The sequence below is a fragment of the uncultured Campylobacter sp. genome (assembly GCF_938030815.1).
Lineage (GTDB): Bacteria > Campylobacterota > Campylobacteria > Campylobacterales > Campylobacteraceae > Campylobacter_B.
Map to the genome: position 1 here is coordinate 1 of NZ_CALHII010000148.1, position 41594 is coordinate 41594.

At 49.2% G+C, this 41594-nt stretch carries 37 protein-coding genes, 1 tRNA gene and 1 pseudogene; 8 read left to right on the forward strand and 31 right to left on the reverse strand.

Going from position 1 to position 41594, the window contains the following annotated elements; genetic code table 11:
* The 9 genes and pseudogenes from Q0277_RS05655 to Q0277_RS05695 all read right to left on the reverse strand — a co-directional run.
* Window positions 1–234: pseudogene (locus Q0277_RS05655) on the reverse strand (hypothetical protein); the annotation flags it as partial.
* Window positions 235–370: 136 nt separating this feature from the next.
* The gene (locus Q0277_RS05660; protein ID WP_297996367.1) at window positions 371–721 is read right to left on the reverse strand and encodes a hypothetical protein; all 351 of its coding nucleotides are present in this window, start codon (window positions 719–721) and stop codon (window positions 371–373) included.
* Window positions 722–1118: 397 nt separating this feature from the next.
* Window positions 1119–1973, reverse strand: coding sequence for a universal stress protein (locus Q0277_RS05665; protein ID WP_297996369.1), 855 nt, complete (start codon window positions 1971–1973; stop codon window positions 1119–1121).
* 21 nt (window positions 1974–1994) lie between these two features.
* Complete coding sequence (locus tag Q0277_RS05670) at window positions 1995–4109, reverse strand: polyribonucleotide nucleotidyltransferase (RefSeq protein WP_297996370.1); 2115 nt, start codon at window positions 4107–4109, stop codon at window positions 1995–1997.
* Window positions 4099–4812, reverse strand: a complete 714-nt coding sequence (locus tag Q0277_RS05675) for a phosphoribosyltransferase family protein (RefSeq protein ID WP_297902732.1) — start codon at window positions 4810–4812, stop codon at window positions 4099–4101. Before Q0277_RS05675 ends, Q0277_RS05670 begins: the two co-directional genes overlap by 11 nt.
* A complete protein-coding gene (locus tag Q0277_RS05680) occupies window positions 4812–7070 on the reverse strand; it encodes an LPS-assembly protein LptD (RefSeq protein WP_297996373.1) in 2259 nt (752 codons plus the stop codon). Before Q0277_RS05680 ends, Q0277_RS05675 begins: the two co-directional genes overlap by 1 nt.
* On the reverse strand, window positions 7057–7494 hold the full coding sequence (locus Q0277_RS05685) for an RDD family protein (protein ID WP_297882073.1): 438 nt from the start codon (window positions 7492–7494) through the stop codon (window positions 7057–7059). Before Q0277_RS05685 ends, Q0277_RS05680 begins: the two co-directional genes overlap by 14 nt.
* Window positions 7491–8747 carry a phosphoribosylamine--glycine ligase gene (gene purD / locus Q0277_RS05690; RefSeq protein WP_297996376.1) on the reverse strand — a complete coding sequence of 419 codons (1257 nt, stop codon included), beginning with the start codon at window positions 8745–8747 and terminating at the stop codon, window positions 7491–7493. The genes Q0277_RS05685 and purD overlap by 4 nt, the downstream gene beginning before the upstream one ends.
* A gap of 242 nt (window positions 8748–8989) precedes the next feature.
* Window positions 8990–9622: a uroporphyrinogen-III synthase gene (locus Q0277_RS05695; RefSeq protein ID WP_297996378.1), complete on the reverse strand. Its 633-nt coding sequence runs from the start codon at window positions 9620–9622 to the stop codon at window positions 8990–8992.
* A 161-nt stretch (window positions 9623–9783) separates the two neighbouring features.
* On the opposite strand from Q0277_RS05695, the gene Q0277_RS05700 reads away from it, so the two are divergent.
* Window positions 9784–10020, forward strand: coding sequence for a hypothetical protein (locus Q0277_RS05700; RefSeq protein WP_297996379.1), 237 nt, complete (start codon window positions 9784–9786; stop codon window positions 10018–10020).
* Between the two features lie 78 nt (window positions 10021–10098).
* Here the strand turns inward: Q0277_RS05700 and argH are convergent, their stop codons facing one another.
* The 6 genes from argH to recA form a co-directional block, all read right to left on the reverse strand.
* Entirely contained in the window at window positions 10099–11472 is a 1374-nt protein-coding gene (argH, locus tag Q0277_RS05705; protein ID WP_297996431.1) for an argininosuccinate lyase, read from the reverse strand.
* Between the two features lie 193 nt (window positions 11473–11665).
* Window positions 11666–12295 carry an NAD(P)H-dependent oxidoreductase gene (locus tag Q0277_RS05710; protein WP_297996382.1) on the reverse strand — a complete coding sequence of 210 codons (630 nt, stop codon included), beginning with the start codon at window positions 12293–12295 and terminating at the stop codon, window positions 11666–11668.
* A 9-nt stretch (window positions 12296–12304) separates the two neighbouring features.
* Window positions 12305–13495, reverse strand: a complete 1191-nt coding sequence (locus Q0277_RS05715; RefSeq protein ID WP_297996384.1) for a hypothetical protein — start codon at window positions 13493–13495, stop codon at window positions 12305–12307.
* On the reverse strand, window positions 13492–14301 hold the full coding sequence (locus Q0277_RS05720) for a hypothetical protein (protein WP_297996387.1): 810 nt from the start codon (window positions 14299–14301) through the stop codon (window positions 13492–13494). The genes Q0277_RS05715 and Q0277_RS05720 overlap by 4 nt, the downstream gene beginning before the upstream one ends.
* Window position 14302: 1 nt before the next feature.
* Window positions 14303–15553, reverse strand: a complete 1251-nt coding sequence (gene eno, locus Q0277_RS05725) for a phosphopyruvate hydratase (protein ID WP_297996389.1) — start codon at window positions 15551–15553, stop codon at window positions 14303–14305.
* Complete coding sequence (recA, locus tag Q0277_RS05730; protein ID WP_297897512.1) at window positions 15553–16596, reverse strand: recombinase RecA; 1044 nt, start codon at window positions 16594–16596, stop codon at window positions 15553–15555. Before recA ends, eno begins: the two co-directional genes overlap by 1 nt.
* Window positions 16597–16876: 280 nt before the next feature.
* Here recA and Q0277_RS05735 point away from each other — a divergent pair, with 280 nt between their 5' ends.
* The gene (locus Q0277_RS05735) at window positions 16877–17773 is read left to right on the forward strand and encodes a menaquinone biosynthesis family protein (RefSeq protein ID WP_297996390.1); all 897 of its coding nucleotides are present in this window, start codon (window positions 16877–16879) and stop codon (window positions 17771–17773) included.
* 614 nt (window positions 17774–18387) lie between these two features.
* Complete coding sequence (locus Q0277_RS05740) at window positions 18388–19179, forward strand: UDP-N-acetylmuramate dehydrogenase (protein WP_297996392.1); 792 nt, start codon at window positions 18388–18390, stop codon at window positions 19177–19179.
* Window positions 19180–19322: 143 nt separating this feature from the next.
* On the opposite strand, the gene Q0277_RS05745 is transcribed toward Q0277_RS05740, so the two are convergent.
* From Q0277_RS05745 to Q0277_RS05810, 14 genes are all read right to left on the reverse strand, one after another.
* Entirely contained in the window at window positions 19323–21149 is a 1827-nt protein-coding gene (locus Q0277_RS05745) for a bifunctional alpha/beta hydrolase/class I SAM-dependent methyltransferase (protein WP_297996395.1), read from the reverse strand.
* A gap of 38 nt (window positions 21150–21187) precedes the next feature.
* Entirely contained in the window at window positions 21188–21667 is a 480-nt protein-coding gene (locus tag Q0277_RS05750) for a DUF1287 domain-containing protein (RefSeq protein WP_297996397.1), read from the reverse strand.
* Window positions 21668–21749: 82 nt separating this feature from the next.
* Window positions 21750–22679 (reverse strand): phosphatidate cytidylyltransferase, encoded by a 930-nt coding sequence (locus Q0277_RS05755; protein WP_297996399.1) that lies wholly within the window; start codon window positions 22677–22679, stop codon window positions 21750–21752.
* Window positions 22676–23026, reverse strand: a complete 351-nt coding sequence (locus tag Q0277_RS05760) for a hypothetical protein (protein ID WP_297996401.1) — start codon at window positions 23024–23026, stop codon at window positions 22676–22678. The genes Q0277_RS05755 and Q0277_RS05760 overlap by 4 nt, the downstream gene beginning before the upstream one ends.
* Window positions 23007–23645 (reverse strand): lysophospholipid acyltransferase family protein, encoded by a 639-nt coding sequence (locus tag Q0277_RS05765; protein WP_297996403.1) that lies wholly within the window; start codon window positions 23643–23645, stop codon window positions 23007–23009. The genes Q0277_RS05760 and Q0277_RS05765 overlap by 20 nt, the downstream gene beginning before the upstream one ends.
* A 465-nt stretch (window positions 23646–24110) precedes the next feature.
* Window positions 24111–24713, reverse strand: coding sequence for a CDP-alcohol phosphatidyltransferase family protein (locus tag Q0277_RS05770; protein ID WP_297996404.1), 603 nt, complete (start codon window positions 24711–24713; stop codon window positions 24111–24113).
* Window positions 24714–25231: 518 nt separating this feature from the next.
* Window positions 25232–26272 carry a DUF3137 domain-containing protein gene (locus Q0277_RS05775; RefSeq protein ID WP_297996405.1) on the reverse strand — a complete coding sequence of 347 codons (1041 nt, stop codon included), beginning with the start codon at window positions 26270–26272 and terminating at the stop codon, window positions 25232–25234.
* A 128-nt stretch (window positions 26273–26400) separates the two neighbouring features.
* The gene (gene purN / locus Q0277_RS05780) at window positions 26401–26979 is read right to left on the reverse strand and encodes a phosphoribosylglycinamide formyltransferase (RefSeq protein ID WP_297996407.1); all 579 of its coding nucleotides are present in this window, start codon (window positions 26977–26979) and stop codon (window positions 26401–26403) included.
* On the reverse strand, window positions 26970–28631 hold the full coding sequence (locus tag Q0277_RS05785) for an NAD(P)H-hydrate dehydratase (protein ID WP_297996408.1): 1662 nt from the start codon (window positions 28629–28631) through the stop codon (window positions 26970–26972). Before Q0277_RS05785 ends, purN begins: the two co-directional genes overlap by 10 nt.
* Window positions 28628–30145: a YifB family Mg chelatase-like AAA ATPase gene (locus Q0277_RS05790; RefSeq protein ID WP_297996410.1), complete on the reverse strand. Its 1518-nt coding sequence runs from the start codon at window positions 30143–30145 to the stop codon at window positions 28628–28630. The genes Q0277_RS05785 and Q0277_RS05790 overlap by 4 nt, the downstream gene beginning before the upstream one ends.
* A complete protein-coding gene (def, locus tag Q0277_RS05795; RefSeq protein WP_297996412.1) occupies window positions 30142–30660 on the reverse strand; it encodes a peptide deformylase in 519 nt (172 codons plus the stop codon). The genes Q0277_RS05790 and def overlap by 4 nt, the downstream gene beginning before the upstream one ends.
* The gene (gene clpP / locus Q0277_RS05800; protein ID WP_297996414.1) at window positions 30661–31245 is read right to left on the reverse strand and encodes an ATP-dependent Clp endopeptidase proteolytic subunit ClpP; all 585 of its coding nucleotides are present in this window, start codon (window positions 31243–31245) and stop codon (window positions 30661–30663) included.
* Window positions 31246–32559, reverse strand: a complete 1314-nt coding sequence (tig, locus tag Q0277_RS05805) for a trigger factor (RefSeq protein WP_297996416.1) — start codon at window positions 32557–32559, stop codon at window positions 31246–31248.
* A gap of 156 nt (window positions 32560–32715) precedes the next feature.
* Entirely contained in the window at window positions 32716–34866 is a 2151-nt protein-coding gene (locus Q0277_RS05810; protein ID WP_297996418.1) for a TonB-dependent receptor, read from the reverse strand.
* A 187-nt stretch (window positions 34867–35053) separates the two neighbouring features.
* On the opposite strand from Q0277_RS05810, the gene folE reads away from it, so the two are divergent.
* The 4 genes from folE (at window position 35054) to Q0277_RS05830 (ending at window position 39155) form a co-directional block, all read left to right on the forward strand.
* Window positions 35054–35638, forward strand: coding sequence for a GTP cyclohydrolase I FolE (gene folE, locus Q0277_RS05815; protein ID WP_297996420.1), 585 nt, complete (start codon window positions 35054–35056; stop codon window positions 35636–35638).
* A 111-nt stretch (window positions 35639–35749) separates the two neighbouring features.
* Window positions 35750–36949, forward strand: a complete 1200-nt coding sequence (locus tag Q0277_RS05820; protein ID WP_297996422.1) for a NifS family cysteine desulfurase — start codon at window positions 35750–35752, stop codon at window positions 36947–36949.
* A 3-nt stretch (window positions 36950–36952) separates the two neighbouring features.
* Window positions 36953–37954: an iron-sulfur cluster assembly scaffold protein gene (locus Q0277_RS05825; protein WP_297996424.1), complete on the forward strand. Its 1002-nt coding sequence runs from the start codon at window positions 36953–36955 to the stop codon at window positions 37952–37954.
* 412 nt (window positions 37955–38366) lie between these two features.
* The gene (locus tag Q0277_RS05830; protein WP_297996425.1) at window positions 38367–39155 is read left to right on the forward strand and encodes a transporter substrate-binding domain-containing protein; all 789 of its coding nucleotides are present in this window, start codon (window positions 38367–38369) and stop codon (window positions 39153–39155) included.
* A 611-nt stretch (window positions 39156–39766) separates the two neighbouring features.
* On the opposite strand, the gene Q0277_RS05835 is transcribed toward Q0277_RS05830, so the two are convergent.
* Window positions 39767–40480 carry a rhodanese-like domain-containing protein gene (locus tag Q0277_RS05835; RefSeq protein ID WP_297996427.1) on the reverse strand — a complete coding sequence of 238 codons (714 nt, stop codon included), beginning with the start codon at window positions 40478–40480 and terminating at the stop codon, window positions 39767–39769.
* A gap of 350 nt (window positions 40481–40830) precedes the next feature.
* Window positions 40831–40907: transfer RNA gene (locus Q0277_RS05840), tRNA-Met, on the reverse strand.
* A gap of 69 nt (window positions 40908–40976) precedes the next feature.
* Between Q0277_RS05840 and Q0277_RS05845 the strand changes: the two genes are divergently transcribed.
* A complete protein-coding gene (locus tag Q0277_RS05845; RefSeq protein ID WP_297996429.1) occupies window positions 40977–41540 on the forward strand; it encodes a LemA family protein in 564 nt (187 codons plus the stop codon).
* Window positions 41541–41594 lie beyond the last annotated feature (54 nt).

The following is a 41594-nucleotide window of genomic DNA, read 5'->3' on the forward strand; positions in this document are numbered from 1 at the left end:
CAAGAAATCTTCATTTAGCGCAATCACCCGCGGCAACACCCGATCAGTGCCATGGTCATAATCTGGATCAGGAAAACTATAAATTTTCCACAGCCAACAATCCGCATCTCGATCAATAGTCCAACCAAGCTCGTTAATAAAAGTCTCATAGTATGGATTATATTTGTAGTAAATTTTACTCAATCCATACTTCTCATCATCCTCTTTAGTGATAATTGCATTTTCAAACGCCATTCTCTCCTCCTTAAGAAATTTTAATAATTTTAGATTTTACGATCGGTTAGGTCTTGGAGCTCCATAGTGTAGTTCGGGATTTGCTCCCATATACCATCATATCCATATGCTTGCAAAGCATTGTCTAGAAGTATAATTATTCATCCCTTGAAATCAATTTAGTTTGTTTTGGATTTAGATCAAGTAGTTGCCAAATTCTATGAAATTGCTTAGGTATTAGCGCCCTATTGATGTCATAATCAAGGACAACTTCAATGATTTCACCTTTATAATATAAAATCCAAATAGCTTTAACAAGAGTTCCATGATCATATTCGGGATCGGGAAAATAAAAAATATCCCATAGCCAGCAATCAGGCTCTCTGCTTATCACCCAATCTTGTTTATTGATAAAAACTTCGCGTTTCGGATTATATTTGTAGTAAATTTCACTCAATCCATACTTCTCATCATCCTCTTTAGTGATGATTGCATTTTCAAATGCCATCTGCGCTCCTTGGAATTCAAAATTTAGCGTACAAGCAGAAATTTCAAGTGCAAATTTTATGCAAAATCCGCGACGCAGCCGAAACCGCAGACATGGAAATTTCAAACTTACCGCGCTCAAAGATAGACCGGCGAGATTGCCGCGACCGCTAACTCCGCTCGCCGCGGATATACTTGCTCTCTAGCCGCGGCAAAGCAAACGCGGCTCGTCAGTAAAGCTAGCGATAAAATTAATCGTAACCCATCCGCAAAATGGCATAACTGCACGATTTGCGGACGGACTAGCAAAGTCACGACGAGCCGATTAAAATTTAAGCTTTAGCTTGCGACGCTTAAAAGCCGATTAAGCTTAGACGCGGTGCGGGCGGTGTGCTGCGACACGGTGTCTAGGCTTCAAGCTACATTAAGACTGGAATTTTCGTCTTTTGTAGGAAGTATTTCGACGCGCCGCCTAGGAATATCTCCTTTATGCCGCTGTCCGAGTGCAAGCCCGCGACTATGAGGTCGAAATCGCCCGCGTCGGCATACTCTAGTAGCACCTGCCCAGGGATCTTGCCCTCGGCGTTTAACGCCTCAAAAACATCAATTTTAACGTCATGCAAGGCTAGATAATCGCTTATGCGGCGCTTAGTTTCGGCAAGATCATCCTGAAGGTAGTGATTTGCGGTAATGACGGTGATAGATTTGGCGTGCTGCAAAAGCTCCAGCCAATTATCAAGCGCCCTTGCAGATGCCGCAGTGCCGGTAAGCGAAACTAAAATTTTATCCGCCTTGAACTCCTGCAGCTTGCGCGGTATGACGATGCAAGGCTTGCCACTTTTGGTAACCGCAGCCTCAAACGTACCCGTGATAGAGCCCGTAGGCGGCACCGAGACCAGCACCAAATCGCAATATTTAGAGTATTTCTCGACCAGCTCGGAGCGGATACCCACCATATGCCTCAAAGCGGCGCTATTTGGGACGTGATCGTCGTCGTTTTGATCTAGGCCCAGCTTGGCGCATTCAGTGTCGAAGATAGCTTTGATCACCTCGCGCTCAGCCCTCATCTCATCGCCCGCTGATTTTAAAAATTCCTCCATCAGCACGCCGCCTTTTAGCGTTATACGCACATTGTAGATCATCTTAGGATCGAGCTGGCACGCCATTATGTTGATGTGTGTGCCGAAAAATTTATTCACGAGCAGCGCTCCGTGTATGCGCTCTGCCAGCTCCTCGCCGCCGCCAATAGGGAAAAAAATCTTTTTAAGCTGCATCTTTACGCTCCTATTAAAATTTTAAGCTAATTCCAGTGAAATTTTAGTGCCTTTCTGATCGGTCACGCGCACTCGCACCACGTCGCCCGCCTTGTAAGGCGTCGTGATAAATTTAGCGCGCAGCAGTCCGTCCACGCCGTCTCGCAGCGAGATAAAGGTGCCGAAATCCAGCACGCTTTGCACCACGCCGTCAAACTCCTCGCCGATCTGAAATTTTACCTCTTTGCGTTCACCGCGCGGCTTACGAAAATCGCGAGAATTTGAGACTATCGATAAAATTTTCTCTTTCGCGCCCGATACGGCGCTAGCTTTGGCACCCTGGATCTTGACCTCGCCCTTTTCGCGATCCAGATCGATATTTACGCCGAAGCTTTCGGTGATCTCTTTGATGACCTTGCCACCCTGGCCGATGATGTCTGGGATTTTGCTCGCCTCGACACTAAAAATTTCAAGCTTCGGAAGCACGTCCTCGTTTATAACGATCGCCGCATCCGCCTGCTCCATCAAGCCCAAAATATGCGCGCGAGCCTGCTTTGCCTGCGCTAGAGCCTCTTTTAAAACCTCTAGGCTGATGCCGCCGAGCTTGATATCCATCTGAAGCGCGGTGATGCCATCATATGTGCCCGCGACCTTGAAATCCATATCGCCGTCGTGATCCTCAAGCCCCATTATGTCGGTTAGCACGGCGTGTTTTTCGCCCTCAAAAATCAAGCCCATCGCGACGCCCGCAACGAGCTTTAACGTAGATACGCCCGCTGCTCGAAGAGAAAGTGCGCCGCCGCAGACCGAAGCCATCGAGCTTGAGCCGTTGCTCTCTAAAATTTCGCTTACTACGCGGATAGACTGCGGCGAGTTTAGATCGATACTCGGATATAGCGCTCTTTTGGCTAAATTTCCATGTCCCAGCTCACGTCTGCCGGGGCTTTTGAGCGGGCTTGCTTCGCCTACGCAAAAGCCCGGAAAGTTGTAGTTAAACATAAATCTATCGTTGATCGGCTCGAGCTGCGTTAGGCTGTCGCTTAGCTGCGCGTCGCTATCGCCGCCTAGCGTGGTGACGACCAAAGCCTGCGTCTGCCCGCGCGTAAATAGGCAGCTTCCATGCGCGCACGGCAGGATGTTTGTCTCGATACTGATCGGGCGCACCTCATCAAGCGCGCGTCCGTCGGCTCTGCGGCGATCCTCGATGATCTGCGTGCGGATGATGCCGCGCTTATACTTGCCGATGACGCTGGAGATTACTTCTTTGCTCCACTCGTTTTGCGCCGCAGCTTCGGTAGTTAAAATTTGATCTACGATTCTGTTTAGCTCGGTAGCGCGCTCACTCTTTGCCATCTGATTGATCGCCGCTTTAACGGCGTCTTTATAATTTGCGTCGATGAAGTCCGCAATATCCTCATCCTCGATCTCGGGTTTATACTCTAGGCTCGCATCGGGCTTTTTAAGCGGCAAAAAAGCCTCTTCGTAGGCGCCCGAGCCCGCGCTTATCGCCTTTGCGGCAAAATCGATCGCATCTACCATCAGATCTTCGCTAAATTCATTCATCTGTTGCGTGCCGCCTCTAATTTGGGGCAGGGAGCGCATCTCGATCATCAAAAGCTCATCGCCGACGCCCGCTACGTAAAGATCGAGCGCACTAGCTTTAAGCGCGGAGTTGCTAGGATTTAAGATGAAGTTTCCGTTTTGATAGCCTACGCGCACGCCGCAAACGGGCGCCTTAATCGGGATATCGCTAAGATACAGCGCCGCAGACGCCGCATTAAGAGCAACGACTTGCAGATCGACTTCGGGATCTGCCGATAGCACGTAAACTACGATCTGCGTCGGATATGCGTATCCCTTTGGAAAGAGCGGGCGCAGCGAGCGGTCTATGATGCGGCTGGTAAGCGTCTCAAAATCGCCCGGCTTGGTCTCGCGCTTGATATAGCCTCCCGGGATTCTGCCTGCCGCGTACATCTTTTCGATATATTGCACAGTAAGGGGCAAAAAGTCCTCCTGCACCTGCGTCTCTTCGCGCGCTACGGTAGCTAGCACGACGGTGTTTTTAACGCGCAAAAGCGCCGCGCCCGCGGCTTGTTTCGCAACTTTGTCGATATCGAAAATTTCGGTATTACCATTTACTTCAATTTTACACTGCATTAATTTTCTCCTTGTTTTTGTTGGTTTCGTGAAACGGCAGATAAAGCGGGCATTTGTTTAAAATTTGCATTATCTCCTCCGCGCTTGAGAGCGTTTTTTCTTTGTAATAAAAATCCACGTTCACAAAATCTCTGATCTTATGAACAGCATAAATTCCATCTACTAGCATGGCGATCTCGTCTGCATTATCGCTGCCGATAACGGGAGTGGCGTAAAAGATCGCTTTGGCGTTTAAGCTTACGAGCGTTTTTATGCAAGTAAGCGCGGTCAGCCCGCTCTCACACCCTTCATCTACCAAGATGACGTTTTTTTTCTCCAAATTTCCCAAAAGCTCGCCCTTGCGAAATTTATACATGTTTTTTAAAATTTTCTCCTCATAAAGTCTGTTTGCCTGTCCGTAAACATAATCCAGGCTGATGCCAAAGCTTCGCACGAGCTCATCTACCATCACGATCTCTTGGGTTTCGCTTACGCACGCGATCGCGCATTCCGGATTATTTGGCGCTAAAACAGGCTCTGTGAATAAAAACTCATAATGAAGTCCCAGTTTTAAGGCAAGATGGTTTGCGATAGGAAGCGACTCCAGGGATTGAGCGATTATTAGAAAATTTTCGTTTTTGATCACGGTAGCGGGTAAAATTTCTGCGAGTTTCATCGCGGCGTCGATTTGGTTTTCAAACATCAGCTCAGCTCTAGGCGTCATTATTTTTCGCTTCCGTATTCGCTATCTACTGAAAAATCATACCCTACTCCGCCGAACGGATAGAAATTTACGAGAAAGTAAATTCCGCGCTCCTTGCTTGCTTTGCTGTAGCCCGTCGTACTGGTATTTTTAGGCTCGATATCCTCTTGATACACAAAAGAGTAATTCCAACACTTGCGCGTATGAGAAAGTCCCACGCGCCACATTTTAGAATAAGATCGCTCCAAGTCGTAATCCCAACGCCCAAAAATTTTATTATTCCTAGGCAAATTTACCGAAGCGTTTACGATACCGTAGTTATCTTTCGTATAGCGTTTAGGCTCCATGCTAAGTTTTTCATATTCGTAAGCGTGACTAAGTCCAAAGCTAAAGTCGTCGTTGGAGTAGTTGGCGTAGGTATAGACCTTATCGAAGCTTTTATATTTATGCGAGTAGGTAAAGCGGTTTCCGATATTTAGCCCATTTGCAAAATACGCATCGATGCGGTGTTCTAAATCGTCGAACTCATGATCGTCGAAGTCATATCGCTGCTTGACGCTATGGCGTAAGAATTTACGTCCGTCTTCATTATAGAAAAACTGCGTCATACTTAAAGCTGCATTTTCGTGGGTGTATTCGTCACTAAGCTCACTTAAGAAGTTATCCTCCCAATAAAGCGAGTCTTGCAAGTTACCCAGCCGCGAGCGATCTACTGCGCCGCGAGCAAGGTCGTATTTATACTGATGATACTTTAAAATTCTATCCTCTATATCGCCTTGCTGCCATTCGGGAATTCTAAAATCCGCCCTCCAGCTCATCGTATGATACAAGCTATCGTAAGCCCTGGCTACGTCGGTGTAGAGCGAAAGCTCGGTGTATTGATTAGCGTAGAAAGTGCTTTTATCCTCGCCAAGATCTCCGTTTGCGTAGTAAAATTTATCGTGCCAATCGATATTGGTCATATACACTCGCTCGGTAAAGGCGAAATTTAAATAATCCGCCAGTAGCGGCGTGCTTATACTAATCGGTACGTCAAACTCGTATTGGCGAGCAGTCGCGCCCTCCCATCTGGTGTAATTACGCGCCTTCGCATCAAGCGAATAGATCAAATTTGGCAGTCCCAAATCATTGCTAAATTTATGATATTGCAGCGTCGGAAGCTCTTGGACGGTATCTTCGTTGCGGAAGGTATTATCGGCGTTTAGCTTACTCGTATCGATGTAGTAGCGTCCGTAAGCGCCAAAATAGTGCTCGTCTGAGGTCAAATAATAATTCAGCCGTGAAGTTACGAGCGAATTATCCGCATCGTCGCTAAGACCGCCCTTTTCCTTCAGATCGTAGTATTCCAGATCGTTTAGCTGAGTAAAATCGATCCATAAATTTTCGCGCAGATCGCCGTCTAGCAGATATGTCGCGAGCTTGCTGCGATCGTATTGAACTTCAAATCCGTGGTGGCGCTCGTTTTTGTATTCGAGCCGCTTTTGCGCTCGCGAAAAGTTATCGAAAACTCCGCCTCTAATCTCGCCGTAAGAATACGGCGACTCCGTGAAGCGAAAGGTGCCGTATGCGCCAAAGCCCCTGCGCGTGCGCACCTGCGGATCGAGCTGAAAATCCCAGCTATCGTAAGGCGCAAAATAGATCGGCTGCTTGTAGTAGATCCCCTCCTTGCTGATGTAGCCGGCCTCTGGAGGCAGTAGGCCCGTGCGGCGCGTGCGATCAGTCGGGAAGCCGAAATACGGCAGATAGAGCACCGGCACATCGCCCACGTAAAATCTCGGATTGAAAAGATGGAGGAATTTGCTCTCTTTATTGAGCATGCCGCTACTAAATTTGATGCGCCAATCAGGATCGGTGACGTTGCAGCTAGATACGCTGGAGCCCTCCACGCGGTAATACTCGCTGTCGCTGCAGCTAGCGTCGTTTTGCATCCAAAGCTCGGAGTCCTTGTCCATCATAAAATTTACGTCGGCTTCCTGCTTGTCGTTTTTCAGATCGATTTTGACATGCTGCGCACGCGTAGTTTCGCTGCTACCGCGCATCGCATTGACGTTACCAAAAAGCTCAATGATACCATTTTGCTCGTCGTATGTAGCGCGATCGGCGGTGATGAAGTAGTCCTGCGAATACACCGTTACGTTGCCACTAGCCTCCGTCAAAAAGCCGTTTTTCTCGACATTATCTGCTATAAGCTCGACGTCTTGGACCTTTGCGCTCGCACTGCTTGCTAAAAGAGCGCTAAAACTGAGCGCTAGAATTTTAAATTTTTTACTCTTTTTCAATCTCTACCACCAATGTTTTCGCCGCCATATCGTGCAGGCTCTGACGCGAGTTCGTAAAAAGCGCCACCAAAAATCCCATATAAAAGATCATCTCGCTTATCAACCTAACCGCCGCGCGGATCGCTGCAGTAGCGATATCCATAGAGCTGCCGTCGGCGCGGACGCAATAAATTTTAACCGCAAGCTTGCCTAGCGTCGCGCCGTATAGATAGACAAAAATCGCCTGATATAAAAATTTTATTATCGCGTAATGCAAAATGAATTTTGACGCAATCTTTTGTACCTCAAGATTGCTTCCGCTCTGCGCCGCTGCGACAAGCTCTGGCTCGTCAATAGCAAATAGCACGACTACAAAAAGCGTTACGCTCACCGCTTCGTCGATACTAAACGCGATTACGCGCTTGCTAAGCGGAGCGACGATCAAATTTTATCTCTTAAGGCTTGGTGCGCGATATCACGCCTATACTGCGCGCCGCTAAATTTTATATTTTCGCACAGCGCGTAAGCCGCGTCCCGCGCCTGCTTTAGGCTCTGCGCGACGCCCACGCTTACCAAAACGCGCCCGCCGCTAGCGTAAATCCGCCCCTCTCGCTCACTCACGCCTGCGTAGCAGATATGTGCGCCCGCAGGAATTTCGCCGACCTCGATCAAAGTAGGCTGCGAAGAGCCGTAAGGGTAGCGCTCGCTAGCCATTACGACGCCCACCGCAAATCGCTCTTTTAAGCTTATACTACTTAGCTTGCCTACGGCGGCGTTGTATAAAATTTCGCTCAAATTTCCGTCGATTAGCGGCATCAAAACCTCGCACTCGGGATCGCCGAAACGGACATTGTACTCCAGCACGTAAGGCTCGCCGCTCACGATCATAAGCCCTACGAATAGCACGCCGCAAAATGGCGCGCCCTGCTGCCGCATCCCTTTTAGCGTGGGTGAGACGATCTCGCTTTCTACTCTTTTTATCAGTGCGGCATCCGCTAGCGGGCTTGGCGCATAAGCTCCCATACCGCCGGTGTTCGGGCCTAGATCGCCGTCAAGCAATTTTTTATGATCCTGCGCTACGGGCAAGCTTACGAAATTTTCCCCGTCGCAGATCGCAAAAAAGCTCAGCTCGAAGCCCTCTAAAAACTCCTCCACAACGACGCGCTTGCCCGCTTCGCCGAAGCTTTCGCCGCTTAGCATATCTGCAGCGGCTTTTTTAGCTTCATCTTTGGAATTTGCGATGATGACGCCCTTGCCCGCGCACAGGCCGTCTGCTTTGACCACGACGCGGCCGTTTAGAGTATCGATAAATTTTGAAATTTCGGAGAGATCGTCGCTGCTTAGAAATTTTGCGGTTTTGATATGATTTCGCGCCAGAAAGTCCTTCATATAGACCTTAGAGCCCTCAAGCTTCGCCGCAGCGGCGCTGGGACCGAATATCGCGAGACCCTGCGCTTTGAAAATATCCACGATGCCTTTTGTAAGCGGCTCTTCGGCACCCACGATAGTAAGAGTTACGTCGTTGTTTTTCGCAAAGAGCGCAAGTTCATCAAAATCTTTTAAATCTAAATTTTTACCGAGCGCCTTTGTAGCGCCGTTCCCTGGAGCGAAATACAGATTTAAAACGTTTTTATCCTCGCGAAGTCTTAGCCCGATCGCGTATTCTCTACCGCCGCCGCCGATTATTAGGATATTCAATGAAGCCTCCGTAACGTAAAAAACCCAAGTGAGCGTTGCGTAAAAAGAATCGGCTCAAACAAAGCCAATCTTGCAACTAGGAAAAATCTCTAGGTCGCAACCCGTAACTTTAAAAAAGCTCGAGCCGAGCCGCGTCACACGGACCTCTCACGTCGTCGCTTATACAAATATGTTGAACCCTCATATAAAACGCTCTCGCTTCACCCAGGCTTAGGCAAAATTATAGTCTAAATTTGCTTAAACTATGGCAAAAGCGCCAGATCGACGCAGGATTTTATCGACATTCTTTCGCAGATTATCGGCTCGCAAAGCTCGCTCAAAACGCTCGCCGTCGTCCTACCGATACAGATCGCCTTATAGCCCCCGTCCCAGCCGAAATTTGTGGTAAAGCCGCGAACGTTCTTAGGCGAGGTAAAAATCAGCGTGCTGCCTTGCGGCGGTTTTGCGGTAGCAGGCAGACTAAGGACGCAATTTTCGTAGGCGATCACGCTTTGCAGCCGCACGCCGGCGCTAGATAGAATTTGCTCCAGCTTCGATACCGTTTCGCGCGCGCGCAGATACAGCGCGTCTGCGCCTTGCAAGAGCGGCGCGATCTCGGCGGCAAACTCATTTCCGTGTCCGTGTCGCGCCACAAAAATATCGCGAAATCCAAACTCGCGCGCGGCCGCAGCGCACGGCTCGCCGATAGCGTAAACGGGCGTATCTAAATCAAGAGAAATTTCATTAAATTTTATCGCCGCCACTGCGTTTTTGGAGGTAAAAATTAGCGCGCCCGTCTGCGCGGGCAGGCTAAATTTGAGGAATTTTATCTCGCAAACCGCAAGCTGCCTCACCTGCGGATGCTCAAATCTCGTATTGGACACTAGATATATCAAAACGCCCTCCATGTTTAAATTTGCTTCGATTAAATTCCGCTCTCGAAAAAATCCGATCCGCCGTCATTAATCTTTGAGTTTAAAATTTAATTCTGCTCCGTACCGCCCTCGGCACCGATTAAAACCCGCGCGCAAAGCCTGCTCGCGCTTTCTAGCTGCACTTGGGTAACCTAGCGGCGGCACGCTTTTTAAAATTTTATCTCGCAGGCGAAGCGTCAAATTTAAATTCATCGCTTTGCGCGAGCCCTGTTTTTAAAATTTTATTTCGCAGACTGCGACTGAAATTTCAAAATCTCGTCACAAAGCCCGTTCCGCACACAGCTAACACGCCACCGCTTGCCAATCCCGCCCAGCCCGTGTATGTGCCCACACAGATCGTCGAGCTCGCCGAATCTTAAAATTTAAAGCTGCGGCTACGAAATTTCAAAGCTACGAGCGCTAAATTTTAAAATTTCGCCGCTCTTAGCCCCTTAAATTTAGCCTTTCAGCCACTTGTTCAAAATTTCAATCTGCGCTGCAACGCTCTCATTCGCCGTGCCTCCTTGCGACTTACGCGCCTGCTTAGAAGCGTTTAGATCAAGAAATTTAACCGCACCCGCGTCCAAGCTTTCATCCACGCCTGCAAGCTGCTGCGCATTTAGCTCGCTTAAATCCAGGCCCAAATTTTCAGCATACGCCACAGCCTTGCCTGTGATGAAGTGCGCCCGGCGAAACGGCACGTTTTTCTCTCGCACGAGATAGTCCGCCAGATCAGTTGCCGTGAGGTGCCCTCGGCGCGTCATTGCGAGCATATTTTGCTCGTTAAATTTAGCCGTTTTTAGCATCTGTTTTAAAATTTCAAGGCTAGCAAGCGCGGTGGCGACGCTGTCAAAAACACCCTCCTTGTCCTCTTGCATGTCCTTATTGTATGCTAGCGGCAAGCCCTTCATCACCGTTAGCAGCGCGACGAGATTACCGTTTACGCGCCCAGTTTTGCCGCGGATGAGTTCGGCGACGTCGGGGTTTTTCTTCTGCGGCATGATCGAGCTACCCGTGCTGTAGGCATCGCTGATCGTGACAAAGCCAAACTCCTGCGAGCTCCACAAGATAAGCTCCTCGCACAGGCGCGATGCATGCGTCATCAGCACGCTTACGTTAAACAAAATCTCAAGCGCGAAATCGCGGTCGCTGACGCTATCCATCGCGTTTGGCGTCACTCCCGCAAACCCGAGCTGCTGCGCGACGAGCTCGCGATTTATCGGATGCGGCGTGCCCGCAAGTGCAGCCGAGCCCAGCGGACAGAGATTATTTCGCTCTCGCGAGCTGACAAAGCGCTCGTAGTCGCGGCGAAACATAAACGCGTAAGCTAGCAAATAATAGGCAAGGCTCACGGGTTGGGCGTGCTGAAGGTGCGTGTAGCCCGGCATCAGCGTGTCTGCGTGCTTACTTACGATATCTCGCAGAGCGGTGATCAACTCACGGATTTTCTCGGCGATCGCGGCACCACTTTTAAGCACGTAGAGGCGAAAATCAAGCGCGACCTGATCGTTTCTGCTGCGCGCCGTGTGCAGCCTACCGCCAAGATCGCCTCCGATGAGCTCGCTTAGGCGCTTTTCGACCGCCATGTGAATGTCCTCGTCGGCGGTTTTAAACTCAAATTTACCGCTTTTTATCTCCTCAAACACGGCATCAAGCCCGGCGACGATCTTTTCGCTCTCGTCAGCCTTTAAAATCCCACAGGCGCCGAGCATCCGAGCGTGCGCCTTGCTGCCTGCGATATCCTCCTGCCAAAGCGTCCTATCAAAGCCGATCGAGGCGTTAAACTCCTCCAAAAGCGCCGAACTCGCCTCGCTAAAGCGCCCCTCCCACATTTTTTTCACGCTCGCTCCTTCGTTTAAATTTTCGGTGATTTTATAAAATTTTAAATCTCGCCGCACAAAATTTATGAGCGAGAAGAAAGGCAAAAGTGCTATAAATTCCTAAAAAATGCGCGCGCCACGCTTTCGCACTAAACTTTGGAATTTATTGCACCTTAAACTTAGCGGTTCAAAAGCGCTTGCTGGCTTATTCGATCCACTTTACTACGTCATCTATGCTGCGGCGGATCTTTTGCGGCTGTGGATTTACGCGGTAGCCGAAAGGTACGAGTAGCGCCACGCGGCGATCGTTCCAATCGATGCCTAAAATTTCATTTAGCGCTGCGCGATCAAAGCCCTCCATTGGGCAGCTGTCGATACCGCGGCTTGCGGCCTCGTTCATCATCGCAAGTGCTGCAAACATGCACTGCGCGTGCGACCAATTAAATAGCTCCTCATCGTCGTTGTGAAAATAACCGCTTAAAAAATCTTGATAAAATTTATGCCTGTCGCCGATATATTTGGGCGCTTCATCTTTTTTACGCGTAATCATTCGCTCGATATAATCACTTCCTAGCTTTATGTCCTTGATCTTTGCTAAAATCACGACCAGATGTGAGCAAGAGGTGATCTGCGGCTGATTCCATGATTTTTCGCGGATCTGCTCGCGCAGCGCCTTGTTTTGCACAACCAAAAAGTCCCATTGCTCTAGCCCCGTAGAACTAGGTGCTAAGATGCCCGCCTGCAAAATAGCGTCGAAATCGGCTTTGCCGATCTTTTTATTCTCGTCAAAAATTTTGCACGCGTGGCGAAATTTCATAATCTCTAAATGTGTCATAGTCTCTCCTTAATTAGAATTTTTGTAAATCAAATACCCGCCATCTTTGCGTCTGATGCTGAGGTTACCCTCATGTGAGCGCACGCCGATGCGGTAGTAGCCGTCCTCTTTGGTGACGTTGATGTCGCTAAAGCCGCCGATATTTACAGCAAAGCTCGCGCCGCTAAGCGGGATCTCTTGGCGCCAAAACTCCGCCTCAAGCGTGCCCGAAGCATTTGCGTCGGAGCTTTTGAAATCATCTGCGGTGATGAGCTGCACGCTGTCTTTGCGAATGACGAATTTTAGTCCATCGTCAAATTTAAGCGTCTCTAGCGGTAGCTCCAGGCGCGGCGCGAAGCTAGGCGTGATGCCACTTTGTGAGGCCTGCTTTTGTAAATTTGGATCAGTCGAAGTAACCGAGACGTCCAGTGCCCTATGTAGCGCGGGTTTGGCGCTAGCGCTTAGCACGAAGTCATCGTGCCAATCAATCGAGCGATTGACATCAACGATCTTTTCGTGCAGGACCCCGTCGTCGTCCCTATATCGCACAATTAAGCTTTCGATCGTAAGGGCGTCGGAGGGAAGCGCAAAGGTTTGCTGCGTAAAATTTTTAGGCGCGGGAGCATTTTGCGACGTGGCGACAGAGCTTTGCGCCGGATTGGAATTTTGCGGAGCAAATTGCGCGTTTTGTTGCATAGTAGAGTCTTGCACCGTAGAATTTTGAGCTGTAGAATTCTGTGCCGCCTTGAAATTTTGCACTATCGTAGAATTTGGCTCGCTTACTTCCGGCAAGATCGGTAACTCATCAGGAGGCGGAAGCATCGTAACTGAAGGCTGCGCAGAAGAGTTTCGTTCCGTTTTTATGGCCTGCGAAGGAGCACCGATGCCCGCTTTGAGCGCAGGAGCTTTTTTTTCGGTCTGCGAGAGCTGTGCGCTCACAGCTTTTTTGGCGGCGCTTGTTTTGACGCTGGAATTTGCTTCTGCAGCGCTTTTTTGCATTGCTACGGTAGGGCTTTTAGATGTTTCAGGTTTCATTACAGCTTGCTTTTTAGCGTTTGGGCTTTGTGCACCTGTCTTTGGCTCTTTAATCGCCAAATTGATAGAATTTTGCTCTTTTGCCGCGGCGATGCTAGGTTTCGTAGCGTTTGAATTTGCGCCATTTAAATTCTCAGCGTTTAAAAAAGCGCAAAGACCTAAAATTAGCAAAGAAATTTTTCTCATTTTTTAAGGTCCGGATCGAGCGAGCGACGCTCTAAATAAAGCTTTTGCAGCTCGGCGTTTTCCTCTTTTAGCCGCTCGACGTCGGTGAATAAAAACGCCTTTTCTTTTTGCAGTTGGCGCAGCACCTCAAACGATCGCTTGCCAAATAGCACGTCGCCTACGAAGATGCCTGCAAAAACAACGCAGACGATCAGCGCAAGAGCTGCAAAAATCTGCTTAAGCGGTGAAAACGGATTGATAAAATTCAGCCGTTCTTTTAAATTTTTACGCTTTTTTAAAGCTTTTTTAGCGGCAGAATCTGCGTTCTGCGGCATAAAAGAAAATTCTTGCGCAGCAGGATTTATGCCTTGCGCCGCAAAGCCCGTGCCTTGAGAGCCGCGCTCTACGCTCTGAGCCGCAAAACCCGCGTCGTTTGGAAAGCGGTTTTCTTTCGCGTATAATTCTGCATTCTTTAAATCGCCGCCCCCAATAAATTCCGCGCTGTAAAAGTCCGCGTCTGCTTGCGCGCTGCCTTCGTAGTTTCCGCTTGCAGCGGAGCTTTTACAACTTAAATTAGAGCTGTCGCCTCCGGCATCAGAGGCAGAGCCTGCTTCGTCTACGCCGTGTGAGGTTCCGTTGCGATTTTTGCGGAAGCCAGCCCCTACCTCGCTAAAGCCTCCGCCAAAATTTTCATCGTCAAAAAAATCGTCCTCGTCAAAGTCTGCGTCTGAATATCCGCCTTGCGTGTCCGTATAATCCGCTCCGTCCGCATAGGTGCGTTGCGCGCCGCCTTTTAAGCCCCGCTTGGACCTTTTTTTAAAAAACATTTTAAATTCGGCTTCCCAAAAACTCGTCCGTCTCGCGCTCGATCTCAAGCAGGCGGTTGTATTTGGCGTTGCGTTCGCTTCTTGAGGTTGCGCCCGTTTTGATTTGGCCCGTATTCATCGCGACGGCGAAGTCCGCGATAAAGCTATCCTCGCTCTCGCCGCTTCTGTGGCTCATCACGCAGCGGTAGCCTTTGCGCTGCGCTAGGCGGATCGTCTGCATAGTTTGGCTTACGGTGCCGATTTGATTCGGTTTGATTAGGATCGCGTTGCCTACGCCTTTGGCGATGCCTTCGCGCAAAATTTTCTCGTTCGTTACAAATAGATCGTCGCCCACAAGCTGCACTTTAGAGCCAAGCTTGCTAGTTAGCTTCGCCCAGCCCGCCCAGTCGTCCTCGCTTAGGCCGTCTTCGATCGAAAATATCGGATACTTCTCGCAAAGTTGCGCATATCGCTCTATCAGCTCTTCACTGCTAAATTCCTTGCCTTCTAGCTTATATTTGCCGTTTTCATACAGCTCGCTAGCCGCGACGTCAAGGGCTAGTTTGATCTGCTCGCCCGCTTTGTAGCCAGCTTTTTCGATAGCTTGCATGATGAGTTTGATCGGCTCTTCGTTATCGTTTAAATTCGGCGCAAATCCGCCCTCGTCGCCCACCGCCGTGCTGTGACCGGCCGCGTTTAGAAGGCCTTTTAGCGTGTGGTAAATTTCGCTCGCCGCTCGCAACGCGTCGCTAAATTTATCAAATCCAAACGGCATAATCATAAATTCTTGGAAATCCACGCTGTTGTTCGCGTGCGCGCCGCCGTTGATGATATTAAACATCGGCACCGGCAGTACGCTAGCGTTTGCGCCGCCTAGGTAGCGATACAAAGGCACGTCAAGGCTCTTTGCCGCCGCGCGCGCTACCGCCATAGATACGCCAAGCACCGCATTTGCGCCTAAATTTGAGTAATTATCGGTGCCGTCAAGCTCTCTCATCTCATCATCAAGCGCCTTTTGACCAAAAGCATCTAGTCCGATCACGGCTTCGGCGATCTGCGAATTTACGTTTTCCACCGCTTTTAGCACGCCCTTGCCGCAGTATCTATCGCCCCCGTCGCGAAGCTCTAGTGCCTCGCGTTTGCCCGTGCTTGCGCCGCTTGGGACTATCGCGCTTGCTACGGTGCCGTCGCTTAGAGCCACAGTCGCTTTCACGGTCGGGTTGCCACGGCTATCTAACACCTCTATCGCATAAACATCTTCGATATAAATCATTATTCATCTCCACTTTGTAAATTTTCTTCATCGTCCGCGTCTGCGCTGAAATTTACGCTACCCATCTGCTCGCGGATCTTTGCAGTGATCTCTTCAGCGACAGCAGGGTTATTCTCTAGATAAATTTTAGCGTTTTCGCGACCTTGACCTAGCTTCGTATCGCCGTAGCTGAACCATGCGCCGCTTTTATCGACGATGTCGAGCTTGACGCCGTAATCGATCAGCTCGCCTACTTTGCTGATGCCCTTGCCGAACATTATGTCAAATTCCGCGATCTTAAACGGCGGCGCCACCTTGTTTTTCACGACTTTGACCTTGGCGCGGTTGCCGATGCTCTCTTCGTTTTGTTTCAAAGTAGCGATCTTGCGTATGTCGATGCGCACCGAAGCGTAAAATTTAAGCGCATTGCCGCCGGTCGTCGTCTCGGGCGTGCCGTAACCCATCGCGCCGATCTTCATACGGATTTGGTTGATAAAGATCACCGTCGTATTCATCTTATGCACGACGCCGGCGAGCTTGCGCAGCGCTTGGCTCATAAGTCGCGCCTGAAGCCCCACATGCTGATCGCCCATATCGCCCTCGATCTCGTTTTTCGGCGTGAGCGCGGCAACGCTATCTACGACGATAAGATCGATCGCGCCGCTTTTTGCTAGGGTTTCTACGATATCAAGCGCCTGCTCGCCGAAGTCGGGCTGGCTGACGTAGAGATTGTCGGTATCGACGCCTAAATTTGAAGCGTATTTGACGTCCAGCGCGTGCTCGGCGTCTACAAATGCGCAAATTCCGCCCGCCTTTTGGCACTCGGCGATGATATGAAGCGTAAGCGTCGTCTTACCCGAGCTCTCAGGCCCGTAAACCTCGATGATACGCCCCTTCGGCACGCCGCCGATGCCAAGCGCGATGTCAAGCCCCACAGAGCCCGTAGAGATGGCGTCTATCGGCTCGACCTGCTTATCGCCTAGCCGCACGAGCGTGCCCTTGCCGAAAGCTTTGTCGATCGATTTTAGCGCCGCATCCAGCGTCTTTTTCTTTCCCTCGTCCATGTTTTTCCTTAAAAATAAATTCACCTGATTTTACCAAATTTGAAATGAATTTTTGATTATTTGCCTAAATTCGGCGCGGCATCGGAATTTGAAATTTTTAAGGAGCGCAAAAGCTCTGCGCGGCAAGCGGAGAGTATTAAATTTAGCCTTTTAAACGGGCTTAATTTTTCACGTTTTTCTTTAGAAATTGCGCATTTTTATGAGGGCTGTAGCAAAAATTTACTATAATTTCGCAATTTAGCCGCGCGCGAAATTTAAAGCGGAGCAAAAAGGATAAAATTTGAAGATTTTTAAGCATATAAACGTCGCTCACTCGCCCGACGCCGACGATATTTTTATGTATAAGGCGATTGATTTCGGCTGGGTGAGTTCAAAAAATCTAAAGCTTAGCGCCGCCGCGCTTGATATCCAGAGCCTAAACGACGAGGCGCTAAAGGGCACTTACGAGGCCACGGCGATTAGCTTCGCGCTATATCCGCTGATCTGCGATGAATACGCGCTTTTGCGCACGGCGGTGAGCTTCGGCGAGGGCTACGGACCAAAGCTAGTTAAGAAAAAGGGCGCGGTTTTAAAGCGAAATTTCAAAGTCGCGCTCAGCGGCAAACACACGACAAACGCCCTGCTTTTTCGCATGGCATACCCGCAGGCGCGCATAGTTTATAAAAACTTCCTCGAAATCGAGGGCGCGGTCTTAAGCGGCGAAGTAGACGCGGGCGTGCTGATACACGAGAGTATTTTGGACTTTTCGGACGAGCTTTGCGTGGAGCGCGAGATCTGGGATATCTGGAGCGAGCTAGCGGGCGAAAATTTACCGCTGCCGCTAGGAGGCATGGCGGTTCGCCGCAGCCTGCCGATAACGGATGCTATCGAGTGCGAGCGCGTGCTAACTGAGGGCGTACGCATCGCCACCGCGCACAAGCCGCTTTTATCGCACATGCTCATGGAGCGAAATTTGATCCGCGTGGACGACGCAAAGCTAGAAAAATATCTGAGCCTTTATGCTAACGAGGCCTCGATCGAGCTTTCGCAGGTGCAGATAAGGGCGGTAGATAGGCTATTTGAGCTTGGTTATGAGCGCGGATTTTACCCTGCGCCGCTTAGCGCGCAGGAGAATTTTATCCCGCGCGAATATAACGAGATCCGCTTTGCGGACTGCGGCGGGCAAAACCCGATGTAAGGCCGAGCGAGATCAAAATTTAGATGAAATTTAGCGCTTGTTTCGGTTAAATTTTACTCGGAATGAAATCGCGTTTTGGCTAAATTCCTCGGTGTTAAGAGGTTTGCGCCTTGGTTAAATTTTACTTCGGCGTAAAAGTAGGCACGCGAGGTAGAATTTTACCCCGCGTTCTTGCCGTGGCTGTGCTGCGCCGTAGCTTTTGAAATTTAGCCGCGAAGCATAGCGAGTTTAAAATTTAGCGCAAATTTGACGCCGAGTTCGCCGCGGATCGTCGCCAAGCTGCGCTAATCGACCGGCGCGCTGTAGCGCGATCTGTCGCGGTACGATAGCCACTACGCTTTCAAATTTAGGGCTACGCAGCGATGAAATTTTGCAGTGCGGCGCTACATTGCACGGCTATATTTTGTGCCGCAGGGTGCGAGTTGCGCGTGCGACATAGCGCGCCGCTGAAAACGTATCGCAAGCGAGATAAATTCAATCGCGCTGGCGTCGCTAAATTTTGAAATAGCGTTCGTGTTCTGTGCCGTGCGCCGCCGCGGTATAGTTAAATTTTAAAACGATGCGCGGCGAGCGGCTAGCGCAAAATTTAGAAATGAAATTTAAAAGGCAAAATTTTGAAAACAAAGCAGATAGATTTTAGCAAATACACCTCCGTGCGCATCGGCGGGAGCTTTGCGGTGCAAATTTTAAAGGACGAGACCGATTTTGCGGAGTTTGAGAGCATAGCGGGGGGCGCGATCATCGGCGGCGGCAATAATCTGCTCATCTCGCCCGCGCCGCCGCACCTTGCGATGTTAAGCGAGGAGTTCGATCGCATAAGCTTAAGCGGCGATATCCTTAGCATCGGGGCTGCGACGAAGTCGGGCAAAATTTACAACTTCGCCAAAAAGCAAGGCCTCGGCGGCTTTGAGTTTTTGCGAAACATCCCGGGCACGCTCGGTGGGCTAATCAAAATGAATGCGGGGCTCGCCGGCGCTAGCATCAGCGATAGCCTGCTTGCCGTGCGCCTAACTCGCGGCTGGGTGGAGCGCGAGCGGATAAGCTTCGGCTACCGAAGAAGCGGAATCGAGGAGCCGATTTTGGGCGCCGAGTTTAAAATTTCGCGCGGCTTTGACGTCTCGCTCGCCACGGATTTCGCCGCCAAACGTGCTAATCAACCGCGCGGCGCAAGCTTTGGGAGCTGCTTTAAAAACCCGCCGAATGACGCCGCGGGCAGGCTGATCGAAGCAGCGGGATTAAAAGGCCACGCGATCGGCGGCGCGAAATTTAGCGAGCAGCACGCCAATTTCATCATAAATTTCGGCAGCGCAAGCTTTGAGGATGTGATTGCGCTCATAAATTTAGCGCAAAGCCGCATTTCTGAAGAATTCGGTATCGAACTGGAAACCGAAGTCGTGGTGCTATAAAAGGAAATTTGTATATTTTGCCCCCGACTAAACTTGCTCGGTCGTCTACTCCATCTTTTTGCGCTGGATTTTATTTGCGCTTTGAAATTTTAAAATACAGACGAAATCGTCAAATTTAAAAGCACTCAAAAGACAAGCCGCTTTTAAATTTTAACAGCCAAACTCACACTAAATATCCCATCCCCATCTATCCATTCGCGCACCTTTTTAAACCCCGCCTTTTCCACGAGCTGATCCATCTCGGCCTGGCTGCGGCGGCGCATGATCCACGCAGCGCCCTGCCTGTGGCTCGATAGAGCGCGCGCGATCATCTCGAGCTGCGGATGCCACGGCTGGTTGGTGTAGATGAGGTAGCCGCCGCTTTTTACGCTGCTTGAAAAGCCTTGTAGCGCGGTGCGAACGACCGAGTTACCCGGAAAGAGCTCAAACAGCCCCGACACGACGCCTAGCGTATATGCGTCCTGCAGACCCTCGTAGCTAGCGGCCTCGAACGCATTTGCCTGCGTAAAGCTCGCGACGTCCTGCAGCCCGCGCTCTTTTATCATTTCGCTGCCCACTTTTACGTTGATGTCGCTGTAGTCGCGTAGCGTTATGCGCTCAAATTTATGCCCCTGCGCGGCGTCTAGTATGTATCTGCCGTGCCCCGAGGCGATGTCTAGCAGTCGTAGCGGCTCGCTGCGCTCCTGCAGCTTTGCTACAGCTTGATCGATAGCTAGCTTGATATTTCGCTTGCGCTCTCTGATGCCGCGCCAGCCGATAGCGTTTAGGTAAAATTTGTCGATAAATTTAAAAAATTTATTCGCCCCTTGCGGCTCGTTTCGGTAAACGTAATCAAGCGTACTGCCGCTATCGTAGCCGGTATTTTCGCCTATCTTTAGCCCGCCGACCCACGGCGAAACCGCCTGCATAAATATCCGCTGAAATTTAAACCGTAAATTTTTTGGGCTAAATCTCGGTAGCGGCGTAGCTAGCCTATCGGCCTCTTCGCGGCTAAAGCCGTATTCGTCCGCGTGCGTGCAGTCCACCTCGCTAAAAGGCGCGCTAAAGCGCTCTCCGACGAACTCGCGCACGATCTCAAACGCCCTTTCCCGCTCGCTCTCGCCCAGCGTATCGTGGTAAAATCCATCTAAAATCTCGCGTCTTTTTACGCGCGCGCCAAGAGTGTTGTAAAACTCGTGCTGCGGGGCATGCTCCACGACCCAGTCATCGCCCGAGATCAGCAGTAGCGTAGGCGTCGTGATCGCGGCGGCGTCCGAAACCACGCGCTGCGCCGCTTCGTAAAGCCCCAGCAGTATGCGCACCGAGATCGCGCGAGTGATGAGCGAGTCGGCGTCGTAGCTGGCCTGGCGCTGTTTGTCGTGCGTGAGATAGTGCGCCTTGACGTAGCTGTTTACGAAGAAATTTCCGCGCGCATTGTAGATCGCCTTTAGCCCGGCTCTGGCAAACGGCACGTAAAGCTTCACGCTAAACGCCGGACTAGCCAGCACCGCGCAGCGAACGCGCACAGCGTAGTCGTGCAGCCACGCCGAGACCAGCACCGCGCCCACGCTTTGAGCTATAACGGCTAGATTTTGCGTCTCAAAGCCAAATCTCTGCTCGATATGCGCCACAAACTCGTCCACGTCGGCGATGAGGCGGCCGATACTCGGCGCGTCGCCCCGCTCGCCCTCGCTCCTGCCGTGTCCGCGCTGATCCCACGCAAAATAGCTCAAACTCTCGTCCGCTAGCCCGTCCGCTACGTGCGTCGTTCTGCCCGAGTGCTCGTGTCCGCGGTGAAATATCGCTACGGCTTTGGCGTTTGGCGCGGCTTTAAATTTGAGATTTTGCTCGGCGTTTTCAGCTAGCTCTTTCTCGCTCAAATTTACTTCGCCTGCACCCGAGTCTTCGCACGCCACGTCCGCGGCCAGGCGGTATCTGTAAAATATCCTCGCCCCGTCGCTCGTTATAAAACAGCTCTCTTTAAACTCCATTTTTCGCCTTTCTTGCTTAAATTTATCGATTTTTACGCTTATTTTATCCTAAAATGCCCCGTTATCTCATAAACGTTTAGCACGTCCTCCTCCTGCGCGCAAAGCCCGATGTTGTGGATCACGAGCGGGGTTTTGCTAGCGGCAAATTTATCCGAAACTATGCCGATATGCGGCCTGCCGTTATCCAGCCGCCATGTCACGATATCGCCCGCTTTAAACTCGCCCTTCGCCTCGTAGCCTTTGCGTTTTAGGTAGGTCGCGATGTTTGGTACGCGGCGATGATAGATGTTTTTGTCGGTCTTTTTCGCGCCCCAGTTTTTTTGGATAAGCGCTAAATTTGCGCTCATATCCTCGTGGATGAGCCGCTGCAGATCGATATCCTGCCCGCGCAGCGCTCTAACGACGACGTCGGTGCAAACGCCCTTCATCATATCCGCGTCGCCCATCGGATAGGCTAGCCTCTCGTACGAAGGATCGTAAAACAGCGTCCGTCCGACCTGCGCTCTAGCGTCTTGCACGAGCTTTTCGGCCGAAAATGCAAAGGCAAAATTTGCCGCGAGCGCTAAAAATAAAATTTTGCTTCAAATTTTCATTAAAACCTCATGCGTAAAAATATCTAACTATATGAAAAAATATCGGCGCCGCAAAGCACAGCGAGTCCATACGGTCAAGCATCCCGCCATGCCCGCTGATCATGTAGCCCCAGTCCTTGACGCCCAGATCGCGCTTGATCGCCGACATAACAAGCCCTCCTAAAAAGCCCATCATACAAACGGCAAGCCCGATGAAAAACGCCCCCGCCGCGCCAAAAGGCGTGAGATGATGCAGGCACGCAGCCAGCGCGCTAGCGCTAAGAACCCCTCCCGCAAAGCCGACCACCGTCTTAGACGGGCTGATGCTAGGCGCGATCTTGCGTTTGCCAAAAAGCTTGCCCCAGACGTACTGCAGCACGTCGCTAGATTGCACGACTATGATCAAAAACAGCATCAGCTCCATGCTGTTACCGCGCTCAAGATCCAGCAAAAGAAGCGCCGGGATGTGCGAGATACAAAACACGCAGATCATCAGCGCCCACTGGATCTTCGTCGAGCGCTCTAAAAAATATGCCGCATCGCCGCAAATGGCCGCTAAAATCGGTAAAAACAAAAATCCGTAAACCGGGATAAATATCATCGCCATCGCGTACCAATCGGCATAAATAAAAATATACTGCACTGGCAAAATCACGTAAAAGCACGCCACGAGCGCGATGTGATCGCCCCTGCGGATGTAGATGAGCGATAAAAACTCGCGCAATGCGGCAAAAGATACGAGCAAAAACAAAAATATCACGGCGTTCTTGCCCATATACGTGAACGCGAAAATGACCAAAATCATCGCCCACCAGGCGTTTATACGCGAGGTCAAATTTGCGATGGTTTTGTTCTCGGCGCCAAATTTCGCCTTTAGGATAAAGGCAACGACGCTAGAGACGACTAGCACCGCGATGAGTCCTAAAAATAGATTTAATATATGATTTTGCGGGTTCATTTTAGTGCCTTTTGGTTAAATTTAAAGCTAAATTTGACGTCTGCTTCGAAGCTCTCCGAGCGAGTCAAATTTGCGAGCGTTTGGTTTGCCGCGCGGACGGCTTGATTGGTTAAATTTTTTGCGCGGTTTAAATTTGCGTTTGGGTCAAATTTGATTTGCGGCAAGGCTGGCGTTTTAGCCCGTGTTTCTCGTTCAAATTTGACGTTTTCAGCTACTGCTTTAAAAGGCTCTACGTCAAATTTGCCGCAAAAATCGGTCGCAAATTTTGCTTTTTCATTTGACGGATTTACGGGGCTTAAATTTACTGCTCTGGCCAAAGCCGTCGCGCTAGGCTTTAGTTCTATCATTTTGCGTATCGCTCATCGCTAGCAGCGCGTCCTGCGCCTTTTGTAAAAACTCGCCCTTGCCTTCGCCTCCGTACGATATCTCCTCACCTACGATCAGCTCGCAAAGCAGCGGAATAGGCACGAAAAAGCCCTTGGGCAGGACGTTTCGCGCATTTTTGATCCATACGGGCACGAACGAGACGGCGGGACACTGCTTCGCCAGACGGAAAATCCCGCTTTTAAACGGCTGTAGCGCGAGATCGTCGTCCGTCTTGCGCGTGCCTTCGGGAAAGATGATGAGAGAGTGGGTTTGCAGCGCCTCGCTCATTTGCGCCAGCGCCTCTAGCGGATCTTTATGACGGCTGATTAGAACCATGTTAAACACGTTTTTAGCAAGAAACCTACGCACAGGCCCGCTCTCCCAGTATTCCGCCGCCGCGACGGGGCGCACGCGCTTTCTCACGCGGTATGGTAGCGAGACGAAAATCAGCAAAAAATCGCCGTGGCTAGCGTGGTTTGCGTAGTAAATTTTAGTGCCGTCGCCGATGTTTAAAAGCTCCTGCGGCGGCCTTACGCCCGTGATAAATATCGTGATGCGGCAAAGGATAAAATCAAGCGCGGCCGCTAAAAACTCTTTCATCCTGTATCCTTTTTACTCTTTTACTTTTCAAATTCACTTTTTGCGGCGCCCTCAATTTTGCGGTTGCGTGCGGCAAATAAGCTTCTCGCCCACCTTGCCGAAAACGAGCGTTTAGACATAAATTTGAGGCGATTAAAGCCGATACGGTTTTAAATAACGCCTGCAATTTGCCGCTTTTGCTACTTGCCTTTAATTTCACCGACTTTGATAAAACGCTCGAAATTAACCGAACACGTTTTGCGCGCCTAGCGTCTTTTAAAATGTCTAAATTAAGCGGACAAATTCGCCGTGATATTTTATTATCGCCTCAAAAAATCTCGTAAATTTAAACAAGATCAAATTTATAACGATTACGTGCCCGCGTCGAGGCGAGCTTAAAACTTTTGCAATTATATCAAATTTAGGCGAATTTACCTTGCGTAGATTTTGGAGATAGCTATTAAATTTATCCTCGTCCGAGGCGCCTTATTCCCCGCTTTTTAGTCCCATCCTCACGCGGTTTGCGCAAGTAAGTGCGAGTAAAAATATCGCGGCGTAAAGCACCCAGCTAAACCACTCTGGCAGTCGCCCAAATAGCGCATATATCGTACCGATAAGCCCAAATATAAACGCTCGGTCGCTCTTGCCCATAGGCCCGTCATACCGCCTGCCGCAACCGTGCACCTGCCCTAGGACGCCTAAAAACTCACTCATAAAAGATAGAAAGATAACGAGCGCGGTAACGCCCCAGTCAAACGGCGCCACGAAGGCAAACGGCAGATACAGCGCGGCGTCCGAGATGACGTCCGTGGCTTCGTTTAGGTAGCCGCCCAGCGGGCTTTTTTGATTAAACTCGCGAGCCAGCATGCCGTCGATGGCATTTAGCGCCATACGCAAAAACATCCAAACGGGCAGCAGAAAGAATAGCGTCGAAATTTCGGCGAATTTTATCAAAAGTCCGCCCAGCAGAACGGAGATGACGCAGGCTGTGATCGTGACTTGATTTGCGCTGACGCCCGCGCCGTGAAGACGTCTTACTAACGGACGAAGTAAATTTTGAAATTTGGGCTTTAACTCGTAAATCGTCATGAGGACTCCGAAAATTTGATTTTCGTATTGTCGCTTAAAAATGCTTGGAGGTAGATTAAATGTGTGGCCGGCTTTTGTGTGAGCTTTTTAATCGTCGATTTTTAAAAGCATTAGGATGGCGAAATGAACGATGCAAATATGAGTAAATTATCTCTTCTATCATTGCCGCGATGGGTACTCAATTTTTTTGACGCGGGCTCGCGACGGTAAAAGAGTAGCGTTTACGCACGATTATAGGCAGCGTGGTAATCTCCTTATGGAAAGCGTACGGTGCAATCATCGCCATATCAGTATCCATCTTTGCTCAATTCCTTTATGTGGGCTGCAAAAATTTATAAACCGCATGGGATTTCATCGCGATAGATTTCAAACTTCGCTCTCCGCCGCAAATATAACAGACCTTGTCGCGAAAATTCTAAATCATAGCGGCGCCGAGCCGGGAAGAGTACTTTTAAATTTTAAAATTTCGCGGTAGAGCAAGACTTCCGTATTTGCGGAGTTAAAGTCAAATTTAGAATTTAATCTCGCCAGATATTTTCGTTTAATTTCAGAGTTTTTACGATGGATAGAAAGGATAAAAGCTCGTGCTTGATAGACGCCGCAGGACCTGCGCTAAGTACGCTGTGATCTACGCTAGGCTCGAAACTATCGTATTCCGTGCGGATGAAAATATAGACTTTTCTACCAGAAAAGCTTAATCTGATCGGTCCGCCGGCACCGCTTCTAAAGCGAAGCAAGCGCCGCATAAAGGCGGGTGTGAGGGCATACATTGCAGACACCGCATCGGCGCTATATACGCTAAATGTGGAGCTAAACTCGCTATCATCCATCACGATCTTCTTAAGTCCGCCAAGTGTTGGTCTCGCGCTGAGCGAAGGCAGGATCACGGTCGTAGAGTTTATGCGCTTTTTAAATTCCGCGTATAAAAATATCCCCCTGCTGCTACGTCGTTCGTCAGTATGAGTCACGCAAATATCCGCAAAGCTGAAAAATACTCCGTCATAAACGCCGGAAATTTTATCTTCGCAATCAAAATAGCTTATGCCGTCCACAAATAGGCCGCTAGCGCGCAGATACGCCGGCCGAAACGAGCCTGAAATTTCGTAGCGATAGCCTAGGCTCGCGATATAGGGCACGATATATCGGTGTTTAAAGGCGCGGACGAATTTTTTGGATCTGTTGTATTTGATCCGCTCCAGCGCGGCATCTGCGATATTAAACAAAGAAAGGCAGATGGTTACGAGTGCGATGACGAAGCGCAAAGTATCATTCTCGCACATTTCTACGCCTTTGGCAAGCATCCACAGCAAGGTGCAAAAGATAAATACGCGCACTATATTTGCATCTTTATTCACTACTCTAAAAGAGATGCTACCGCAGCTAAATACCACTATGATCCAGCAGAGAACCATTGCTGCATTTTGATCTCTAAGATTGAAAAACAGCCACAGCGCCGAGGCTAGCACCGCTAGTGCTATTATCGAAAACGCCGTGCCTTTGCGCTGCTCCGCCTCATCTAGGATGCCGAGCCTTAGTTTTTCCAGTTCGTTTGCGGTCATCTTTCTCTTTCTAAATTTATCGAAGCAATTTTAAAATTTAGGTTTGAATCCGCTCCTAAATTTAAAGGGCTAAATTTTAAAATTTACAAAATTCCGCGGAATTTCGCTCTTTAAATTTAGCGCAAAATTTAGCTACGGCATAAAATTTCTACGATCGCCTGCGGCAATAGCTCATGCTCGATCTCGTGGATTTTGGCCTCATAAGCTTCAAGACTCATTCCCGCGCTCTTTTCAAACGCGCGCTGAGCGATAATCGCGCCGCCGTCGAGCTCCTCGCTGACCCAGTGCACGCTCACGCCGCCCACTTTCATATCGCTCTCAAAGCTCTGCTCTATCGCGTGCGCGCCCTTAAAAAGCGGCAGTAGCGACGGGTGCAAATTTATTGCGCGAACCCTGCTCGTAAAAACGGGCGTTAGAATCCGCATAAAGCCCGCAAGCACCGTAAGCTCCGCGCCGCTTTTTTCGATCTCGCGCACGAGTGCGGCGTCGAATTCCTCGCGGCTAGCAAAATCTTTGTGATTTAGGATCACGCTTTTAAGCCCGAATTTTGCGGCCTTTTCGATACCGCCTGCGTTAGCTTTGTTGCTTAGCGTTAGCACGACTTCGATCTTGGTGCCCCCAAAAGTTTTGCCGTGCAGCTTCTGCAGGATCGCCTCCAAATTTGAGCCGCTACCGCTAAAAAGCACGGCGAGCTTTTTCACAACCATTTTACCTCCTCGATGAGATCGAGCGGATTTAGTGCGTAGGAGTTTTTGGCGAAGGCTCGCGCGGCGAGTGCGTGGGCTAGGACGCCGCAGATTGAGGCTTGCAGAGGCGAGTAATGTTGCGCGAGCAGCCCGCCGATGAGCCCTGCGAGTACGTCGCCGCTGCCGCCTTTTGCGAGCGCGGCGCTTCCCTTGTCGCAGACATAAATGACGCCAGCTTGCGCGATGAGAGTGTTTGCGCCCTTTAGCACGAGCACGCCGCTAAATTTTTCGCTCCACGCCCGCGCAAGCTCAAAGCGCCGCTCTTGCAGCTCGCTCACGCTAAGATCTGCGATGCCCGCGATCTTTAAAAGCGAGCAAAACTCCTTTGGATGGGGCGTTATGATTAAATTTGAATTGGCGTTTAGTAAGCTTAAAATTTCACGCTCATAGCACAGATCGGCGTCGATGACGCAGCTTTTGTCCCGTAGTGCGGCAAGATCAATCTTCCGCTCTCCAAGGCCACAGCCGCAAACCACGACCCGCGCGGCATTGAATGAGCTTTTTTGCATCAAAATCGGGCTTAAGTTTAACGGCTCATCACTAACGACGCTAACGAGCCCGCTGCCGATCGCGTGAGCCGCTAGAGCCGCCATCTGCGCCGCTCCGCTCATCTGCCCGCTTACTACGTAGGTGTGCCCGAAGTCGCCCTTGTTGGTATTTTGCTTCGTGCGTAGCGGCAGCTTCAGATCGCTTTTTTGAAGCAGAAAATATTCGCTCCGCTCCTCAAAATTTGAGCGCGAAATTCCAAGATTTGCGACCTTGATCCGCCCTGCATAATCCTTCGCGCCGTCCGAAAACAGCGCGAGCTTCAGCGCTCCCATCGCGATCGTCAGATCCGCGCAAAATGCACCGCCTAAAATGCGCCCGCTCTTATCGATACCGCTTGGGATATCGACTGCGATTTTTAGGGATTTTGCGCTATTTGCGAGAGATAAAATTTCACAAATTTCAGCGCTTATCGGTTTATTTAAACCGCTGCCGAAAATTCCGTCGATTATGCAGTCTGCGCTTGTAATCTCATCGTGCAGGTCGCTCGGATTGCCGCATTCGTTGCCTGGCTTGCCGAAATCTCCGTCGTGCTCCACGGTTTCAAATTTAGCGCTCGTAAATTTTGTGTCCTCAAAATTTGCGCGTAATTTATCGCCGCCGTCCGAAGCGTCAGCGCCGCTTAGGTTTTCATGCTCGCTCTGCGGCTCGCTCGCGCCAGTGTCTTTTAAAGAGGAGCCGCCTACGCTTTCATGCGCGCAGGCATCCTTGTTAGACGCGCCCTTTACGTGCTCGCAAGCGTCTTTCGCGCTCGCGATGTCGATAAGCCTAACGCCCGCAGCCCGCGCCGCATCAGCTTGAAATTTACCTGCCGCGCTTCTGTTTTGAAGCACGCTAAGCGCCGTGCAGCTAAAATCGCCGCTTAGCTTTCGCAGCGCCGCCATCGCGTCCGCGCCGTTATTTCCGCCGCCGCAAAGCGCCAAAATGCGCGAACCCTTTTTGAGCCGCTTTCTGATCTCGCCCTCGATCCTGCAAGCGGCGTTTTCCATTAAAATTTGCTCACTCAGTCCAAATTTTGCGCTCGCTCGCGCATCGAGGTCCTCGGTGCTAAAGAAAATTTTTTTCAAATTTCGCTCCTTATGCGAAAGCTAAGAGCCTCCAAAATATGCGCCTTGGCGATGATCTCAGCGCCTGCGAGATCGGCGATAGTGCGCGCGAGTTTTAGCGTTTTATTCACGCCGCGTTGCGAAAGATCGTAGCGGGTGATCGCGGTTTGCAAAACCTCTCGCGCCGCGCTTTCGCAGACGCAAAATTTTTCGGTCTCCTCGTCGCGTAGCTTTGCGTTTAGCTCGCTCTGTCCGCGAGCCTTTTGCGCGCGAAACGCCCGCAGCACCGCATCTGCCATCTCCTCGCTGCAAACGTCGCTTCTATCGTCTGCGCCGGTCTCATCCATCGCGACGTATATGTCGATGCGATCTAGCAGCGGCGCAGAAATCGTGTTTTTGTAGCGCTTGATGTCATTTAGCGAGCAGGTGCAGGTGAGGTTTTTAGAGAATAGATTTCCGCACGGGCAGGGGTTTTGCGCCGCGACGAAGATAAATTTCGTTTGGTATTCGACCTTGGAATTTACGCGCGAAATCAAAATTCTATTATCCTCCAGCGGCTCGCGCAGGCTTTCTAAAATTTGCTTGCCGAAGTGCGGCAGCTCGTCGAAAAATAGCTCGCCGCCGTTTGCGAGCGCGACCTCGCCGATCTTTGCGCCGCTACTGCCGCCGCCGAAAATAGAACTGCGCGTGCTGGTGTGGTGCGGCGAGCGGAAGGGGCGCAGCGCGCTAAAATCGACGTCTTTGTTATTTAGCGACTCGTAGGCACACGAGAGTAGCACTTCGCCCAGGCTCTGCGGCGGCAGAATTCTGGCTATCCGCTTGGCGCACATGCTTTTGCCGCAGCCGGGACTGCCCTCAAAGAGGATATTGTGCATGCCGCACGCAGCGATCAGGCTCGCGCGCTTGGCGCGTTTTTGCCCTTTGACGTCTTTAAAATCAAGCGAAAAATCGCGGTTGGGGACGTAAATTTGCCCGTCAATTTCCACGACGTTTTTAAAAAGCGGATGGGTTTCTCGCATGAGCCTGCTTGCGGCGAATTCCTCGTCTAAAAAAAATCTGACCGCGTCGCTTAGGCTATCCACTGCATACACGTCGTAGTTTGGGATCGTGCAGGCCTTTAGCGCAATACTTTGCGGTACCAAAATTTTAGCGCGTCTCACCTTCGTGCTTAAAAAAAGCAGAATCGAAAAGAGACTCGCCGTGCTCTTTAGGCTGCCGTCTAAACCGAGCTCGCCGAAGACGAAGAAATCGCCGTCGATGCGCTCTTTTTGCAGCGCGATTAGAAGCGCGATCGCAAGATCGAAGTGCGAGCCGTTTTTGGGCGTATCGGAGGGGGAGAGATTTATGATGATTTTGGATGCGGGAAATTTAAAATTTAGGCTCACAAGCGCAGCTTTTACGCGGCTTTCGCTCTCTTTTATCGTAGCTCCCGCAAGGCCAACGATATTAAATCCCGGCAGTCCCCGCACGAATGTCGATTCAACCTCTACGGGGATCAGAGCATCCGTGAAGGCAGCGCATTTTAGGGATTTCATTTCGATTTTTCTTTTAGGCTTTTTTTGAATTCTTTATCAAATTTTTTGCGTTTATTGTATCCGATACGCTCGATGAAAAGATGCCCGTCAAGGTGATCCATCTCGTGCTGGATACAGACGGCTAGCAGCTCGCTAGCGTCCATTTCGTGGGTATTGCCGGCGCGGTCTTGAAACTGCACCGTAATAAACTCGGCGCGTGTGACGTCCTCATAAAAGCCGGGCACCGACAGGCAGCCCTCCTGGTAAACGACCTCGCCTTCCTTTTTTAAAATTTGCGGATTGATGATCTCGATAAGGTCCTTTTTGTCTTGGATTTTTTCCTCATTGGCTAAATTTATGATCAAAGCGCGCACGGGTCTGCCTACCTGGATGGCGGCAAGGCCTATGCCGTTTTTTGCGATCATCGTCTCATACATATCGTCTAAAAGCTCGCCCAGCGCCGCGTCGAATTTAACGACCTCGGTCGATTTTTGATAAAGCTTTTTATTCGGATAGGTAAGGACGTCCAGGATCATCTATTTAAAGCTCTTTTGAAGTACTTGATCGATCAAGCCGTATTGCACGGCATCCTCGGCGCTCATGAAAAAGTCGCGATCGGTATCCTTTTCGACCTGCGCGAGATCTTTGCCGGAATTTTGCGAAAGGATGTTATTTAAAATTTCTTTCATTCGTAAAATTTCTTTGGCTTGAATCTCGATGTCGGTAGCCTGGCCTTGCGCGCCGCCGAGTGGCTGGTGGATCATTATGCGAGAGTTTGGAAGCGCGTAACGTTTGCCTTTGGTTCCGCAGCTTAGCAAAAACGCTCCCATCGACGCCGCTTGACCGATGCAGATCGTGCTTACGTCGGGTTTGATGTAATTCATCGTGTCATAAATGCTAAATCCGCTCGTAACCACGCCGCCAGGGGAGTTGATGTATAGATAGATATCCTTATCCGGATCCTCCGCTTCCAAAAACAGAAGCTGTGCGACGATCGAGCTTGCCACTGCGTCGTCGATCTCGCCGCTAAGCATTACGATACGATCTTTTAGCAGTCTCGAGTAGATGTCGTAGCTGCGCTCTCCGCGACTAGTTTGTTCGATAACGTAAGGAATCACCATCTATTCGCCCTTCTCTTCTTTTTTGCCCTGTTTGGAGAAAATATCGTTGAATAGCTTCTCCTCGATCAGCGCCATTTTGACGGCCGGCAGCATGCCGTTGTTGCGGTATCTATTTAGATGCTCTTTCGGATCGGCGCCGTAGGTGTAGGCTTCCATATAGACCGCCTGAACGAGCTCCTGATCGCTCACGTCGATATTGCGTTTTTTGGCTAGCTCGTCGATTAGGAATGTAAGCTTGACGCTGTTTTCGGCAGCCTTTCTAAACTCTTCGCGCTTTTTATCCAGGGCGTCTTTGTTGTTTTTAAATTCCTCGATCTGCTCTTTTGAAAAGCCGCTCCAGGCGTTGTTAAACTGCAAATTAATCTCCTGCTCGACGATCGCTTTTGGAAGCGCGAAGTTAAATTTCTCGGCGAGCGCGTCGGCAAATTTAGGCTTTAGATCCTCGTTTATCAGCTTTTGAAGCTTATCGTTTTTGATGCGCTCTTTGATGCGCGCTTCAAATTTCTCCTTGCTCGGCTCTTTCTCGCCTGGAAGCGCTTGCTTTAGCTCCTCCTCGCCGAGCTCTTTGGCGGGTTTTTTAGCTTGAATTTCATGAAGCTTGACTTTAAAGATCGCGTCCTTGCCGGCTAAGTTTTTCGCGCCGTAATCTTGCGGAAATTTAACCGCTACGTCGCGCTCCTCGCCCACTCTAAGTCCGATCATACCGTCTTCAAAGCCCGGGATGAATTGATTTGAGCCGATCTGAAGGACGTAGTCCTGCGCCTTGCCGCCGTCGAATGGCTTGCCGTCTACGAAGCCTTCGAAGTCGAATTTCGCAAAATCGTCTTTGGCTAGAATTTTTTTGTTGGTTTTAGAAAGCGGCGCGATCATCTGCAAAAATTCCGCCACTTTCTCGTCGATCTCTTTTTGAGTAACGCGCGGACTGCTAAATTTAGGGATCAGCTCCTCGTATCCCTCGACGCTAACCTCCGGTCTGAAAGAAATTTCGATCTCCACGTCGATATCGCCTTCTTTTTCATCAAATTTAGAAAAGACCGGCTCGGATAAAATTTCATCTTGTTTTTTCTTTAAAATTTTAAGAGACTCGTCGATCATATTTTTAAGAAGCTCCTGCTTTGCATCGCCCTCAAGCTGTTTGCCGTATCGCTTCAAAACCACTGCGGTAGGCACTTTGCCCTGTCTGAATCCGTCGATCCTTAGCTGCTTGGAGGCCTTTTTGGCTAGCTCTTCTACTTTGGCTGCGATCTGCTTTGCTTCGATCTTGCTCGCAGCGACCGCATTCGCGGCGTCTTTCATTTTTGCTTTTACTTCCATAAAATTCCTTTAAAAAATTTAAAAATAGCTCGTAATATATCAAAAAATTTCTTATTTAAAGTATAAATTCCTAAAATTTACCGAGCCTAAGCGGCTCGCGGCTTTTAAATTTTAAAATTTTAAGAGCCCGCCTTGAAATTTAAAGCGGGACTAAGGCTAAAATTTTACCGATACGTTAAACATAAACTGCCGCGCGTAGCCCATTTGAATAGGTATCACGCTCGTAGTCGTGCCGGTCGAGGATGAGGTATAGTATTTTTTGTCGGTCAAATTTTTGACGTTGAACGAAAAATTCGTATCATAGCCCAAAATTTTAGTATCGTAGCTCACGAAGGCGTCATAAACTACGGCATGAGGCAGCTTAAACGCCGTTCCTGCGGGCACGCTCGGTAGGTTCGTGCGCATATAGTAGGTGTACCACGAGCCGAAGTATCGCGCGCCGCCGCCAAGCCTAAGCCCCTTTGCGCCTAGATGCGCAAAATCGTAGTTGGCAAATAGACTTGCTTGGTGCTTCGGCGTCGCTTCCAGCGGTTTGCCGATTAGCACCGCAAAAGCACCGTCGTCCTCGCGCACCCTCGTTTTGGTGTATGCGTAGCTTGCCGACATGCTAAGTCCCTGCGTCACGCGCCCGTTTATATCGAGTTCAAATCCTCGCGAGCGAGCCTTGCCGATCGTCTCACTTATATTATTTACCGTTCGCAGGATGTTTCTTTTATCGATATTAAACACCGCCGCACCCGCAGTGACTCGATCGTTTTGAAATTTAGTGCCGAGCTCCACGGATTTGCCTTCCTCCGGCTTTAGATCGCCGCCTATCGCCTCGCCTATGGACATCTGCGGCGTGAAGCTTTGCGCGTAGTTAGTATATACTGACCACTGCGGGCTTAACAGGTACAAAAGCCCGCCCTGATAGGTCGTAGCAGCCTTTTTCTGATCGGTGTTGTTCGGTCCTTGCCAGCTTTGTTTGGCTACTTGATCGTAAAATTCCCTACGCACGCCCAAAGAAAGTATTAACTCGTCAGTCAAATTTATATTATCTTGCGTGTAAAGCCCGATCGTTCTTAGCTTTTGATATTGTATTTTTGGCTCTCTATTGTTCGTTAAGACGGCGCCCGAAGCGGTCTGCCCGGTAAGCATATTGATGCGTCCTGCGGTGCCTTTTAGCGCGCCCGGACGGTATCTGTAGTAGTTTTTGTAATCCGTGCCGAAAAGAACGTCGTGTTTAAGCGGGCCCGTTTCAAATTTGCCGTTTAGCGTGATGCTTGCTGCGTGCGTGCGGTGTATGAAATTATCGTAGTAGTTATACGATCGCGTCGTGCCGGTAAGGCCTTGGGGCGTGAATGGATTGTTCGGACGGACGTAGCCGTATTCGTGCTTGCTGCGCGAGAAAGCGTAGGCGCCTTTTAATATCCAATCCTCGCTAAATTCCTTCTCAAAGCCGAAATCAACCGTATCGAGCTTGCTTTGTAGTTTATTTACCGGCTCATCGAAGCGGACTTTGCCGCTGCCGTAAATTTTACCCGTACTCGGCACCAAAAACGCGCCGCGATCCACCGGATCGGTAGAGCGGCTATGGGTGTAGCCTAAGCTTATCGAATAATCGTCTCCTTGATACGCAAGTGACGGCGCAAAGAGCGTGTTTTTTATACCGCCGAAATTTCGCCAATAATCCTTCGCGTAGTAATCGAATATAAATCTATACGCAAAGCCGCTATCTGCAATCGGCCCTGTAGTATCAAATCCCGCGTCCCAATAGTTGCGATTGCCCAGCCCGCCCCAAATTTCATTTATAAACTCATACTGCGGCTTTTTGGTTACCATGTTTATGACGCCGCCCGGTTGCTGGGCACCGTAGAGCATGCTCGCGGGCCCTTTTAAAACCTCGACGCTTTGAATGGTTTTATTGAAATTGTGCATCACGGCGCCCGGTACGCCGTTGCGCATAATCGAGCCGTCGCGACCCTCGCCGAAGCCACGCTTGATGATCGCATCAAAAATATTTCCCGTCGTATTTGCATAGCTTATGCCGCTTACGTTTTGCAGCGATTCCGCTAAGGTTTCTGGCTTTTTGTCCTTTAGATGCTGCTGCGTTACGACATTTACGGTTTGCGGAATTTCTAAAATTCTCTTAGTCGTCTTGCCGATCTCGCTGCGTACGGCGCGGTAGCCGTCGTCGTTATTCGCCCATTCTACGACCTCGATATCGCCTAGGTTTTCGCCCGAGGCGAAGTTTGCTGCGGCGTTTTGTTCGGCGCAAGCAAAGGAAAAAAGCGCCAAAGCCGCGCCAAAGCTCATCTTAAATTTCATTACCGAACTCCTTGTAGATAAAGCTTATCGAAACGGCGGATTTTAAACAAAAATTTCTTAAATTTAAATATATTATCATTAACATAATGAGATTGATAAAATTTCGCGCGGAATTTTAAAATTTATCAGCGTTATAAAAGGCGTTTTTGAGTAATATCGCGCATCGATCTTTAAGGAATTGCTAAAAATGGACGAAAAAAGCCGAATAAAATTTGAAAACTGCGTGTCGCAGATGCTTGAAATTTTAGGCGAGGATCCGAAGCGCGACGGACTCGTAAAGACGCCCGAGCGCGTGGCTAAAGCCTATGAGTTTCTAACTAGCGGCTACGAGCTGGATCCAAAAGAAATTTTAAACGACGCGCTGTTTGAGAGCAGCAACAACGAGATGGTTTTGATAAAAGATATAGAATTTTATAGTCTCTGCGAGCATCATCTGCTGCCTATCATCGGGCGCGCGCATGTCGCGTATATCCCGAATAAAAAGGTCGTGGGGCTTAGCAAAATTCCGCGTATGGTAAATATTTTTGCGCGCAGGCTGCAGATCCAAGAGCAGCTTACCGAGCAGATCGCAAGCGCAATCCAAGAGGTGATCCATCCGCTCGGCGTGGGCGTGGTGCTGCAGGCGCGGCACATGTGCATGGAGATGCGCGGCGTGCAAAAGATCAACTCGACTACGACTACGTCGGCGCTTAGGGGACTTTTTATCAGCCGAAACGATACGCGTAAGGAATTTTTCGATCTAATAAATTCTCCAAAAACTTTTGGTTTTTAAAACGGCAAGCGTTAAAGAAAAATTTAGCAATTATGTTATATTATCGTGCGAAATTGATAAAAGAGCGAAATTGTCTGATTAAATTTCAGACAAATTTTAGAAAGGAATTTTATGCAGCGCGTTTATTTAGATAATAACGCCACTACGATGGTCGATCCCGAAGTTTTTGAGGAGATGAAGCCGTTTTTTTGCGATAAATACGGCAATCCAAACTCCCTTCACAGCTTCGGCAGCGAGACTCACCCCGCGTTAAGAACTGCGATGGATAGGCTCTATGCGGGACTAGGCGCTGCGGATGCGGACGATATCGTCATCACGAGCTGTGCGACCGAGAGCAATAACTGGGTTTTAAAAGGAATTTACTACGATAAAATTCTAACCGGCGAGAAGGATAATATCGTCATAAGCTCCGTCGAGCACCCCGCAATCGGCGCGACCTGTGCTTTTTTAGAAAAAATTTGCGGCGTAAAGATCACCCGCCTCGGCGTCGATAAAGACGGACTAATCGATCTTGACGAGCTTAGCGAAAAGATCAACGATAAAACCGCGCTTGTTAGCGTGATGTGGGCAAATAACGAAACCGGCACGATCTTCCCCGTAAAAAAAATCGCACAAATCGCACACGAGCATGGCGCGCTATATCATGCCGACGCGGTGCAAGCGATAGGCAAGATAAAGGTAAACGTGCGCGATGCGGACGTGGATTTTTTAAGCCTTTCCGGGCATAAATTTCATGCTCCAAAGGGCGTCGGAGCGCTTTATATCAAAGATAGCAAGCCGCTTACGAGCCTATTTCACGGCGGCGAACAGATGGGTGGGCGCCGTAGCGGCACGCTAAACGTTTCTGGCATCGTGGGGCTCGGCAAAGCTTTAGAACTAGCGAATAAATTTATGGATTTTGAGCGCACTCAGGTAAGCAGACTGCGCGATAAGCTGGAGGACGCGCTTTTGCAAATTCCAAACGTTAGCGTCGTGGGCGACCGTAGCATTCGCGTGCCAAACACCATCCTTGCCTCAATCCAAGGCGTCGAGGGAGAGGCGATGCTGTGGGATCTAAATAAAGCCGGCATCGCCGCTTCTACGGGCTCTGCGTGCGCGAGCGAGGCGCTCGAGAATAACCCGATAATGGAAGCGATAGGCGCGGATAAGGAGCTAGCGCATACGGCGCTAAGGCTTTCACTGTCGCGCTTTACGACGGAGGCGGAGATCGATTACGCGATCGAACATATTGGTAAAGCTATCGCTCGTCTGCGCGGGATTTCAAGCACGTTTGCTTACGCACCGCAAGGTTATGAGAAAAATAAAGGATAAAAAATGGCAAAAAATAGTTTGATAAACGGCTCAATCTGGGAGCAATACTCGCAAAAAGTGCAGGAGCGTATGAATAATCCTCGCTATATGGGCGAGATCACCGAGGAGGAAGCGAAGGCTAGAGGTGGTAAGCTAGTGGTCGCAGACTTCGGCGCCGAGAGCTGCGGCGATGCGGTGCGGCTGTACTGGCTGATAGATCCTAAGACTGATAGAATTTTAGACGCTAAATTTAAAAGTTTCGGCTGCGGCACGGCGATTGCGAGTTCGGATACAATGGCTGAGCTTTGTATCGGAAAGACCGTCGATCAAGCGGTAAAGATTACAAATTTAGACGTAGAGCATGCGATGCGCGACAACCCGGACGAGCCAGCCGTACCGCCGCAAAAGATGCACTGCTCGGTCATGGCGTACGACGTCATCAAGCAGGCTGCTGCGAAATATAAGGGGGTCGATCCCGCGCATTTTGAGGATGAGATCATCGTGTGCGACTGTGCGCGCGTAAGCCTCGGCACGATCAAAGAGGTGATTCGTCTAAACGACCTCCATACTGTCGAGGAGATCACGCAATACACCAAAGCAGGTGCGTTTTGCAAATCCTGCGTGCGCCCGGGCGGACACGAGGAGAAGGATTACTATTTGGTCGATATTTTAAAGCAAACCAGAGAGGAGATGGAGCGAGAGAGGCTTCAAGCTCAAGCCGAGGCGAGTGCCGCTACTAGCGCGAAAGCGGGAGCGGAGATGAGCTTTGAGCAGCTAAATTTGATCGGTAAATTTAAAGCGGTCGAAGGGGTGCTTGACGAGGATATCCGCCCGATGCTCCAGATGGATGGCGGTAATCTCGACGTCATCGACATCAGGCCTGCAGACGACGGCAAAACGGACATATATATCCGTTATCTTGGCGCTTGTAGCGGCTGCGCCAGCGGTGCGAGCGGTACGCTGTATGCGATAGAAAACGTCTTGCAAGAAAACCTTAGCCCAAACATCCGCGTAATGCCGATCTAGGCTTATCGGTCGCTACATTTCATCTTGGCTTGGTCTTTACGAAATTTTAAGAGCTTGGCTTCTTTATAATTGATGCAGTGCTAAATTTCGCCCCTTAGTTAAATTTGCAATTAGACGCTAAATCTGCGTAGAATTTCGGCGCTTGCTTTTAAAAATATCGCAAATTTAGCTAAGGTTTTTCTAGCGTGAAATTCATCTATAAAATTTTGTCTATAAATTTAATTAAAAGCTTCTTATTTCGCCCGTGTAAGTTTTTTATGAGATTTCGTTTGTAAACCAGGCATAGAATTTTCTCCGTAAATTTCATCTTTTCATAAATTTCGATGAAAATGCGCCATAAATCGCAGAATTTTAGCTGGCTATAATTTCTTTTTATTATAATTGCGCCTTATTTCAACTAAAAGGGGAGCAAATGAAAGTATTTGTTTTGGCGGCTCTACTACTTGGTTTTCTATCTGCAAATTCTTTGGATCAGATCAAAAAGGATAGGCTCGTTCGCATAGGTGTATATAACGATCAGCCGCCGTTTAGTGCGCTCGTAGACGGCAAATATAGGGGATTTGAGATTGCTCTTGGCGAAAAGCTCGGTAAGGAGATTTTCGGCGATAATCCTGGCAAGGTAAAATTTATCCCGATCACGGCTTCAAGACGCATTAGCGCTTTACAGCGCAATGAAGCGGATATGGTGATTGCGACCTTCACTCCGACGCCCGCGCGAGCTAAGAAGGTGGATTTTTCAGAGCCTTATTTTAAGGTGCAGGTAGGTGTGCTAGCCAAAAAAGACGAAAATATCACGAGCTTCGATCAACTCCGCAAAAAGAGGATTTTCGTCATCAAACACTCTCCTATTCACAATTTCTTACGCAAAGCGGGCTTCAGAAAGAATTTGAATTTCTGCGCCAGCTCGGCTAAATGCTACCGCGCTTTCAAAAGGGCGAAAAATGCCGTGCATGTCGATGATAACCTAATCCTGCACGCATACGCAATCATCGATAATAAAACGCAGGTTGCTTTGGATGGTCTAGGTAAGCAAACTTACAACGCAATCGCCGTGCAGAAGGGCAATAATGCGCTGCTAGAGCTAATCAATACATCTTTAGCAGGACTAAAAAAAGATGGATTTTTGGATAAGACCTTTGATGATACGCTCGGGATTTTTTATCATGGCACGATCGATAAGAAGGAATTCTTGGTTGAATAAAATTTCGTGCAGAATTTAATTCGTGCGCTTGATTCCCGCGTAAAATTCAGTTCATTGTAATGATGGAACGAGAAACACGTTGCGGGCTTAATTTGCTTTTAGAATTCGGTCTTGATTTTACTTGCCTCTCTCCTAAAGCGCAAATTTTATCGAAATTGGTGAGGCTATTTAAAACGCGCGCACCACTAGCGCGAAATTCCATTTTCGGAAGTAAAATTTTTAAGCGATTAGGTTGCATTTAAAATTTACGCAACTTTTATAGAGCTCGTTTTAATTTTACGTTCCGTAAAACTCGCGCTAGCTTGTAAAATTCTATTTTTTAGCTCTAAATACTTGCTTTTCTGCTACAACTTTATGATTTAAATTTTAAAAATTCCTCTAAAAGGAGTTAAACTCCCAAGCGCTATTGCCGCCTCGGTATGGGGAGCCAAAATTTCGCTTTGTGTCAAAGGCGAATCCTATGCAAAGTGCACGCTAAATGAGCAGGCGGAGCAAATAATTTCAAATTTAGTGGTATCTGTCTTATCGAGTGCCGCGAAGCTGCATATTACAAAGACGCGGCGAATACAAAAAATGGTCGTAAAAATTTTACCCCAAGAGCCAATCTCGATTTACTTCACCAGTTCGTAATTATACTCTTTCGTGCCGTCAAGTAGATTTGTGACGTTGTAGCCTCGCTCGTTTAGGGCTTTGGCGAGCTTGGCGCTGCGGTTGCCGCTGTAGCAGTGCGTGATTATCCTTTTGTCTTTGTTGGCCTCAAGCACGTCCTTGTAGTTTTCTAAAGGCTCGCCGTACGGGATATTTATCGCGCCTTTCATATGCCCCGCGTCGTAGTCTTGCTTCTGCCTAGCGTCGATGATCAGCACGTTCGGCTCATTTGCTATTTTTAAAAACCTCTCCGCGTTTATGCTGCCGACCTTATACAGCTCGTAGTCGTACTGCTTCACGCCAGGCGCGTTCATAAGCACACTGAAGCCTTTTTGTTTAAGCAGATCAAGCGCTTTGCCGCTGCGGTTGCCCGTATTGCAATAAAGCACGACGTTTTTATCCTTGTAGGCGTTTATCTCATCCAGCCTGCTTTCAAGCTCTCCAAGCGGGATGTTGATCGCGTGCTTTATGTGGCCTGCGGCGTACTCGTCCGCGCTTCTGACGTCAATGACCAGATAATTTTCTTTCGCTCTATTGTCCTCCTCTATCGCCGATAGCGCTGCGCCGCTTATAGAGTAGCCGCTAGGCTGCTGCGTCTCGGCGCCGCAAGTCGCAAAAGATCCCAATGCAGCCAGCAAAACCGCGCTTTTTAAAATTTTGTGAGAAATAAATTTCATATGTTTCCTTTGAATTTTAGCTTTTAAAGCGGGGGGATTATATCAAAAAATTTAGCTAAATAGTGTGAATCTGCGCGGAATGTGATAGGTTATGCTGATACGGATTACCGATGTGAAAACGCGAAAGAGACTCGAATAAAAAACTTTTGCCAAAATATCTTAAAGGCTCGTAGGTAAAGATACTTTGCGTAAATTTATCTTTTAGAGACGGAGCAACAAATTCAAAAAAACTCACATTTGCCCGAAGGTAAATTTTATACTTTTGCCAATTTTCATTATTTTTCAAGTATAAGTAAGATATAATCCCAAACTTTTCGGGGCGCTATTGCGGCTCTTAAAGGAATTAAAGATGGTGTCAAGAGAGAGACTTGAACTCTCGACCTCCGGCTTATGAGACCAGCGCTCTAACCAGCTGAGCTACCTTGACACGAATAAAGAAACGGCAGTATAGCTAAATATTCTTATTTTTAATTGAAACACTTTAAAAGGAGAGAAAATGAATGCGGCTTTGGTTTTATTAGTCGTCATAGTTTTGTTAGTTTTGGCGTTAGTGGGCGTTTATAACTCGTTCATCGCCAAGCGCAATCAGGTGCGAAATATCGCCTCTACCGTTGATACGCAGCTTAAAAAGCGCTACGACCTCATCCCAAATTTAGTTAGCGCCACGCGCGAATATATGAGCCATGAAAACGCCGTGCTAACGCGCGTTAGCGAACTTCGCTCGCAAGCGATCAACGCGGCTTCTAACGCGGATAAATTTAAGCTAAATAGCGAAATTTCGGCTCTTTTGGGGCAGATCCGCATTGCGGTAGAGGCGTATCCGAACCTCAAGGCTAACGAATCGTTTGCCAAGCTACAAAACGCGTTAGGTGAGTGCGAGGAGCAGATCAGCGCCGCACGCCGCGCTTATAACGGCGCCGTTACGGTCTATAACAACGCCTGCGAGATGTTTCCTACTAACATCATCGCTAGCGTTTTCAACTTCGCTAAAGCGGAATTTTTCGCCGCTAGCGAGCAAGAAAAGCAAGCACCAAACGTATCTGAACTTTTTAAAAAATAGGCGCGAGACATAGAAAATTTGCGATGAAATTTTAAAATTTTATCGCAAATAACG

Bases quoted from the DNA above. Each gene is read 5' to 3' on its own strand.
- Q0277_RS05665 (WP_297996369.1), bottom strand. From the start codon at position 1,973: ATGCAGCTTAAAAAGATTTTTTTCCCTATTGGCGGCGGCGAGGAGCTG.
- Q0277_RS05835 (WP_297996427.1), bottom strand. From the start codon at position 40,480: ATGAAATTTATTTCTCACAAAATTTTAAAAAGCGCGGTTTTGCTGGCT.
- Q0277_RS05820 (WP_297996422.1), top strand. From the start codon at position 35,750: ATGCAGCGCGTTTATTTAGATAATAACGCCACTACGATGGTCGATCCC.
- Q0277_RS05775 (WP_297996405.1), bottom strand. From the start codon at position 26,272: ATGACCGCAAACGAACTGGAAAAACTAAGGCTCGGCATCCTAGATGAG.
- Q0277_RS05670 (WP_297996370.1), bottom strand. From the start codon at position 4,109: ATGCAGTGTAAAATTGAAGTAAATGGTAATACCGAAATTTTCGATATC.
- Q0277_RS05745 (WP_297996395.1), bottom strand. From the start codon at position 21,149: ATGGAGTTTAAAGAGAGCTGTTTTATAACGAGCGACGGGGCGAGGATA.
- Q0277_RS05675 (WP_297902732.1), bottom strand. From the start codon at position 4,812: ATGACGCCTAGAGCTGAGCTGATGTTTGAAAACCAAATCGACGCCGCG.
- Q0277_RS05760 (WP_297996401.1), bottom strand. From the start codon at position 23,026: ATGATAGAACTAAAGCCTAGCGCGACGGCTTTGGCCAGAGCAGTAAAT.
- eno (WP_297996389.1), bottom strand. From the start codon at position 15,553: ATGATTTATATCGAAGATGTTTATGCGATAGAGGTGTTAGATAGCCGT.
- Q0277_RS05660 (WP_297996367.1), bottom strand. From the start codon at position 721: ATGGCATTTGAAAATGCAATCATCACTAAAGAGGATGATGAGAAGTAT.
- Q0277_RS05755 (WP_297996399.1), bottom strand. From the start codon at position 22,679: ATGAACCCGCAAAATCATATATTAAATCTATTTTTAGGACTCATCGCG.
- Q0277_RS05810 (WP_297996418.1), bottom strand. From the start codon at position 34,866: ATGAAATTTAAGATGAGCTTTGGCGCGGCTTTGGCGCTTTTTTCCTTT.
- Q0277_RS05770 (WP_297996404.1), bottom strand. From the start codon at position 24,713: ATGACGATTTACGAGTTAAAGCCCAAATTTCAAAATTTACTTCGTCCG.
- Q0277_RS05720 (WP_297996387.1), bottom strand. From the start codon at position 14,301: ATGTTTTTTAAAAAAAGGTCCAAGCGGGGCTTAAAAGGCGGCGCGCAA.
- recA (WP_297897512.1), bottom strand. From the start codon at position 16,596: ATGGACGAGGGAAAGAAAAAGACGCTGGATGCGGCGCTAAAATCGATC.
- Q0277_RS05710 (WP_297996382.1), bottom strand. From the start codon at position 12,295: ATGACACATTTAGAGATTATGAAATTTCGCCACGCGTGCAAAATTTTT.
- Q0277_RS05830 (WP_297996425.1), top strand. From the start codon at position 38,367: ATGAAAGTATTTGTTTTGGCGGCTCTACTACTTGGTTTTCTATCTGCA.
- Q0277_RS05765 (WP_297996403.1), bottom strand. From the start codon at position 23,645: ATGAAAGAGTTTTTAGCGGCCGCGCTTGATTTTATCCTTTGCCGCATC.
- Q0277_RS05715 (WP_297996384.1), bottom strand. From the start codon at position 13,495: ATGAGAAAAATTTCTTTGCTAATTTTAGGTCTTTGCGCTTTTTTAAAC.
- tig (WP_297996416.1), bottom strand. From the start codon at position 32,559: ATGGAAGTAAAAGCAAAAATGAAAGACGCCGCGAATGCGGTCGCTGCG.
- Q0277_RS05790 (WP_297996410.1), bottom strand. From the start codon at position 30,145: ATGAAATCCCTAAAATGCGCTGCCTTCACGGATGCTCTGATCCCCGTA.
- clpP (WP_297996414.1), bottom strand. From the start codon at position 31,245: ATGGTGATTCCTTACGTTATCGAACAAACTAGTCGCGGAGAGCGCAGC.
- Q0277_RS05825 (WP_297996424.1), top strand. From the start codon at position 36,953: ATGGCAAAAAATAGTTTGATAAACGGCTCAATCTGGGAGCAATACTCG.
- argH (WP_297996431.1), bottom strand. From the start codon at position 11,472: ATGTGGGAGGGGCGCTTTAGCGAGGCGAGTTCGGCGCTTTTGGAGGAG.
- def (WP_297996412.1), bottom strand. From the start codon at position 30,660: ATGATCCTGGACGTCCTTACCTATCCGAATAAAAAGCTTTATCAAAAA.
- folE (WP_297996420.1), top strand. From the start codon at position 35,054: ATGGACGAAAAAAGCCGAATAAAATTTGAAAACTGCGTGTCGCAGATG.
- Q0277_RS05845 (WP_297996429.1), top strand. From the start codon at position 40,977: ATGAATGCGGCTTTGGTTTTATTAGTCGTCATAGTTTTGTTAGTTTTG.
- purN (WP_297996407.1), bottom strand. From the start codon at position 26,979: ATGGTTGTGAAAAAGCTCGCCGTGCTTTTTAGCGGTAGCGGCTCAAAT.